Below are 41,371 nucleotides of genomic sequence, written 5' to 3'. Positions count from 1 at the left end.
CCTGCGCCTGCTCGGCACGGTCGGCGAGCCGATCAACCCGGAAGCGTGGATGTGGTACTACGAAGTGGTTGGCGGCGGTCGTTGCCCGATCGTCGACACCTGGTGGCAGACCGAAACCGGCAGCGCGATGATCGCGCCGATGCCGGGCGCGGTGGCGACCAAGCCGGGCAGTTGCACCCTGCCGCTGCCGGGCATCATGGCCGATATCGTCGACGAATCCGGCGCGCCGGTCGAACTTGGCAATGGCGGCTTCCTGGTCATCAAGCGTCCGTTCCCGAGCCTGGTCCGCACCATCTGGAACGATGCCGACCGCTTCCGCAAGACCTACTTCCCGGACGAGTTCAACGGCCAGTACTACCTGGCCGGCGACTCGGCGCACCGCGACGAGGACGGCTACTTCTGGATCATGGGCCGTATCGACGACGTGCTGAACGTATCCGGTCACCGTCTGGGCACGATGGAAATCGAGTCGGCGCTGGTGGCCAACCCGCTGGTGGCCGAAGCCGCCGTGGTCGGCAAGCCGCACGAGGTCAAGGGTGAGGCCGTGGTGGCGTTCGTGGTGCTGAAGGGCCCGCGTCCGACCGGCGACGCCGCACGCCTGCTTGCCGTGGAACTGAAGAACTGGGTGTCGCACGAAATCGGCAAGATCGCCCGACCGGACGAGATCCGCTTTGGCGACGACCTGCCGAAGACCCGTTCCAGCAAGATCATGCGCCGCCTGCTGCGCTCGATCGCCAGGGGGGAGGAAATCACCCAGGACACGTCGACGCTGGTGAACGGCGAGGTGATCGCGCAGTTGCGCGAGGCGATGTAGTTCCGGTCGCCGAGATAAAAAAACACGACGACCAGTCCCTGGCGTCGTGTTTTTTCTGGCCCGTCAGATTCAACCCGGCTTGCGGCAGGCCATCAGGTAGTTGACCGAGGTCTCGTTATCGAGATGGTAGGTGCGGGTCAGCGGGTTGTAGCGCATGCCGCTGATATCGGCCAGTTCCAGTCCCGCGTTGCGTGCCATGCGCGTCAGTTCGGACGGCTTGATGAAACGCGCATAGTCGTGGGTGCCGCGCGGCAGCCAGTTCAGCACGTATTCGGCACCGACCACCGCCATCAGGTAGCTTTTCAGATTGCGGTTCAGGGTGGAGAAGAACACCCAGCCACCCGGTCGGGCCAGCGCGGCGCAGCTGCTGACCACGCTTTGCGGGTCAGGCACGTGTTCAAGCATTTCCATGCATACCACACGATCGAAGCTGGCCGGCTGTTCTGCCGCCAGCGCTTCGACCGCCACGCAGCGGTAGTCGATGGTCAGCCCCTGGTCGAGCGCGTGCAACTGCGCCACTTTCAGCGATTTCTTCGCCAGATCGACGCCGGTCACGGTCGCGCCGCGACGCGCCAGCGCTTCGGTCAGGATGCCGCCGCCGCAGCCGACGTCGACCACGCGCGCCGCATCCAGCGGCGCGTGGCGGTCGATATAGTCGGTCCGCAGCGGGTTGATCTGGTGCAGCGGCTTGAATTCACCGTCCAGATCCCACCATTTGTGGGCCATCTGGCTGAATTTGTCGATTTCGGTCTGGTCGACGTTCTGGCTCATGATTCCTGTCCTGTCAGTCTCCGCCGCCTCAGCGGGCGGCAATCTTGTTGCGCCAGGACTCGGCCACTGCCAGCAGGGCAGTATGGTCGAGCGTGGTCAGCGTGCGTGCGGCGAGCAGGTGGCGTCCGTCGACCCAGACGTCGCAGACCTGTTCGCGGCCGGCGGCGTACACTACATGCGAGATCGGATCGAAGGTCGGGGCGGTTTCCACCTGGGCCAGGTCGAGGGCGATGGCGTCGAAACGCTTGCCGACTTCGATCGAGCCGGTCTTTGCGCCCAGTCCCAGCGCCCGGGCGCCATTCAGTGTCGCCATGCGCAGTGCGGTGGCAGCCGGCACGGCGGTCGGGTCGAGGCTGCCGACCTTGGCCAGCAGCGCGGCCTGGCGGGTGTCGGACAGCATGTCGAGCTTGTTGTTCGACGCGGCGCCGTCAGTGCCGATGCCGACATTGACGCCGGCATCCAGCAGGCGCTGCACCGGGGCGATGCCGCTGGCGAGCTTCATGTTCGACGTCGGGTTGTGGGCGATATGGACGCCGCGGCGGGCAACCAGTTCGATCTCGTCGTCGCTCATGTGCACCATGTGTGCGGCGATCAGGCGCGGGCTGAGCAGCCCCAGCCGGTCGAGGCGCGCCAGAGGGCGCAACTGGTGCGCCTTCAGGCTGTCGTCGATCTCGCCGCGGGTTTCGTGGATGTGGCAGTGGATCAGCATGTCTTCCTGCTCCGCCAGCGTGACTACCTTGCGGAAGGTGTCGTCGCTGACGGTATACGGGGCATGCGGTGCCAGGGTAAACGTCACCAGTTCCTCGCCGATGAATTCGCGCCGCTCGGCCAGCGCCTTCTGCAGGTATTCGTCGGCGCTGCCTGCATACGGGGTCGGGAATTCGAGGATCGAGCAGCCGACAAAGGTGCGCAGGCCGGCGGCGAGGCCGGCGCGGGCGACCGCACCATGGAAGAAATACATGTCATTGATGGTGGTGGTGCCGGAGCGGATCATTTCCGCCATGGCCAGCAGCGTGCCGTCGTAGACGAAGTCGTCCTTGACGTGCTTGCCTTCTGCCGGCCAGATATGGTTTTGCAGCCAGTCCATCAGTGCCAGGTCGTCGGCATAACCGCGCAACAGCGTCATCGCCGAGTGGCCGTGCAGGTTCACCAGACCGGGCATCAGCACATGATTCGGCAGCGACACGGTATCGTCGGCGGTCCAGGCGGCGCGTTCGGCCGGCGGAACGATGGCGACGATGGTGCCGTCGCGGACGGCGATGCTGTGGCGTTCGAGTACGGTGGCGTGCGGCTCGACCGGAATGATCCAGCGGGCATCGATGAGCGTATCAGCGTGGGACATGGACTGGCCTTGGATGAAAGTTGCGGCGAGTGTAGGCGGGGTCGGCGGGGCAGGCAACCCGTGCCGGACCGCGAGCCGGGAAACGGGAGAGTGACAATGAGTGACTGTCATATCGTCAGTGCGCGGGTCTACGCGCCGGCGGACTGGCCGGCTGGCCATCGGGTGCTGGTCGACCGGCTGTGGCCGCGCGGTGTCCGCAAGGCGGCGCTGGAAGGTGTGGAGTGGAACAGGGCGGTGGCACCGTCGACCGGGCTGCGTCAGGCATGGCATGCCGGCGAGCTTGATCCGCGCGGCTTTGCGCTGGCCTACTGCAATGAGCTGGCTGCGGCGCCGGACGGCTGGCGGCCGCTGCTGGCCGGACTGGCGCGTGGCGAGACGCTGGTGTTGCTGACGGCCGTGCGCGATGTCGCGCACAGCCATGTTCCGGTGCTGGAGCAGTTTCTGCGCGCGCGCCTGGCAATGCCCGGTGATGCGCTGGCGTCGCCGGTCTGTTATGCGCCCGAACTGGACGGCAAGCGCCGCGACTGACCGCGCTCAGTCCGTGCCGGTTGCTGTCCGCCCCGCGCGCCAGGCGAAACGCGCCGGATCGCAGGCATCGACCAGGTCTTTTTCCACCGGCAGCGGTTCTCCGCAGATCTGGCTGGCGAGCAGTTCGCCGGCCAGTGCGCTCCAGGCCAGTCCGCGTGCGCCATAACCGAGCGCGCAGTACAGCCCGGGCTGGCGGGCGATGCGGTCCAGCCGGACGCTGGTGCGGGTGCCGGCAATGTCGACGGCGCCGACCAGCGGCAGGCGGTCGGGCGAGGTCGGGCGGTCACAGCCGCGGCCGTCCAGTTGCGCCGGATCGATGCCGGCCGAGGCGCCGGGCAGCATCGCCTCCAGCTTGGCCAGGTTCAGTGCATGCCATTGCGGCGCGGCCTCGCTGTCGGGCGGGGCCGCGGTCGCACCCAGCGCGCGCAGGCCGCGAAAGGCCGGGGTCAGGTAGGCATTGCGGCACAGGACGGTATCGGCCAGCGCCACGGCTGCGGCCGGCAGCAGGGTGACCACGCGCCGGCCGCGGGTCAGCGGCAGGTGGGCGGTCTGGGCCAGGGTCGAGGTCGCGGTGGCGATCACGACCACCGGTGCACGGGCCAGTTCGCTGCCCTGACTGTCACGGGCGATCCACTGGCCCTCGTCGTCCCGCGCCAGTGCGGCGACGTCGACGCCGGTGTGCACCCGGATCAGCTCCGGATGGCGGGCCAGGGCGGCAGCGCACCAGGCCGGCGGGTGGATCCAGGCGGCGGCCGGAAACCACCAGCCGCTGCTGGCGACGGGGGCTCCGGCGCGTGCGCTGGCGGCGTCGCGGTCCAGCCACTGCACGTAGTCGTCCGGGTAGCCGCTGTCGACGATGCGCCGCTGCAGCGTGGCCTGGGCTTCGTCGCGTGCCAGTTGCAGCACGCCGTCCTGATGCCAGTCGCGCAGTCCGGGCAGCGCTGCCAGATGGCGCAGGGTATACAGATAGCCGGCGCGGGCCAGTCTCGACTGCAGATTGTCATCGGCGCTGAGGACCGGCAGCAGCACGCCGGCGTGGTTGCCGGATGAGCGGGTGGCAATGGCGGCTTCCCGTTCCAGCACGGTGACCTGCCAGCCGCGCGATGCCAGTCGCTCGGCCGCCGCGGCCCCGGCCATGCCGGCGCCGATGACCAGCGCCTGCCGGGCAGGCCAGACCGGTGCACGCAGTGGCTCACGATGCAGGTAGGGGCCGGCGAGCATGTGCAGCTTGCCGCCATAGCCATCGTGGCGCACCACGGCAAAGCCGCAGGCGTTCAGCCCGCGGCGCACAAAGCCCGCTGCGGCATAGGTTGCCAGCGTTGCGTCCGGCCGTGCCAGCCGCGACAGGCTGCGGAACAGTTCCGGGGTCCACATGTCCGGATTCTTGGCCGGGGCGAACCCATCCAGATAGAAGGCGTTGAAACGCCCGGACAGGCGCGGCAGTTGCTCGGCGGCATCGCCGAATACCAGGGTCAGGGTGACGGCGCCGTCGTCGAAGTGCAGCCGGTGCATGCCGGCCGTCAGCGGTGGCCACTGGGCAAGCAGCCCGGCCGACAGGCCGGCGAAGTCCGGCCAGCGCGCATGCAGTCGCTGCAGGTCTTCGCGGCGGAACGGGAATTTCTCCACCGAGACAAAATGCAGGCGCGGGCAGCGCTGTGGATCGGCGCGCCAGGCGGCCCAGGTCACCAGGAAATTGAGGCCCAGCCCGAAGCCGGTCTCGAGGATGGAATAGGTATCGTGCCCGCGCCAGGCGGCGGGGAGGCCATTGCCGGTCAGATAGACATGACGCGCCTGCTCGGGGCCGCCATCTGCGGTGTGATAGACATCGTCGAACCGGGGCGAACACGGGGTGCCATCGGCGGCAAGGGACAGGGTGGCGGGCAGAATCGGCATGGCCGACATGATAACGGATGGGGTGCGGAGGTCGCAGGGAATGGCAGGGGTGGGCGGGGCTTGCCGCCGCTGCCCATTTGTGCTGCGGGCCGCCTGCCGGTCAGACCGGCATCATAGTCCCGGCAAGGGAAGGGAAATTGATCTGGGTCAAGTTATCCGGCTAATGCATGGCGCATTGTAATCAAGAGACAAGAAGACAATTGCCTGAGAGAGAGGAATGCTACAGATGACCGACAACACGAAACCGACCCCGGGCGCCGAGCCGGCAGCCGCGACCGACGACAGCAAGGCACCCGCGGCAGAAAAGAGCAGCAAGACCTCCTCGCGCAGCAGCGCTGCCAGCCGTGCCCATGAGCAGGCCGTGGCCGAGATTCAGGCCATCAGCGAGGGGGCGACGGCGATGCAGGTCGCCCTGGCGCCGCACGGCACCAGCGAAGACAGCACCTATGCACCGCTGCCGGCCGGTTACCCGTACCGTACCCGCCTGCGTCGTCCGGAGTACGAGCAGCGCAAGATCGAACTGCAGATCGAGCTGCTGAAAGTGCAGAGCTGGGTCAAGTCGACCGGCCAGCGCATCGTGATCCTGTTCGAAGGGCGTGACGCGGCCGGCAAGGGCGGCACCATCAAGCGTTACATGGAACATCTGAACCCGCGCGGCGCCCGCGTGGTGGCACTGGAAAAACCGACCGAGGTCGAACGCGGCCAGTGGTATTTCCAGCGTTATATCCAGAATCTGCCGACCTCGGGCGAAATCGTGTTCTTCGACCGCTCGTGGTACAACCGCGCCGGCGTCGAACGGGTGATGGGCTTCTGCTCGCCGACCGAATATCTCGAATTCCTGCGCCAGACGCCGGAACTGGAACGCATGCTGGTCAACAGTGGCCTGCACCTGTTCAAGTACTGGTTCTCGGTCAGCCGCGAAGAGCAGCTGCGCCGCTTCATTTCGCGCCGTGACGACCCGCTCAAGCACTGGAAGCTGTCGCCGATCGACATCCAGTCGCTCGACAAGTGGGATGAGTACACCATGGCGAAGAAGGCGATGTTCTTCCATACCGACACCGCCGCCGCCCCGTGGACCGTGATCAAGTCGGATGACAAGAAGCGTGCACGCCTCAACTGCATCCGCCATTTCCTGTCGGTGCTCGACTATCCGGACAAGGACCACAGCGTGGTCGGCCATGGCGCCGATCCGTTGCTGGTCGGCAATGCCACCTCGATGCTGGAAGCCGAAGAAACGCGCATCGACGCCTTCTGACGACTCCCCGCATGACCGCATGGGCCGGGCCGGGAAAGCCCGGCCCATGTTTTTTCCGACCCGCGGCGCGGTCAGAGAATGCGGCATGCCACCCGGTTTCGCCCCTGCCGCTTGGCGTCGTACAGGGCATGGTCGGCCTCGTCGATCAGTGTCGTCTCCCCTGCCGCCTGGGGATCACTCCGCCGGCAACCCAGCCCGATGCTGACGGTGACGACCAGCCTTTCCCGTTCCGCCGGGGACGCGGCCGGAATGCCCCGGGCCATGATGGCGTTTCGCAGCCGCTCGGCTGCCTGGCGCGCCTCGTTCGCGTCGGTGTCCGGCAGGATGACGGCGAACTCCTCGCCGCCATAGCGTGCGACGATATCACTGCTGCGGGCACTGTCCTGCAGACAGGCTGCGACCTGACGAAGACAGTCGTCTCCGGCCGGGTGCCCATAGGTATCGTTGTACCGTTTGAAGAAATCGATATCGATCATCAGCAGCGACAGGGGCCGGCGCGTGTGTGCCATCAGCTGCTGTTCGTGGGCCAGCGCCGTGTCGAAATAGCGCCGTGAGTACAGGCCGGTCAGCCCGTCACGGATCGAGATCTGATAGGCGCTCTGGTACAGCGTCTTCAGTTGCCTCTGCATGCGCAGCACTTCAAACAGCAGCGCACCGAGCAGGGTGGCGGAAGCGGTCAGTTCAAACAGGCGCGACAGATACCAGCCGGCCGTGAAGCGCAATGCACTGGAGAAATTGACCGTCAGGTACAGCAGGTAGGCCAGGCAGCTGAAAGCCAGCCAGCAATCGAAGCTGCGTCGCAGCCGGGTGACCAGCAGCACGCTGAGCAGGGCGCATGCCCAGCAGGCCAGAATGAACTGGCCGGGCCAGCCCCGGGCCAGCGATGCATAGCTGCCCTGCCCGTCCTGCAGCAGGGGCAGATTTGACGCCAGGCCGTTGACGAGCGCACAGGCACAACCGACAAGCAGGACCGGCACGAAGGCGACAAGGGCGACCCGGCAGTGGATCTCGCCCCTGGCTGCCGTCCGCGCCGGCCATTTCCGCCACAGCAGCATGGCCAGCAGGATCAGCAGAGCGTGGCCGGCGAGCTTGGCCACCCACAGCCAGCCCAGTGCCGGGGCCAGCCGGGCGAAGTGGTCATCGCTGGTGAGTACGCCGGGCAGACTGACCAGCAGAACCAGCGTCAGCAGGGACGAGTAGGCGAAGGCAATGGATATCAGGGCATCCGGGTCATTGCGTTCCATATGAAACTGCAGCAGCACCAGATAGGCAATGATGGCGTTCAGCGTGGCCTGCGCGCTGGAAAAAACCGGCACCAGCAGCGGGACGCGCGGCGCCGGCTGGCTGGCGTGGGGCAGAACCAGAACGGCCGCCAGGATCAGCATTGCCGCGCAGAGTGAGGCAAAGAGCCGGTGAGGTCGGATATTTCCAACGGAATGAAGTTCAATCATCTGGGGCCGCGGCGTCTTGATGCAATAGCGAATGACGCCATTGTCCTGCCTCCCATGCCGGCAGCCGGGGGGAGACATCAGATGTCTCCGGCGCGTACCGCTACCCGTCAGTCCTTTCTGCCGCGCAGACGACCCGGTTGCGCCCCTGCCGCTTGGCTTCGTACAGCGCGTCGTCCGCCTCGCCGATCAGGGTTTGCATGGTCTTTCTGGGTTCTGCCCCGGGCGGCTGGTGGCTCAGGCCGATGCTGACGGTGACGACCGGCTCGTTCGCGTCGGCCGGCCGGACTGACGGAATGCCCAGCGCCATGATCTGGCTGCGCAGTCGCTCGGCGGTCTGGCATGCAAGCTCCCTGCCGGTGTCCGGCAGGATGACGACGAACTCTTCGCCGCCATAGCGCGCGACGATGTCACTGCCCCGGAAACCGTCGAGCAGGCTGGCGGCAACCCGACGGATGCAGTCGTCGCCGGCCAGATGACCGTGGGTGTCATTGTACTGCTTGAAATAATCGATATCGACCATCAGCAGTGACAGCGGGCGGCGGGAGCGTTCGGCGGCGGCCAGCTCGCGTGCCAGCGCGGTGTCGAAGTAACGGCGCGAGTACAAGCCGGTCAGCCCGTCGCGAATCGATGCCTGATAGGCATTGCTGTACAGTTTTTTCAGCCGTTGCTGCATGCGCAGCACTTCGAACAGCAGGGCGCCGAGCAGCGTGGCGGCAGCGGCCAGTTCAAAGAAGCGCGAGGTGTACCAGCCAATGGTAAAGCGGGAGGCACTAGTGAAATTGACTATCAGGTAAAGGATGTAGGAATAGGCGCTGAATGCCAGCCAGCAGTCGAAACCGCGCTGCAGGCGGGTGACCAGCAGGATGCCCAGCAGTGCCAGGGTCCAGCAGGCGAGCATGAAATAGCCGGCCCTGCCGTGTGCCAGGCCGGAATAGCTGCCGCTGGCGTCCATCAGGCCGGGCAGCAGATCCCGGTTGTAGCCGAGGAAGGCATAGACCATGACGGCCAGCACCACCGGCATGATGGCGAAAACGGCGGTCTGATAGCCGACGCTGCGTTCACTGGCCAGCAGAGCCGGCCGGCCTTTCAGCACCAGCATCGCCAGCAGGATCAGCAATGCGTGACCGCTGAGTCTGGCCACCCACAGCCAGATTGCGATCGGCGCGAAGCGCTCGAAATTGCCGCCTTCGGTGAATACGCCGGGCAGGCTGACGATCTGTATCGCCGACAGCAGGGCCGAAAATGCGAACCCGATCGAGATCAGGGCGGTCGGATACTTGCGATCTGCATAGAACTGCAGCACTACCAGGTAGGCAATGACGGCATTCAGCGTGGCCTGCACACTGGAAAAGACCGGCACCAGCAGGGCCACCCGCTCGGCGGGCAGGTCGGCATAGGGCAGGAGGGCGAGGGCGACAACGGTCATGACAGCGGCGGTCAGACCGGCGAGGAAACGACTGAGGCGGGTGTATCTGGCAGAGAAGGTGGTGGTCATCAATGAGCTGCAAGAGGTCTTTGCTGCGGACATATTGTCTTGTTGTCCGACGGGTTTGCCGGGACAGGCGAAGGCCTCTTCCGGCGGGATGCCGGGGAGTGGAGGGCCTGCTGCGTTTCTGCGAGTTTCCTCTGTATTCGTCTTGCGCTGCCAATACTGTAGCAGCTTGCCGGCAGCCCGTTCCGGACCCTGTCAAAAACAAAGGTAAGGTGTAATGACCTATTTTTATGGGCTTATTCCCATGGAATGCGTTATAACCCTGTGATTTGGGCGCTGGGGAAATACGATGCAAGTGAACCGGGGGCTGACGCTGAAAAAGCGCCTGTATGCGATGCTCGTCTGCATGTTGCTGGGTCTGGCCGCCTATGGCGCCTATTCGGTTTATCAGCTGCGACAACACATTCTGGAAGAGAAAAAACGCACATTGCATGCCCTGGTCGACTCGTCGTTCGGTGTGATCCAGCAGCAATACGACCTGTTCAAGGCCGGCAAACTGACCGAAGCGCAGGCACAGCAGCTGGCCAAGGATAATCTGCGCAAGAGCCGTTACAACGGCGGCAGTGATTATTTCTTCATCTACGATTTCAACGGCGTCAACGTGATGCACGCGTCCAAGCCCGAACGCGAGGGCAAGAATTTCATGGACTCGGCCGACCCGACCGGCAAGCAGTACATCAAGGAATGGATCCGGCTGCTGCAGCGCGACAAGGAAGCCTATATCGGCTACCTGTTCCCGAAGAAGGGCTCGCAGACCCCGGTCGAGAAAGTCTCCTACGCCAGGGCCTTTGAACCGTGGGGCTGGTGGCTGGGAACCGGCGTGTATATCGAGGACGTGGACAGCAGCTTCCGCCAGGCCGCACTGGAGTCGCTGGGCTTCCTGCTGGTGATCGGCCTGCTGCTGGGCATTATCGGCTGGAGCGTGAACCGCAGTGTCCAGCGGCAGATTGGCGGCGAGCCGGCGGCGGCGGCCGACCTGGTGGAAGACTTCGCCAGTGGCAACCTGACCCGCAGCATCGTGTCCAGCAGCGATCTGCCCGGCAACCTGCTGAAGACCCTCGGCAGCATGCAGACCAAGCTTGGCGAGATCGTGCGCAATATCCGCAGCTGCACCGAGCAGCTTGCCCAGCAGTCGGGCGAGCTGTCGGCATCATCCAGCGGCATCAGCCAGGCCGCACGCAGTCAGGCAGAGTCCAGTGCGGCGACCGCGGCGTCGATCGAGGAACTGACGGTCAGCATCAACGAGGTGACCGCCATCGCCCACGCCACCGAGGACAATTCGCGCAAGACCGTCGAGCTGGCCGGGAAGGGCGACAGCGTGGTGCGCCAGGTGACCCAGCAGATCGAGAACATCGCGGCATCGGTGACCGACTCCACCGAGCGCATCAACTCGCTGGTGGGACGCTCGCAGGAAGTCGGCCAGATCACGCTGGTGATCAAGGAGATCGCCGACCAGACCAACCTGCTGGCACTGAACGCGGCGATCGAAGCTGCCCGGGCCGGCGAGCAGGGCCGCGGCTTTGCCGTGGTCGCCGACGAAGTGCGGCGGCTGGCCGAACGCACCACGACTGCAACGGCGGAGATCTCCGCCATGATCGACGCGATCCAGGCCGATACGCTGTCGGCGGTACAGTCGATGGAAAGCACCATGCCGCGCGTGCGGCAGGGGCAGGAACTGGTACGCCAGGCCACCGACGTGCTGGAGGACATCCAGGTCCAGGCCGAGGATTCGCTGGTCAAGGCGCGCGACGTGGCCAGCGCCAACCAGGCACAGGCGACCACTGCCAGCGGCATTGCCGAACGCATGGCCGGCATGGCGTCGCTGACCGAGCAGACCAATGCGGCCGCACGCGGCAATGCCGAAGCCGCCGAGCAGCTGCAGGCGCTGTCCGGCACCCTGCGTGAAGCGGTGAATTACTTCAAGGTGTGAGCCGGGGGGGCGCTTGCCGGTGTTTCTCCGGCCCCGCCCGCCTGCCCCGCTCAATCGCGGTAACGCAGGGCATCGACCAGCACCGAGAACGCCGGTGAGGGCTGGCGGCGGCTCGGGTAATACAGATGGTAGCCCGGAAAGGTGGGGCACCAGTCATCGAGCACGCGCTGCAGCCGGCCAGCGGCGCAGTGCCCGAGCACCATGTCCTCCGGCAGATAGGCGAGGCCGAAACCGGCCAGCGCCGCGTTGAGAATGGGCGGGCTGCTGTTGAAAACCAGCTGGCCGTCGACCCGGACTTTCAGTTCGCGCCCGTCCTTTTCGAACTCCCAGGCATAGAGACCGCCATAGGTCGGCAGCCGCAGGCCGATGCAGGCATGCGTCGCCAGCGCCTGCGGGCTGACCGGCTGCGGATGGGTCGAGAAGTAGGCCGGGGTGCCGACCACGGTCATGCGCACATCCGGGCTGATGCGTACCGCAATCATGTCCCTGGCCACCTGTTCGCCGAGGCGGATGCCGGCGTCGAAGCGTTCGGCCGCGATATCGGTCAGGCCGTAGTCGATGTTCACCTCCACCCTGATGTCCGGGTAGTCCGGCAGAAACGCGGCCAGCCTCGGCCAGAGCACGGTGCTGGCCGCATGTTCGGCCGCGGTGATGCGCAGGGTGCCGGCCGGCTTCTCGCGCAACTCGCTCAGTGCCGCCAGTTCGGCCCCGATTTCGTCGAAATGCGGCCCGACGGTGGACAGCAGCCGCTGACCGGCTTCGGTCGGGGATACGCTGCGCGTGGTGCGGGTCAGCAGGCGCAGGCCGAGGCTTTCTTCCAGCCCGCGCACGGTATGGCTCAGAGCTGATTGCGATACGCCGAGCTTCGCCGCCGCCCGGGTAAAGCTGCGCTCGCGCGCCACCGCCAGGAAGGCCTGGAGGTCGTTGATGTCGTTGCGCACTATTGATGATTCCTTTTCATGGGCGCTTGCAGATTATGCCGTCTAATCAGGTAATGCCAGGGCTGATACATTCCCGGCATCGACCGTCGCGATGGGTGACGGCCATCCCGGCAGAGGAGTCATGGCAAATGGACATTCAACGAAACGGATCGCAGGCTGCGAGCAGGGGGCCGGCAGGCTGTTTCACCGGCAGTGTGCGCATTGATTTGCTGTTCGAGCCGACCGGTCCGGCGCGGACGGTAAGTGCCAGCGTGAGCTTCGGGCCCGGCGCCCGCACTGCATGGCATACCCACCCGCTGGGCCAGACGCTGATCGTGACCGCCGGCTGTGGCCGGGCACAGCGCGACGGCGGTCCGGTCGAAGAGATCCGGTCGGGAGATGTGGTCTGGATTCCGGCCGGTGAAAAGCACTGGCATGGCGCGGCGCCGACCACGGCCATGACCCATATCGCAATTCAGGAGCAGCTCGACGGCAAGACCGCCGACTGGCTGGAACCGGTCAGCGAGGCGCAGTACCCGGCCTGACCGCTTCCGGCTGCTTCTCGTCAGCAGGACGCAAGACAATAAAAAGCCCCGCCGGGTTCAGGAACCTGGCGGGGCTTCCGTGACCAGCCCTTACTCCGGCCGCATGTGCGGGAACAGGATCACGTCGCGGATCGACGGGGCGTCGGTCAGCAGCATGACCAGGCGGTCGATGCCGATGCCGCAGCCACCGGTCGGCGGCAGGCCGTATTCCATGGCGCGGATGTAGTCGGCGTCGTAGTGCATGGCTTCGTCGTCGCCGGCGTCCTTCTGTGCAACCTGCGACATGAAGCGGGCGGCCTGATCTTCCGGATCGTTCAGCTCCGAGTAGCCGTTCGCGTGTTCGCGGCCGACGATAAACAGCTCGAAGCGTTCGGTGATGGCCGGATCGGCATCGGAGCCGCGTGCCAGCGGCGACACTTCAACCGGGTAGTCGATGATGAAGGTCGGGTTCCACAGCTTGCCTTCAGCGCATTCCTCGAACAGCGCCAGTTGCAGGCTGCCGAGCCCCGGTGCCGGCGGCAGCTTGCCGCCGAGGCGCTTGATCTCGCCGGCGACCCAGGTCGCGTCGCCAAGCTGGGCATCGGTGTATTCCGGGTTGTAGTGCTTGATCGCGCCGACGATGGTGAAGCGGTCGAACGGCTTGCCGAGGTCGACTTCCTTGCCATTGTAGGTGACCAGCGTGCTGCCGCAGGCGACTTCGGCGCAGGCACGGATGATCTTCTCGGTCATCTCCATCATGCGTTCGTAGCCGCAGTAGGCTTCGTAAAACTCGATCATGGTGAACTCGGGGTTGTGGCGCGTGCTCATCCCCTCGTTGCGGAAGTTGCGGTTGATCTCGAACACGCGTTCCAGCCCGCCGACCACCAGCCGCTTCAGATACAGCTCCGGCGCGATGCGCAGGTACAGCGGCATGTCGAGTGCATTGTGGTGGGTGACGAACGGCTTGGCGGCAGCGCCACCCGGAATCGGGTGCATCATCGGCGTTTCGACTTCGAGATAGCCTTCGGCCACCATGGTGTCGCGCACGCTCTGCACGATCTTCGAGCGCTTGATGAAGGTGTCGCGCGAAGCATCGCTCATGATCAGGTCGGCGTAGCGCTGACGGTACTTCTGTTCCTGGTCGGCCAGGCCGTGGAACTTGTCCGGCAGCGGGCGGATCGACTTCGACAGCAGGCGCAGCTCGGTCACTTCGATCGACAGCTCGCCGGTGCGGGTCTTCATCAGGATGCCGCGTGCGCCGAGGATATCGCCAAGGTCCCAGGTCTTGAATGCGGCGTACACCTCATCGCCGATATTGTCGCGGCTGATGTAGAACTGGATGCGGGCCGAACCGTCGCGGACGGTGGCGAAGCTGGCCTTGCCCATCACGCGCTTCAGCATCATCCGGCCGGCGACGACGACTTCGACCTTCTCGGCTTCGAGCGCTTCCTTGTCGGTCTCGCCGTAGCGGGCGTGCAGGTCGGCGGCCATGTGGCTGCGACGGAAGTCGTTCGGGAAGGCGATGCCGTGCTTGCGGATTTCCGCCAGCTTCTGGCGTCGTTCGGCCATGATCTGGTTTTCGTCCTGGGCGACTTGCCCGCTGCTGATGTCTTGTTCGGACATGATGGGTGTGACTCCTGTAGGAAAGCGGTGAATGTCTGACTTGTCTGGAAAAAAACAGGGCCGCAGTGACATTCAGTCAGCGCGGCCCGGTGTTGGCTATGTGGTTCGGGCGCGCTTACACGCCCTGTTTAAGACTGGCTTCGATAAAGCCGTCGAGGTCGCCATCCATGACGCCCTTGACGTTGCCGACTTCCACCAGCGTGCGCAGGTCCTTGACCCGTGACTGGTCGAACACGTACGAGCGGATCTGGTGGCCCCAGCCCACGTCGGTCTTCGAATCTTCAAGCGCCTGCTTTTCCTCGTTGCGCTTGCGCAGCTCGAATTCGTACAGGCGCGCCTTCAGCATCGACATCGCCTCGGCACGGTTCTTGTGCTGCGAGCGGTCGTTCTGGCACTGGACGACGATATTGGTCGGCAAGTGGGTGATGCGGACGGCGGAGTCGGTCTTGTTGATGTGCTGGCCGCCGGCGCCGGATGCGCGATAGGTATCGATGCGCAGGTCGGCCGGGTTGATGTCGACTTCGATCGAGTCATCGACTTCCGGGTAGACGAACACGCTGGCAAACGAGGTCTGGCGGCGGTTGTTCGAGTCGAACGGGCTGTTGCGGACCAGGCGGTGGACGCCGCTTTCGGTACGCAGGAAGCCATATGCGTATTCGCCCTCGACCTTCAGCGTGGCGCTCTTCAGGCCGGCGACTTCGCCTTCGGACTCTTCGATCACCTCGACCTTGAAGTCCTTGCGTTCGCAGTAGCGCAGGTACATGCGCTCCAGCATCGATGCCCAGTCCTGTGCCTCGGTGCCGCCGGCGCCCGACTGGATGTCGATAAAGCAGTTGTTCGGGTCCATCTGGTTCGAGAACATGCGGCGGAATTCCAGCAGCTCGATCTTCTTCTCGGCGTCGTCCAGGTCATCGCGGACGGCGAGGATGGTGTTGTCGTCGCCTTCGGCGCGGCCCATCTCGAACAGCTCGCGGCTGTCGGACAGTGTCGACAGGATGCCGTCGACCACCAGCACCACGTCTTCGAGTGCCTTTTTCTCGCGGCCGAGATCCTGCGCGCGCTTGGGATCGTCCCAGATGGTCGGATCCTCCACCAGCCGGCTGACTTCTTCCAGGCGATCCTTCTTGCCGTCGTAGTCGAGGTACTGGCGGATATCGGCGGTGCGGCTCGCGAGGTCGGCGAGCTGGTTGTCGATCAGGTTGAGAACTTCGGCTTCGATCATGGTGCAGTCAGTAGTGGACAGGGTACGACAGGGAATAACTTACCAGTATATCGGAGTCGCGGCTGCGAATGAACAGCGCGCTTGTCGGCAAGCGTCGGAGAAAAACAAAAAAGCGCATCTTTACGATGCGCTTTTCGGGGCTTGCGGTGGAATTACAGCAGGTGGGCGATGCCCGCGCGCTCTTCTTCCAGCTCGGCCAGGGTGAAGTTCAGGCGTTCGCGGCTGAACTCGTCGATTTCCAGACCTTGCACGCGGGTGTATTCACCGTTGGCGCAGGTGACCGGGACGCCGTAGATCACGCCTTCCGGAATGCCGTAGCTGCCGTCCGACGGGATACCCATGGTGACCCACTTGCCGTTGGTGCCCAGCACCCAGTCGCGGATGTGGTCGATGGCGGCGTTGGCGGCCGATGCGGCCGACGACAGACCACGTGCTTCGATGATGGCACCGCCGCGCTTGCCGACGGTCGGCAGGAACACGTCGCGGTTCCAGGCTTCATCGTTGATCAGCGCCTTGACCGACTGGCCGTCGATGGTGGCGAAGCGGTAGTCGGCGTACATCGTCGGGCTGTGGTTGCCCCAGACGGTCAGCTTCTCGATCGAGGCGACGTCCTTGCCGGTCTTGGCAGCGATCTGCGACAGCGCGCGGTTGTGGTCCAGACGCAGCATGGCGGTGAAGTTCCTGGCCGGCAGGTCCGGGGCCGACTTCATGGCAATGTAGGCGTTGGTGTTGGCCGGGTTGCCGACCACCAGCACGCGCACGTCGCGCGCGGCGACTTCATTCAGCGCCTTGCCCTGCACGGTGAAGATTTCGGCGTTGGCGGTCAGCAGGTCCTTGCGTTCCATGCCCTTGCTGCGCGGACGGGCGCCAACCAGCAGGGCGACCTGTGCGTCCTTGAACGCCACTTTCGGGTCGTCGGTGGCAACCATGCCGGCGAGCAGCGGGAATGCGCAGTCTTCCAGTTCCATCATCACGCCCTTGACGGCGTTCTGGGCTTGCGGGAGGTCGAGCAGTTGCAGGATGACCGGCTGGTCCTTGCCGAGCATTTCGCCCGAGGCGATGCGGAACAACAGGCTGTAACCAATCTGGCCGGCAGCGCCGGTAACGGCGACACGAACGGGGGCTTTCATCTGGGCATTCTCCTTTGCGTTGGATGGTTGCGGTCGTGGCCCGTCGCGACCCGGTGCGGCCTCATGGTCGGGCCGGGCATGCAATACAGCGAATGTTGTACCGGGCGAGGTTCGACGCGCTCTGATGCGCCGCGGAGTTTAGCACGCGACTCGGGCGCTTTAGAACCGCCAATCCCGTGTATAAGCAATCGGTTATCATGTGGTTTTGTGTCTTATATAAGACTTGGGTAGACGGTGGACTGACCCCAAGGTATAACGTCTCCAATGCCTGCCGACCAGCCCAGATTCCAGCCGCTCTACGAGCAGATCCGCCAGCGGATCGTCGAGCGGATCGCGTCCGGCGAATGGCAGGCCGATGCGATGCTGCCGTCCGAGTGGGAACTGGCCGCCGAGTTCGCCGTCAGCCAGGGCACCGCCCGCAAGGCGCTGAACGATCTGACCCGCGACGGCTGGCTGTACCGCCGCCAGGGCCGCGGCACCTTCGTTGCACCCGGCGAGTCCGAGTGGGGTGAGGGCAAGCTGGTCAGTCCCGGGCATTTTGCCGAGCTGGCCGATCCGATGCAGCCGGAACTGCTGTCGGTCGCGCGCGTCCCCTCCGGGGAAGACGTCGCGCGGGCGCTGCAGCTGCGGCGCGGCGCGATGCTGCATCATGTACGCCAGGTGTGGCGCCAGCGTGGTGTCACGCTGGCGGTAGACGAGATTCTGTTGCCGGTCGAGCGTTTTGCCGACCTGGATTCCAGGCGCTTGCGCCTGGCCGGTGGTGGCCTGTATGCGTTACTGGAACGCCAGTACGCCGTCAGGATCCGCCCGCTGCATGTGCAGTACCGCGGCGTGCTGGCCGACCGGGAAGTCCGGACGCTGCTGGCCGCCGAACCCGACGAACCGCTGCTGTCGATGGTGCGGCTCGGCGGGACGGTGGAAGGCGAGCCGGTCGAGTGGCGACAGCGTCTGTTGCGCTCTGCCCGGTGGTCGTGGCAGACGCGTATATGATAGTTTTTGCGCTGCGGCATTCGGGCGTCGTATGACGTTGTCGCTTTTGATAAACTTGTCGATTGCCGAACTGGTGGCACGTCCGCCAGCCTGGCATCAGTCGCCCGCGCCGACGTCCTCACGAGGGGCGGGCAACGGTGCAGCCTGTCGGCGGACGGCCGTCCGTCAAATATGTAAGTGTTAGGTGTCTTGTTTCACAAGGAAGCTTTCATGCAGAAGAAACGACCCAAGCACCTTGACCTGTCGAAGATCACACTGCCCATCGGGGCGAAAGTGTCGATCCTGCACCGGGTCAGTGGTGTTGCCCTGTTCCTCGCCCTCCCGCTTCTGGTGTTCCTCCTTCAGGGTTCCCTGAGTGCCGAAGCATCCTTCGATACGTATCGCGCGATCATTGCCTTTCCGCTGATGAAGCTGATCCTGATCGGCCTGCTGTGGGCATTCCTGCACCACTTCTGTGCCGGCATCCGCTTCCTCCTGTATGACATCCACAAAGGCCAGCAGCTTGCGACCGCGCGTGCGTCCGCCAAGGCCGTGTTCGTCGTCAGCATTGCGCTGACCATCATCCTCGGGGGGATTCTGTGGTGAGCAACACTCGTCTGGTAGTAGGCGCCGGTTACGGCGTGAAGGATTGGCTGGTCCAGCGTCTGACCGCTGCGGTCATGCTGGTCTATGTGGTGCTGTTCGTGCTGGTGCTGCTGGCCGCGCCGTCGTCATATGACGGCTGGAAGGCGCTGTTCTCGCACACCTGGGTGCGCATTCCGACCCAGATCACGTTCATCGCGCTGTTCTGGCACGCCTGGGTCGGCGTCCGTGACCTGTGGATGGACTATGTGAAGCCGGCCGGCACCCGTCTGGCATTGCACGTGCTGACTGCCGTCTGGCTGATCGGCTGTCTGGTGTATTCGTTCGTTGTCGTGTGGGGAATCCAATAATGTCCGTACCTGTCCGTCGTTTTGATGCCGTTATCGTCGGCGCCGGTGGTGCGGGTCTGCGGGCCGCACTGCAACTGTCCGAGGCCGGGCTGAAGACTGCCGTGCTGTCCAAGGTGTTCCCGACCCGTTCCCATACCGTTGCCGCACAGGGTGGCATCTCCGCCTCGCTGGGCAATGTGCAGGAAGACCGCTGGGACTGGCACATGTACGACACCGTCAAGGGGTCTGACTGGCTGGGCGACCAGGACGCGATCGAATTCATGTGCCGCAAGGCGCCGGAAGCCGTGATCGAGCTCGAACACTTCGGCATGCCGTTCGACCGCCTCGAAGACGGCAAGATCTACCAGCGTCCGTTCGGCGGCCACATGGCCGATTTCGGCAAGACGCCGGTGCAGCGTGCCTGTGCCGTCGCCGACCGTACCGGCCACGCCATGCTGCACACGCTGTACCAGCGCAATGTGCGCGCCAACACCCAGTTCTTCGTCGAGTGGATGGCCCTTGACCTGATCCGCGACGCCGATGGCGACGTGGTCGGCGTCACCGCGCTGGAACTGGAAACCGGCGACATCTTCATCATTCACGCCAAGGCCGTGCTGTTCGCCACCGGCGGTGGCGGTCGCATCTACGCCGCGTCGACCAATGCGTTCATCAATACCGGTGACGGGCTGGGCATGACGGCACGTGCCGGCATCCCGCTGGAAGACATGGAATTCTGGCAGTTCCACCCGACCGGCGTGGCCGGCGCGGGCGTGCTGATCACCGAAGGCGTGCGCGGCGAAGGCGGCATCCTGCTGAACAGCAATGGCGAGCGTTTCATGGAACGTTACGCACCGAACGCCAAGGATCTGGCGAGCCGCGACGTGGTGTCGCGCGCGATGGCCGTGGAAATCTTCGAAGGCCGCGGCTGCGGCAAGAACAAGGACCACGTGCTGCTGAAGCTCGATCACCTCGGCCCCGAGATCATCAATCACCGCCTGCCGGGCATTCGCGAAATCGCGATCAAGTTCGCCGGCGTCGACCCGATCAAGGAACCGATTCCGGTCGTGCCGACCACCCACTACATGATGGGCGGCATTCCGACCAACTATAAGGGCGAAGTCATTTCGCCGCGTGAAGGCGACGACGAGGCCCGCGTCCACGGTTTCTACGCCGCTGGCGAATGCGCCTGCGCGTCGGTCCACGGGGCGAACCGCCTTGGCACCAACTCGCTGCTCGACCTGGTCGTGTTCGGCAAGTCGGCTGGCGAAAGCATGATCGAGTTCATCAAGAACGAACGTCCGGCGCACAAGCCGCTGCCGGAAAACGCGGCCGACTTCTCGCTGGCCCGCGTCAACCGTCTGGAAACGCAGACCGATGGCGAAGACGTCGATGCCGTGCGCCGCGCACTGCAGCAGACCGTCCAGCGTCACGCCGGGGTGTTCCGCACCCAGGACGTGCTGGCAGAGGGCGTGGCCCAGGTTCGCGAAGTCGCCGAACGCGTGAAGCGGATCAAGATCAAGGACACGTCCAAGACCTGGAACACCGCGCGCATGGAAGCGCTGGAGCTGGAAAACCTGATCGAAGTGGCGATGGCCACCATGATCTCGGCCGAAGCCCGCAAGGAATCGCGCGGCGCCCATGCCCGCGACGATTATCCGGAACGCGACGACGCCGAGTGGATGAAGCACACGCTCTACCACCGCGAAGGCCAGAAGCTGACCTACAAGGCCGTGCACACCAAGCCGCTGACGGTCGACTACATCCAGCCGCAAAAGCGCGTCTACTAAGGGAACCGATCAAATGGAAACGATGCGTTTTTCGCTCTATCGCTACAACCCGGAGAAGGACGACAAGCCGTACATGCAGGATTACGTGCTTGAAGTCGATTCCCACGACGTGAAGCTGCTGGATGCGCTGGTCAAGCTGAAGGCCCAGGATGACTCGCTGTCGTTCCGCCGTTCGTGCCGCGAAGGCATCTGCGGCTCGGACGCGATGAACATCAACGGCCGCAACGGTCTGGCCTGCATCACCGACCTGCGCAGCCTGAAGCAGCCGATCACGCTGCGTCCGCTGCCGGGTCTGCCGGTCATTCGCGACCTGATCGTCGACATGACCCAGTTCTTCAAGCAGTACCACTCGATCAAGCCTTACCTGGTCAACGACACGCCGGCGCCGGAACGCGAACGCCTGCAGTCGCCGGAAGACCGCGAGAAGCTCGATGGCCTGTACGAGTGCATCCTGTGCGCCTGTTGCTCGACCTCGTGCCCGTCGTTCTGGTGGAACCCGGACAAGTACGTCGGCCCGGCCGGCCTGCTGGCTGCCTACCGCTTCATCATCGACAGCCGCGATGAAGCCACCAACGCGCGTCTGGACAACCTGAACGACCCGTACCGGCTGTTCCGTTGCCACACCATCATGAACTGCACCGAGGTGTGCCCGAAGGGTCTGAACCCCGCCAAGGCCATTGACAGCATCAAGGGCATGATGGCGATCCGGGCGATCTGACCGATGTCACGCTATGACCGCGAAGCGCGTTCGAAGATCCGCTGGCATTCCCGCCGCGGGCTCCTCGAGCTGGACCTGATTCTCACCCGGTTTCTCGAGCGGGAATTCGACCAGCTCAGCGACGAGCAGATCGACGCCTACGTGCGCGTGCTGGAGCATGGCGAGAACGATTTCCTCGATCTCGTCAACGGCAAGTTCGATCTTGAAGATCCTGACTGCCAGGCCATCGTCGAGCGCTTGCGCCACGGGTGACCGGCCTTGCCGGCCGTCGCAAAGGGATGGCCGGCAAGCGCACAACAAAATACTGAGAGGGAGTAAAGCTGTGGAAACTAATCGCAAAGTCACGCTGAACTACAACGACGGTCAGAGCATCGACCTGCCGGTTCTGGAAGGCAGCCTGGGCCCGGACGTCGTCGACATCCGCACCTTCGGCAAGACCGGCATGTTCACCTTCGACCCGGGCTTCCTGGCCACCGCCAGCTGCGAGTCCAAGATCACCTTCATCGATGGTGACGAAGGCAAGCTCTACTATCGCGGCTACCCGATCGAACAACTGGCGGAAAACTCCGACTACCTCGAAGTCTGCTACCTGCTGATGAACGGCGAGCTGCCGACCGCGGAACAGAAGAAGACCTTCGACGGCCTGATCCTGCGCCACGACATGCTGCACGACCAGATCTTCTCGATCTTCAAGGGTTTCCGCCGCGACGCGCACCCGATGGCAGTCATGGTTGGCGTGGTCGGCGCCCTGTCGGCCTTCTATCACGACTCGCTGGACATCAATAACCCGCGTCACCGCGAGATCGCGTCGCACCGCCTGATCGCCAAGATCCCGACCATCGCCGCCCAGGCCTACCGCTACAACAAGGGTCTGCCGTTCTCGTACCCGAAGGCCGGCCTGTCGTATGCGGAAAACTTCCTGCACATGATGTTCTCGACCCCGGTCGAGGAATACAAGGTCAACCCGGTGCTGGCCCGCGCGATGGACCGCATCTTCACGCTGCATGCCGACCACGAGCAGAACGCCTCGACCTCGACCGTCCGCCTGGCCGGTTCGTCGGGCGCCAATCCGTTCGCCTGCATCGCCGCCGGCATCGCCTGCCTGTGGGGCCCGTCGCACGGTGGCGCCAATGAAGCCGTGCTGAAGATGCTGGACGAAATCGGCGATGTCGAAAACGTCCCGGCGTTCATGGAAGGCGTGAAGAACAAGACCCACAAGCTGATGGGCTTCGGTCACCGCGTGTACAAGAACATGGACCCGCGCGCCGACATCATGCGCAGCACCTGCTACGAAGTGCTGAACGAACTCGGCCTGCACAACGACCCGCAGTTCAAGCTGGCCATGGCGCTGGAAAAGATCGCCCTGGAAGACCCGTACTTCGTCGAACGCAAGCTGTACCCGAACGTCGACTTCTACTCGGGCATCGTGCTGTCGGCCATCGGCATCCCGGTGTCGATGTTCACCCCGATCTTCGCCCTGGCCCGCACCGTCGGCTGGATCAGCCACTGGGCGGAAATGATTTCCGATCCGGGCATGAAGATCGGTCGTCCGCGTCAGCTGTACACCGGCGCGCCGCGTCGCGACTACGTGCCTGTCACCGAACGCAAGTAACGTTCCGTCAACCCTGACGTCAGGCGGCGGAGGCCCGTCCTCCGCCGCCCTGCCCGAAGCGCCGCCAGACAAGAGCGCTGTGACGTTGACGGGGCCCCATGCGTCAAGCTCACATTGCTTTTTTTGCTGCAAGCAGAACATTCATAAGGTCGCTACATCATGATGCAAGCTGCCATCGGTCAGTCCTACCTGTTCGGCGGTAACGCGCCGTTCGTCGAGGAACTGTACGAACAGTATCTGAACGATCCGTCCTCGGTCACCGCCGAGTGGCGCGATTATTTCGACAAGCTCCAGGCCGCGGACAGCGGTGCGCGCGACGTGCCGCACCTGCCGATCCAGGAGTCGTTCATCCAGCTCGCCCGCTCGCCGCGCGTCTTCGCCAGCAAGCCGGCCGAAGCCACCTGGGAAGCGATGCAGAAGCAGGTGTCGGTGCTGAAGCTGATCACCGCCTACCGCGTGCTTGGCGCGCGCTGGGCGACGCTGGATCCGCTCAAGCGCATGGACACCTCGCCGGTGCCCGAACTCGACCCGGCCTATCACGGCCTGACCGATGCCGACATGGCCGCCGTGTTCAACACAGGTTCCTTTGTCGGTCTGTCGCAGGGCTCGCTGTCCGAGATCCTCGGCACGCTGAAACAGACTTACTGCGGCAATATCGGCCTCGAGTACATGCACATCATGGACAGCGAGCAGAAGCGCTGGGTGCAGAACTACTTCGAGGGCAGCCGCTCGACGCCGCGCTATGACGCCGACGCCCGCCGCCGCATCCTCAAGCAGGTTACCGCAGCCGAAACGCTGGAACGCTACCTGCATACCAAGTACGTCGGCCAGAAGCGCTTCTCGCTCGAAGGCGGCGAAAGCATGATCGCCGCACTGGATCACCTGATCCAGAACGCGACCCGCTTCGGCGTCAAGGAACTGATCGTCGGCATGGCCCACCGCGGCCGTCTGAACGTGCTGGTCAATACCCTGGGCAAGCTGCCGCGCGACCTGTTCGCCGAATTCGAAGGCAAGCCGTCGGTCGAACTGCCGTCCGGCGACGTCAAGTACCACATGGGCTTCTCGGCCGACATCCCGACCCAGACCGGTCCGATGCACGTGTCGCTGGCGTTCAACCCGTCGCACCTGGAAATCGTCAACCCGGTGGTCGAAGGCTCGGTGCGCGCGCGCCAGCAACGCCGCAAGGACAACGACCGCAAGGAAGTCGTGCCGGTGCTGATCCACGGCGATGCCGCCTTCGGCGGTCTCGGCGTGAACCAGGGCACGTTCAACCTGTCCGGCACCCGTGGCTATGGCACGGGCGGTACCGTCCACCTGGTGGTCAACAACCAGGTCGGCTTCACCACGTCGGACACCCGCGACATGCGCTCGACGCTGTACGCGACCGACATCGCCAAGATGGTCGATGCGCCGATCCTGCACGTGAACGGCGACGATCCGGAAGCCGTCTGCTTCGTGATGCAGGCCGCGCTCGAATTCCGCATGACGTTCAAGCGCGATGTCGTCATCGACATGGTCTGCTTCCGCAAGCTGGGTCACAACGAAGGTGACGACCCGATGCTGACGCAGCCGATGATGTACAAGAAGATCGCCAAGCACCCGGGCGTGCGAGCACGCTACGTTGAGCGGCTGATTGCCGACGGCGTGGTCACCGCCGCCGATGCGGACCAACTGATCGCCAACTACCGCGCCGCGCTGGACAAGGGCGAGCACGTCGAACAGACCGTGCTGTCGAACTACACCCGCGACCACAAGCTCGACTGGACGCCGTTCATGGGCACCCACTGGGCGCATCCGACCGAAACGGCACTGCCGCTGTCGGACCTGCAGCGCCTCAGCGAGAAGCTGACCACGCTGCCGGAAGGCTTCAAGCCGCACCCGACCGTGGCCAAGCTGCTGACCGCCCGCAAGGCGATGGCGGCCGGCGAACAGCCGTTCGACTGGGGCATGGCCGAGACGCTGGCCTATGCCGGTCTGGTCGAACTCGGCTACGGCGTGCGCCTGTCGGGCGAAGACTCGGGCCGCGGCACGTTCAGCCACCGCCATGCAGTGCTGCACGACCAGAACCGCGAACGCTGGGATGCCGGCGCCTATGTGCCGCTGCGCAACCTGTCGGATAACCAGGCCGACTTCCTGGTCATCGACTCGATCCTGAACGAAGAAGCCGTGCTGGCCTACGAGTATGGCTATGCCTGCTCGTCGCCGAACGAGCTGATTATCTGGGAAGCCCAGTTCGGCGACTTCGCCAACGGCGCCCAGGTGGCCATCGACCAGTTCATCGTGTCGGGCGAAACCAAGTGGGGCCGTCTGTGCGGCCTGACCATGATCCTGCCGCACGGCTATGACGGCCAGGGCCCGGAACACAGCTCGGCCCGCGTCGAGCGCTACCTGCAGCTGTGCGCCGAGCACAACATCCAGGTGGTGATGCCGTCGACCGCCGCGCAGATGTTCCACCTGCTGCGTCGCCAGATGCTGCGTCCGTACCGCAAGCCGCTGGTGATCTGCCTGTCCAAGCGCCTGCTGCGCTACAAGGAATCGATGAGCCCGCTCACCGACTTCACCGACGGCGCATTCAAGCCGGTGATCGGCGAAGCCGAGCTGCAGGAGCCGAAGAAGGTCAAGCGCGTGCTGCTGTGCGCCGGCCAGGTGTACTACGACCTGCTGAACGCCCGCCGCGAGCGCGACATCAAGGACATCGCCATCGTCCGCGTCGAACAGCTGTATCCGTTCCCGACCGAGCAACTGGCGGCCGAACTGGCCCGTTTCCCGTCCGCCCGCGAAGTGATGTGGGTGCAGGAAGAGCCGAAGAACCAGGGTGCGTGGTACCAGATCCGCCACCGCCTGGAAGCGCAGATCGGTCCGAAACAGACGCTGTCGTTCGCCGGCCGTCCGTCGTCGGCCTCGCCGGCCGTCGGCTACATGAGCAAGCACATTGCCCAGCTCAAGGCCTTCATCGACGAAGCCATGACGCTCGGCAAGTAACAAGCCGTTCAACGAGGAGACGCCCATGCTGTGCGCGCAGCATGGGCAAACATGCAGGAACACGAGGTGGCGCGAGCCGCCGCGCACTGGAGCCCAAAACATGCTGATCGAAGTCAAAGTCCCGCAACTGCCGGAATCGGTGTCGGAAGCGACCCTGGTAACCTGGCACAAAAAGCCCGGCGAATACGTCAACCGTGACGAAAACCTGATCGACCTGGAAACCGACAAGGTCGTACTGGAACTGCCGGCGCCGCAAGCCGGGGTGATTGTCGAGATCGTCGAGCAGGATGGCGCGACCGTGACCAGCGGGCAACTGATCGCCCGGATCGACCCGACCGCCCAGGCCGGCGCAGCCGCGCCTGCCGCCTCGGCCGTGGCGGCTGCCGTGTCGCCGGTTGCTACCGCCGCGACGCCGGAAGCCGCCGCCGTGATCGCGTCGGCGCAAGCCGGCCACAACCAGGTCATGGCCATGCCGGCCGCCAGGAAACTGGCCGCCGAAACCGGCGTCGACCTGACCGCCGTCAAGGGCTCGGGCCGTGATGGCCGCGTGCTGAAGGAAGACGTGCAGAACGCGAAGGCCGCGCCGGCCGCCGCTGCCGCCCGCCCGGCTGCTCCGAGCCCGGTCAATGTCGCCGCCCTGCTTGGCGAGCGTCCGGAACAGCGCGTGGCGATGAGCCGCCTGCGCCAGCGCGTCGCCGAACGCCTGCTGGAATCGCAACAGACCAACGCCATCCTCACCACCTTCAACGAAGTGAACATGAAGCCGGTGATGGATCTGCGCGCGCAGTACAAGGACCGCTTCGAGAAGGCGCACGGCGTCAAGCTCGGCTTCATGGGCTTCTTCGTCAAGGCCGTGGTGCATGCGCTGAAGAAGTACCCGATCGTGAACGCATCGGTGGACGGTACCGACATCGTCTATCACGGCTACTTCGACATCGGCGTTGCTGTCGGCAGCCCGCGCGGTCTGGTCGTGCCGATCATCCGCAATGCCGACCAGCTGAGCCTGGCCGATATCGAACGCCAGATCGCCGACTTCGGCAAGCGTGCCCAGGAAGGCAAGCTGACGATGGAAGAACTGACCGGCGGCACCTACACCATCTCGAACGGCGGCACCTTCGGTTCGATGATGTCGACCCCGATCATCAACCCGCCGCAAGCCGCCATCCTCGGCATGCACGCGACGCGTGAACGCGCGATGGTCGAGAACGGCCAGGTCGTGGTCCGCCCGATGATGTATCTGGCCCAGTCCTATGACCACCGCATCATCGACGGCCGCGAAGCCGTCCTGAGTCTGGTTGCGGTCAAGGATGCGATCGAGGATCCGGCACGCCTGCTGCTGGATCTGTAAACTTCGGTGCTTTCGCGGGGCTTCGGCCCCGCTGTCACGGAAGGGCATTGCAATGAACAACCAGTTTTACGGTATCGCTTTCATCGCCGGCGGCATCGGCATCCTCGCACTGCGCTACGCGGCGTGGAAACGCGGCCGCAAGGAACGCGACCTGTTCACCTCGCTCGGCGCCATTGTCGTCGGGCTGATGGTGATCGGGTTCGGCGTGCTGATGCTGATGGTTCCTGCGCATGCCTGACCGCAGCTCATAACGGAGATTCCATGAGCCAACAATTCGACGTCGTCGTCATCGGTGGCGGCCCCGGCGGGTATGTCGCCGCCATCCGTGCCGCGCAGCTCGGCTTCAACACCGCCTGCGTTGATGCTTTCAAGAACCCGGAAGGCAAGCCGAGTCTCGGCGGCACCTGCCTGAACGTCGGCTGCATCCCGTCCAAGGCGCTGCTGCAGTCGTCGGAAAACTACCACGCGGTCCAGCATGACTTTGCCGCCCACGGCATCAGCGTCTCCGGCGCGAAGATGGACGTCGGCACCATGCTGAAGCGCAAGGAAGGCATCATCGGCAAGAACGCCGGCGGCATCGCCTTCCTGTTCAAGAAGAACAAGGTCGCCAACGTGCACGGCCTGGGCGCGCTGAAGGGCCGCACGGGCGAGCGCTGGGTGATCGAGGTGACCGACAACGGCGTCGTGGTCGACACGCTGGAAGCCACCCACGTGATCCTGGCGACCGGTTCCACCCCGCGTCCGCTGCCGGGCGTCGCCATCGACAACAACCTGGTGCTCGACAATGCCGGCGCGCTGGCACTGACCGCGACGCCGAAGCGTCTGGGCGTGATCGGCTCCGGCGTGATCGGTCTGGAAATGGGCAGTGTGTGGAAGCGCCTTGGCGCCGAGGTGACCATCCTCGAAGCCATGCCGACCTTCCTCGCCGCCGCCGACCAGCAGATCGCCAAGGAAGCGTTCAAGACGCTGACCCGCGACACCGGCCTCGACATCCAGCTCGGCGTGAAGATCGGCGAGATCAAGACCGGCAAGAAGTCGGTCACGGTCGCCTACGAGATCAACGGCGAGAAGAAGAGTGCCGAGTTCGACAAGCTGATCGTGTCGATCGGCCGCCTGCCGAACACCGCCGGCCTCGGTGCCGAAGCGGTCGGCCTGCAGATCGACGAGCGCGGCTTTGTCGTGGTCGACGACAACTGCCACACCAACCTGCCGAACATGTGGGCGGTCGGTGACGTGGTGCGCGGTCCGATGCTGGCGCACAAGGCCAGCGAAGAAGGTGTGGCGGTCGCCGAGCGCATCGCCGGCCAGAAACCGCATATTGATTTCAACGCGATTCCGTGGGTGATCTACACTTCGCCGGAAATCGCCTGGGTCGGCAAGACCGAAGAGCAGTTGAAAAAAGACGGTATCGAATACAAGAAGGGCACGTCCGGCTTCGCCGCCAATGGTCGTGCGCTGGGTCTGGGCATGGCTGCCGGCACCGTCAAGGTGCTGGCCGATGCGAAGACCGACCGTATTCTCGGCGTGCACATCATCGGCCCGTTCGCCAGCGAGCTGATTGCCGAAGCCGTCGTGGCCATGGAGTTCGCGGCGTCGAGCGAGGATATCGCCCGCATCGTCCACGCGCATCCGAGCCTGAGTGAAGTGCTGCACGAGGCATGCCTCGCCGCCGACAAGCGCGCGCTGCATGGCTGATTGACACGGTCGCCCGGATGCCCGGGCGACCGATAGACGAATTTCCTACCTGCAAGGGAAACACGAATGAACCTGCACGAATACCAAGCAAAAGCGCTGCTGGCCAAGTACGGCCTGCCGGTGCAACAGGGCGTGCTCGCCGCAACGCCGGAAGAAGCCGCTGTCGCCTTTGATCAGCTCGGAGGCAAATTCGCCGTCATCAAGGCGCAAGTGCATGCCGGCGGTCGCGGCAAGGCCGGTGGCGTCAAGGTGGTGAAGAGCCGCGAGGAAGCGGCCGATATCGCCCGCGGCCTGATCGGCACCAACCTGGTCACCTACCAGACCGACGCCAATGGCCAGCCGGTCAACTCGGTGCTGGTGTGCGAAGACATGTACCCGGTCCAGCGCGAGCTGTACTTGGGCGCCGTGGTCGACCGTTCGAGCCGTCGCGTGACCTTCATGGCCTCGACCGAAGGTGGCGTCGAAATCGAAGAAGTCGCCCACAACACCCCGGAAAAAATCCTCAAGGTCACGGTCGACCCGCTGGTTGGCCTGCTGCCGTTCCAGGCACGTGAAGTGGCGTTCGCCCTTGGCCTCGAAGGCAAGCAGATCAACGAATTCGCCAGACTGATGACCGGCGCGTACAACGCCTTCGTCGAAAACGACTTCGCGCTGTTCGAGATCAACCCGCTGGCGATCCGCGGCGACGGCAGCCTGTGCTGCGTCGACGCCAAGGTCGGCATCGACTCCAACGCGCTGTACCGCCTGCCGGAAGTCGCCGCACTGCGCGACAAGTCGCAGGAAAACGAGCGTGAACTGAAGGCGTCCGAGTTCGACCTGAACTACGTCGCGCTGGAAGGCAACATCGGCTGCATGGTGAACGGCGCCGGCCTGGCGATGGCCACCATGGACATCATCAAGCTGTACGGCGGCCAGCCGGCCAACTTCCTCGACGTCGGCGGCGGCGCCACCAAGGACCGCGTGATCGAAGCGTTCAAGCTGATCCTGGCCGACCCGTCGGTGCAGGGCGTGCTGATCAACATCTTCGGCGGCATCGTGCGTTGCGACATGATCGCCGAAGCCATCATCGCCGCGGTCAAGGAAGTCAACGTGACGGTGCCGGTCGTGGTTCGCCTCGAAGGCAACAACGCCGAACTGGGTGCCAGGCTGCTGAACGAGTCCGGCCTGAAGCTGACCTCGGCCCAGGGCCTCGCCGACGCCGCGCAGAAGATCGTCGCCGCCGTCCAGGCCGCGTAACCCAGCACAGAAAATCAGGAGTCAACCATGAGTGTATTGGTCAACAAAGACACCAAAGTGCTGGTGCAGGGCTTTACCGGCAAGAACGGCACTTTCCACTCCGAGCAGGCGCTGGCCTACGGCACCAAGGTCGTCGGCGGCGTGACCCCGGGCAAGGGCGGCAGCCAGCACCTCGGCCTGCCGGTGTTCAATACCATGAAGGACGCCGTGCGCGAGACCCAGGCTGACGCCTCGGTCATCTACGTGCCGGCGCCGTTCGTGCTGGATTCGATCATCGAAGCCGTCGATGCCGGCGTGAAGCTGATCGTCACCATCACCGAAGGCGTGCCGACACTGGACATGCTGAAGGTCAAGCGCTACGTCGAAGCCAGCGGCGCACGACTGATCGGCCCGAACTGCCCCGGCATCATCACCCCGGGCGAATGCAAGATCGGCATCATGCCGGGACACATTCACCTGCCGGGCAAGATCGGCATCGTGTCGCGTTCGGGCACGCTGACCTATGAAGCCGTGGCGCAGACCACCGTCACCGGCCTCGGCCAGTCGACCTGCATCGGCATCGGTGGCGACCCGATCCCGGGTACCAGCCACATCGACGCGCTGGAACTGTTCCAGAACGACCCGCAGACCGAAGCGATCATCATGATCGGCGAAATCGGCGGCACCGCCGAAGAAGAAGCTGCCGAATACGCGAAGTCCAACGTGACCAAGCCGATCGTCGGTTACATCGCCGGCGTGACGGCGCCGAAGGGCAAGCGCATGGGCCACGCCGGTGCGATCATCTCCGGTGGCAAGGGCACGGCGGAAGAAAAGTTCGCCGCGTTCGAGAAGGCCGGCATCCGCTACACCCGCAGCCCGGCAGAACTTGGCTCGACCATGGTCGCGCTGCTGAAGGAAAAGGGCATGCTGTAAGCAGCTCCTGATTCCCGTTGGTAAAAACGCCACGCTTCCGCGTGGCGTTTTTTGTTTTCGTCCCGTTGGCGTGTAGCGTGACCCGGTGGTCAATGGGAGGGAGAACGGCGATGAAGCAGCAGGGGTTCACCCTGATCGAACTGGCCATTGCGCTGGCCGTGGTCGGGCTGATTATCGGCATGGGCTTCAAGGGCCGCGACCTGATCGACAGCACCCGCGTGCGCAGCATGCAGGCGCAGGTGCTGCGCATCGGCACGGCGCTGCAGGTCTATCGGGAGAAGTACGACCGCCTGCCCGGCGATGGCTGCGATGAGAGCATGAAGTGCCAGGGCGGCAACGGGCTGCTCGATGCGGATGAGGCCAGACGGGCGTGGACTGCCCTGGCCAGCAGCGGCATCCTCAACCTGTCCGAGCGCAATGCGGCACCGGGCGGGCAGTGGGTGCTGCGCCCGGCCGATGGCGAGCTGTGGCTGGATCTGGCGGTCGACCGGCGCTTCGCCTGCCAGCTGGACCGGCTGATGGATGATGGCGGGTCGACGACCGGGCTGGTGCAGCATCGGGGTGACGGCGCCACCGGCTGGAGGGTGGCAGATGACTGCTGGGCACTGGCCAGACAGGGCACGGTGACCGCCCGCGTCATGCCGTGATCGTGCCGGCGACAGCAAAGGGCTTTGACATCCGCGCGCCGGACCGTTAAAACACCGGCCTTCTTTCCGAGGTCGCCGTCATGTCCGCACCCGCAGTCCGTTATCTGTTGCAAACCCGCGCCGGCTTCGAGCGCGACGCCTGGCAGGAAGTCGAGCCGTGGCTGCTCGAGCGCGGCGTCGAGACCCGGCTGGCCGAACTGGTCGAACAGGGCGGTTTCCTGCTGGTCGACGCGGCCGACAGCCAGCCGGCGCTGAACTGGAGCACGCTGGCCTTTACCCGTCAGCTGTGCCGGGTGGTGGCCGATGTCGAACTGGGCGAGCGTGACCGGCTGACGCCGCTGCTGGCTGCGCTGCGCAGCCGCGGCACGCCGTTCGGCTCGGTATGGCTCGAGGTACCGGATACCAATGACGGCAAGTCGCTGTCCGGCTTTACCCGCAAATTCCAGCCGCTGCTGGAAGAAGGCCTGACCGCCGCCGGCCTGCTCGATACCGGTTCGCGCCGGCGCCTGCATGTGTACTTCCCGCACAAGGGGCGGGCGATTCTCGGCGTCAGCCAGGGGGACGAGGCGGCGCCGTGGCCGATGGGCATCCTGCGGCTGCGGATGCCGGCCGAGGCGCCGAGCCGCTCGACACTGAAGCTGGCGGAAGCGTTCGAGGTATTCCTTGGCCGCGACGGCCAGCGCGACCGGCTGAAGGAGGGCATGACCGCCGTCGATCTCGGCGCGGCGCCCGGCGGCTGGACCTGGCAATTGATCCGGCGCGGGATCAAGACCTATGCGATCGACAATGGGCCGATGAAGGGCGCCTGCGATGGACACCCGCTGGTCAAGCACCTGCGTGCGGACGGCTTCCGCTACCGGCCGCAGCATCCGGTCGACTGGCTGGTCTGCGACATGGTCGAACAGCCGGCCCGGGTGTCGGACCTGATTGCTGCCTGGTTCGTCGGCGGCCTGACCCGGCAGGCAATCTTCAACCTGAAGCTGCCGATGAAGAAGCGGGCACTGGCGCTGCGCGACGCGCTCGACCGGATTGGCGACGCGCTCGACGCGGCGGAAATCCGCCATACCGTCGCGGTCAAGCAGCTGTACCACGATCGCGAGGAAGTCACGGTCTACCTGGCGCGGGTCGGCGGGAAAACGCGCGGCAAGCGCGGCTGACCGACGGCAGGGGCGGCCGGTGGTGGATGCACGGGCGCCGGGGATAACTTGCGATATACTCACGCCTTTTTCCGCCCTTGCAATCCGCCATGCCGGCCATCGAAATCCAGTCCGTCAGCAAGACCTACGGCAAATTCACCGCACTCGACGACGTCAGCCTGACGATCGGCGAAGGGGAATTCTTCGCCCTGCTCGGTCCCAACGGGGCCGGCAAGACCACGCTGATCTCCTGTCTGTCGGGCATTGCCCGCCCGACGCGCGGCACGATCAGCGTCATGGGCCACGATGTGGTCCGCGACTACCGCAAGGCGCGGCGCGCGCTGGGCGTGGTGCCGCAGGAACTGGTGTTCGACCCGTTCTTCAACGTGCGTGAAACCCTGGTGTTCCAGTCCGGTTATTTCGGTCTGAAGCACAACGACGCATGGATCGACGAAATTCTCGACAAGCTTGGCCTGACCGACAAGGCCGACGCCAACATGCGCGCACTGTCCGGCGGGATGAAGCGGCGGGTCATGGTCGCGCAGGCGCTGGTGCACCGGCCGCCGGTCATCGTGCTGGACGAGCCGACTGCAGGTGTCGACGTTGAATTGCGCCAGAGCCTGTGGGCCTTCGTCCAGTCGCTGAACAGTGCCGGCCACACCATCGTGCTGACCACCCATTACCTGGAAGAAGCCCAGGAGCTGTGCGGTCGCATCGCCATGCTGAAAGCCGGCCGGATCATCGCACTTGAGGACAAGGACCGGCTGCTGGCGCGCGAGGACGAACGGCGGGTCACACTGCGGCTGCTGCCGGCGCCGGAACGCCTGCCCGACATGCTGCGCCCGCTGGTGGTGACGCGCGAAAACGACGACGTCACGCTGCGGCTGCCCGACTACGCGTCGCTGGAGCAGGTGCTGGCCGCGCTGCGCATCGAAGGCATAAAGGTACAGGGGCTGTTCTCGCGGGAAACCGATCTCGAGGATATTTTCGTCAAGATGATGCACGCTCAGGGGGTGTGACACATGTACGGCTTCGTCACCCTGTTCAAGAAGGAAATCCTTCGTTTCTGGAAGGTGGCCTTCCAGACCGTCGCCGCGCCGGTACTGACCGCGCTGCTGTATCTGCTGGTGTTCTCGCACGCGCTGTCCGGGCGGGTCGACGTCTATCCGGGCGTCAGCTACGTGATGTTCCTTATTCCCGGGCTGATGATGATGTCGATGCTGCAAAACGCTTTTTCCAATAGCTCGTCCAGCCTGATCCAGAGCAAAATCACCGGCAATCTGGTCTTCATCCTGCTGCCGCCGCTGTCGCATATGGAAATCTTCTCCGCCTACCTGCTGGCCTCGGTCGTGCGCGGCCTGCTGGTCGGCGCCGGCGTGTGGCTGGTGACACTGTGGGCCGGCTTCCCGCCGATTGCGCATCCGCTGTGGCTGCTGGCCTTTGCCGTGCTCGGCTGCGGCATCCTCGGTGCACTGGGCATCATCGCCGGGGTCTGGGCCGACAAATTCGACCAGCTGGCCTCGTTCCAGAACTTCATCATCATGCCGCTGACCTTCCTGTCCGGCGTGTTCTACTCCGTGCACAGCCTGCCGCCGTTCTGGTACGCGGTGTCGCACCTGAATCCGGTTTTTTACATGATCGACGGCTTCCGCTTCGGCTTCTTCGGCCATGGCGACGTCGATCCGTCGTTGAGTTTCGCCGTGGTGGCGACCGCCTTCGTGCTGGTGTCGGCCATTACGCTCAGACTATTGCAATCCGGTTACAAATTGAGGCGCTAACAACCATGGTGACACCTGATCAGATCAAGCAATACATTGAGGCCGGCCTCGACTGTACCGTGCTGGAAGTGCAGGGCGATGGCCACCACTTCGACGCCGTGATCGTCAGCCCGGGTTTCTCCGGCAAATCCCGCGTGGCCCAGCACCAGCTGGTCTACAAGGTGCTTGGCGACCGCATGCGCGAAGAAATCCACGCCCTGTCGATGAAAACCTTTTCCCCTGAAGAGTGGGCCGCCCGCTGATGGACAAACTGAAACTGACCGGCAACGGTCCGCTGAACGGCGAAATCACTGTTTCCGGCGCCAAGAATGCGGCGCTGCCGATCCTGTGCGCATCGCTGCTGACCGCTGACACCCTGTACCTGAGCAACGTGCCGCAACTGCGCGACGTGCTGACCACGCAGAAACTGCTGCAGGGCATGGGCGCGCGGGTCATGACCGACAACGTCTGCGAGCTCGAGATCACGGCCAGCCACATCGACAACCTGGTCGCGCCGTACGAACTGGTCAAGACCATGCGCGCCTCGATCCTGGTGCTCGGCCCGACCCTGGCCCGCTTTGGCGAAGCCAGCGTCAGCCTGCCCGGCGGCTGCGCGATCGGCTCGCGCCCGGTCGACCAGCACATCAAGGGCCTGGAGGCGATGGGCGCCGAGATCGTGATCGAGCACGGCTACGTGAAGGCACGCGGCCGGCTCAAGGGGGCCCGCATCACCATGGACATGGTCACCGTGACCGGCACCGAGAACCTGCTGATGGCGGCGACGCTGGCCGAAGGCACCACCATCCTCGAAAACGCCGCCCGCGAACCGGAAATCACCGACCTCGCGGTCTGCCTGAACAAGATGGGCGCGCGCATCCGCGGTCTCGGCACCGACACCCTGACCATCGACGGCGTCGAACGCCTGCACGGTGCGCATCACGCCGTGATGCCGGACCGGATCGAAGCCGGCACCTTCCTCGTCGCCGGCGCCATGACCCGGGGCAAGATCCTGCTGCGCAACGCCCGCGCCGTGGATCTGGAAGCCGTACTGGACAAGCTGGTCGAGTGCGGCGCCGTGATCGAGGCCGGCGACGACTGGATCTCGCTGGACATGAAGCAGCGGCCGAAGGCAGTCAGCCTGTGCACATTGCCGCATCCGGCCTTCCCGACCGACATGCAGGCGCAGTTCATGGCGCTGAACAGCATCGCCGACGGCGTGTCGACCATTACCGAGACCATCTTCGAGAACCGTTTCATGCACGTGTCCGAACTGGCGCGCATGGGCGCACGCATCGAAGTGGACGGCAATACCGCCACCGTGACCGGCGTCGAACGGCTGTCCGGCACCACGGTGATGGCGACCGACCTGCGTGCTTCGGCCAGCCTGGTGATCGCCGGCCTGGTAGCCGATGGTGAAACCCTGGTCGACCGCATCTACCACCTCGACCGCGGCTACGAGAATATCGAAAAGAAGCTGGGTGCCGTTGGCGCGAAGATCGAGCGCATCAGCTGATCGTGCTGCACGAAAGCAGGAAACCCCGGACCGGCATCGCCGCTCCGGGGTTTTTCATGTCGGCCCCATCCGGTCCGGCGATTCCCGGGCCCGGCAACAAGTCGGCACAGCCTGTCCCGCACACGGCTATTTCTGGTGTAAGTAATTTCTTATTGTTGTTTAAGTTTTTTCTTGGTTATTTGCAGTAATTTCAATGGGTTGAGTGCGTAAAGTTTGCGGGGGGAGGGCCGATCCAGTTGAGAGGTTCTTCATTCTGGAAACGACACGATGCGTCCTGTGTACTATCGCCTGCAAGCTCTCGGGCGGCAGCAATCTTTCATGCGCATGCGCGCTTGCCGGCTGAGTCTGAGCCGCTGGCTGCGGCAACTGCTGACGACTTTTTACCGCGCGAGCGGACTGGTGGTCGTGGCAGCCTTCTCCTTCGGCCCTTCGATGGTGGAAGCCAGGGAGAACGCCGAGGAAGTCTCCTCTTCCGGCCGGCGCGGCCGCAGCCATCAGAGCGAAGGGCTGCTGGATGAAGTCTGGACCTTGCCGGAAGACCCGTGTCCGGACGAGGATGATCTGTCGGGCCGCTGTGGCCGCGGACCGGAAACCGTGGATGAGACCGGGGCCGGACCGTTGCCGCTGACGGACCTGGCGCCGCCTGCCATTGCCGGCGTGGCGGCACTGTCCGCGCTGGTGATGACGCGAAACGGTGAGGGCGGCAGCTCTCCGGCGGCGCCTGCCGCGACTGCCGTGCCCCCATCCATGCCCGCATCTGCCACGCCGCCGCCGGCCTCGCCATCGCCAGTGTCATCCCCGTCTCCGGCTGGAGGGGCAAACGTGTCCCTTCCTGCGTCGTCACAGCCGACCGTGGATTCGCCACGGCCGCTGGTTGCATCATCACTGCGCGCGGTGCCGCAGTCCGATGCATCGTCCCCGCCGTCCCGTGACTTGCTGCCGCAGCCGGTCGCGTCGCCGCTTCGGTCTTCCATTCCACCGGCAGACGTCGCTGCGCGCACCGGCCCCCAGTCCGGACTGGACCTGCACGGCCAGCGGCTTCTGCTCGGCAGTGGCATTCAGAACAACACCTCCGTCTTGAGAGCGGGGGCGCTGTCGCTGGCGGAGAACACCGTTTTCACCAACACCGGCATCATCGACGATGTGGTGCTGGCGGTCGATGGCGGCAAGCTGTACAACGCCGCCGGAGCGGACATGACACTGGCGTCGTCGGGCAGCAGCCAGTTTCGTGGCGGCTCCCGCATTGTCAACGAAGGCACGCTGACCCTGTCCCGTGCGCTTTCCGGCAGTGGCGTGCTGCTGAACCGGCCAGACGCCCTCATGCGTCTGAGCGGCGCCGGCGAAGTGCATTCCAGCCGCGCCGGTTCGTTCATCAACCAGGGCGACATTCAGGCGAGCGGGGCGACCGCGGATGGCCGGAGCCGGGCGATTTTCGTTGACGGCTGGTCCCACGGCGCCGGATTGACGCTCAACACCGGATCGATGCGGGCGAGTGGCGGGTATGGCGTGATGGCGACCGGCAGCCGCATGCAGCAGGAAGGGCGCAATGTGTTCGTCAATCGCGGCGACATCGATTTCAGCGCAGAAGCAGGCGCGACCCGGGCCCTGCACGTGAAAGCGCATCATCGCGGTCACGACCTGCTTAACGATACGGGAGGCGTCATCACCGTACGGGGTGATAATGCCGTTGCCATGCAGAGCGACAGTGATTCGCAGATAGTGAATCGCGGCACCATCAATCTGGGCGACAAGGGCGACAGCGGACGCGGCATGGTGGCCATGGTGCTGGGCAATGCCGCCAGCGGTGCCATTGTCAACGATACGGGCGGGGTGATCTCGATCCGGGCGAAGGCATCGTACGCATTCCGGGTCGATGGCAGTGCCGGCATGCTGATCAACCGGGGCGAGGTCAGGCTGGACTGTGGCGACGGCAGTTGTGGCATTTTTGCTGACAATTACAGCCGTGCGCGTGACGCCAGCGGTAGCGCCGCCGATGCCGGTTTCGCGTTCCAGCACCGGATCGGCGAAGCGATGTCGGCGACGCTGGCTGCCCTGACGTCGCCGCCCGGCGATGCGCAATGGCGTGAGCAGATCGCGGCAGAGGCCGCCGGTCGACAGCCCGCAGGCGGCCGGATGCCGCTGTCCTCTCCCCCGTGCGACCTGCGCGGCCAGCAACTGCTGGTCGATTACCAGCGCCAGCTCACTCATGCCGATACCCTGCAGAACGGTAGCTTGCTGGTCGCCAGCAAGGCGACATTCAGCAACCGCGGTGCGCTTGAGCGCGTTGCACTGGATGTGACCGGCACGGCGGACAACCAGTCCGGCGGTCACATCGTGCTTGACGCCCCCGCCCGGATCCGCGGCCAGTTCAGCAACCAGAGCGGTGGCGACGTGCGACTGCACAGGGAGGGTACATTCCACTACCGGCAGGGCGGCTCGTTTGCCAATCACGGCACGATCGTGGCGACGCAGGCCGCGCCGGACCCGTCCGGGCGGGCAATCCTCGACGAGGGCGGCACGCCTGACGGACTGCGGATCAATACCGGCACCCTGAGTGCGGATGGTGGGTATGGCGTGATGAAGACCCGGTCGGCCATGGCGGCCGGGCGCAATGTATTCGTCAACCGCGGCGGCATCGGTTTCGCGGCCGGGAACGGGGCGGCCCGGGCGCTGCAGGTCGGCACGTCGCATACCGGTCACGATCTGCTCAACGACCGTGATGGCGTGATTGCCGTGAGCGGCGACAATGCCGTGGCAATGTACAGCGACAGCGACTCGTTCATGGTGAACCGCGGCACATTGCGCCTCGGGGAGCGGGGGACGCGCGATACCGGCATGGTGGCCATGGCACTGGGCCGGAATGCGACCGGCACGATCGTCAACGATGTCGGTGGCGTGATCGACATCCGGGCCAGGGAATCGTATGCCTTCCGTATCGAAGGGGATGACGGTCACCTGATCAATCGCGGTACCGTGCGCCTGGACTGTGGCGATGGCAGTTGCGGCGTGTTTCGCGACGCCGGCACCGCCGCCCGGGATGCCGGCGGCACGGCGGTCGATCGTGAGCGGGTCAATCCGGCCCGCCTCCAGCAGGCGCTGGACGAGGACCGGCCGCGTCGCGCGGCGGCCCCGCTGAACGGCTATGTGGTCGGCACCTTGCCGGACGGCAGCGCCGGTACCCTGTCCGGCTCACACCTCGATGCGCGGGGCGTGATGATCGATACCGGCTTCACCGCCGGCACGGCGGCGCGCGAAGCCACGTTCGACAAGGTGCTGCGGGGGGAGCGGATCGACGGCATTGACGGCATTGCTTCGCGGACTGCCGTATGGCAGGCACAGGCGCATCGCGATGGCGACGGTGATGTCGGCGTCACCCTGAGCAAGAACGACTACCGCGAGCTGGTCAGCGACAGCGCATTGCGGCCGGTGGCCGCCGCGCTGGAACGCGGCTACGACGGACGCGCCCTGTATCGCAGCCTGGAACTGGGCAGCGCGGCGGAAATCACGGATGCCGTGCGCCAGCTGTCCGGCGCCGGTCTCGACCGGGCGCTGCGTCCGCTGCAGAGGCTGGAACCGCGCTTCGACCGGATGGCCGATGCCGCCCGGCCGGATGCCGCCGGCTTCAGCTTCTCCCTGCTCGGGCGCGGCGAGCCCGGCTCGCGCCTGGGAGAGGTATCACATGACATGGCCGTGGTCGGCCAGCGCATCGGGCTGGGACCGGATGACCGGATCGATGTGCGCTATGGCATCGCCAGTCTCAAACCGCAGGCGGGAGCCGGCCGCAACGGCCCCGACGGCATCAGCCAGGTATTTGAGCTGGACCATGCCCGCGTGCTGGGACGCGGAGTCAGAATGGAAAGCCGTGTCCGCTACCTTCAGCACCAACTGAATACCCAGCGAACGCTGCGCTACGGCAGCGTCGACGAGCAGGCCAGTGCCAGCCATCGGCGCGACCAGTTCAGCGGGCAGACGCTTCTGGTGCAGTCGCTGCCGGTGGCGGACGGGCTGACGCTGGAGCCCTCGTTCGGCATGCGCTGGCGTCACCAGCGCGACGCGGCACTGGAAGAACGCGGTGCGGGCGACTACGGCTTGAGCCTGTCGTCGCAACGCCAGACGGCGCTGGATGGCGTACTGGGATTGCGGATTGGCTACGACGGCGTTCATCCCGGCACCGGCCGCGGGTGGCGCGTCGATGCCGCCCTGAATGTCCGCCCGCTCCTGTATCGGCAGCGCGGGGAGCGGATGGCACGGCTGAACGGCGCCCCCGATGCCCGCTTTGCCTTGCCGTCCACGAACGATGACGGCAGCGCAGCCCATGACGGGCAGCTGGGCCTTCGTTACCAGGGGCAGGCGGGGCGCTTCAGCCTCAATGCCTACATCGGCCGTGAGGGGGCCGCTCGCGACAGGGGGGTGAGTATCGATTACCAGTATGCGTTCTGACCGGCGAGGCAGATTCGGAAAAGGGAGAAACAGCCGGCCATTTCCATGGCGCCCAATGGATTATTCCTGCTTTTGGCGGGGATATTTATAGGGTCATTCATGGAATAACTGCCTGTTAGTTTCGGCGCTTTCTTATGGAACCGGCTGGGGGACTGGATTGAAATGGGGGCTTGTGTTTATTCCGGACTGATGGGGCTCCCGCATGAATTCAACCTATGCTTATCCGAACGATACCGGCCTTCTCTCCCGCTGGCAGGGGGCCACCAGACCGCTCTCGTTTCTGCGAGGACTGAACACTTTCCTGGGAGCCGGTAGCGTGATGGCTGCCGTGATGATGGCCGGTGTGGTTCCGGCGGCCGAAGGGCGGGAACCGGCCACTACCTCCACGACCTGGAGGGGGATGGCACGGTCGGAGGACGTCGATGAGGAGGCGCGATGCCTTGCGGCAAGCCCGGCCGCTATCCCGTGCCGGTACATGTCGCTGGCCGCGTGGCCGGCGCACAGCGCATGGGGACAGGAAGGGGGCGTGGCCGGGGAGAAGTCGGGCTGGTTCGCCGGGAAGGGGCTGGTGCTGGCCGGAGTGGGCGGCTCCATTGCCCTGACCGCGCTGGCGCTGGCCAGCAGTGGCGCATCGGGTTCTCCCGACCGGGGGCGGGCAGCCACCACCGGCCCCGCTGCAGGCAAGCCTCCCGAGCCGGTTGCCCGGGTGGTTCCTTCGTCCCCATCTCCGGATATATCGTCTCCCCCCAACGACGTGCAGCCGCCCCCCAACGACGTGCAGCCGCCCCCCAA

At 64.9% G+C, this 41,371-nt stretch carries 35 protein-coding genes; 26 read left to right on the top strand and 9 right to left on the bottom strand.

All coding sequences use genetic code 11. The features are described from left to right. The coding region (locus Q352_RS0119120; protein WP_028500695.1) for an AMP-binding enzyme at positions 1-814 on the top strand (814 nt) is incomplete at its 5' end. A gap of 69 nt (positions 815-883) precedes the next feature. Here the strand turns inward: Q352_RS0119120 and ubiG are convergent. After that, entirely contained in the window at positions 884-1,585 is a 702-nt protein-coding gene (ubiG, locus tag Q352_RS0119115) for a bifunctional 2-polyprenyl-6-hydroxyphenol methylase/3-demethylubiquinol 3-O-methyltransferase UbiG (RefSeq protein WP_028500694.1), read from the bottom strand. A gap of 28 nt (positions 1,586-1,613) precedes the next feature. Beyond that, positions 1,614-2,927, bottom strand: a complete 1,314-nt coding sequence (locus tag Q352_RS0119110) for a TRZ/ATZ family hydrolase (RefSeq protein ID WP_028500693.1) — start codon at positions 2,925-2,927, stop codon at positions 1,614-1,616. 96 nt (positions 2,928-3,023) lie between these two features. Between Q352_RS0119110 and Q352_RS0119105 the strand changes: the two genes are divergently transcribed. Continuing rightward, positions 3,024-3,455, top strand: a complete 432-nt coding sequence (locus Q352_RS0119105; protein ID WP_028500692.1) for a DUF488 domain-containing protein — start codon at positions 3,024-3,026, stop codon at positions 3,453-3,455. Between the two features lie 6 nt (positions 3,456-3,461). Here Q352_RS0119105 and mnmC read toward each other — a convergent pair whose 3' ends face one another. Beyond that, entirely contained in the window at positions 3,462-5,348 is a 1,887-nt protein-coding gene (gene mnmC, locus Q352_RS0119100; protein WP_028500691.1) for a bifunctional tRNA (5-methylaminomethyl-2-thiouridine)(34)-methyltransferase MnmC2/FAD-dependent 5-carboxymethylaminomethyl-2-thiouridine(34) oxidoreductase MnmC1, read from the bottom strand. Between the two features lie 400 nt (positions 5,349-5,748). Between mnmC and ppk2 the strand changes: the two genes are divergently transcribed. Continuing rightward, the gene (ppk2, locus tag Q352_RS0119095; RefSeq protein ID WP_199489879.1) at positions 5,749-6,603 is read left to right on the top strand and encodes a polyphosphate kinase 2; all 855 of its coding nucleotides are present in this window, start codon (positions 5,749-5,751) and stop codon (positions 6,601-6,603) included. Positions 6,604-6,674: 71 nt separating this feature from the next. Here ppk2 and Q352_RS0119090 read toward each other — a convergent pair whose 3' ends face one another. Both Q352_RS0119090 and Q352_RS0119085 read right to left on the bottom strand, forming a co-directional pair. Beyond that, the gene (locus tag Q352_RS0119090) at positions 6,675-7,988 is read right to left on the bottom strand and encodes a sensor domain-containing diguanylate cyclase (RefSeq protein WP_051529104.1); all 1,314 of its coding nucleotides are present in this window, start codon (positions 7,986-7,988) and stop codon (positions 6,675-6,677) included. A 166-nt stretch (positions 7,989-8,154) separates the two neighbouring features. Further along, positions 8,155-9,549 carry a sensor domain-containing diguanylate cyclase gene (locus Q352_RS0119085; protein WP_028500688.1) on the bottom strand — a complete coding sequence of 465 codons (1,395 nt, stop codon included), beginning with the start codon at positions 9,547-9,549 and terminating at the stop codon, positions 8,155-8,157. A 286-nt stretch (positions 9,550-9,835) separates the two neighbouring features. Here Q352_RS0119085 and Q352_RS0119080 point away from each other — a divergent pair, with 286 nt between their 5' ends. Beyond that, on the top strand, positions 9,836-11,476 hold the full coding sequence (locus Q352_RS0119080) for a methyl-accepting chemotaxis protein (RefSeq protein ID WP_028500687.1): 1,641 nt from the start codon (positions 9,836-9,838) through the stop codon (positions 11,474-11,476). A 50-nt stretch (positions 11,477-11,526) separates the two neighbouring features. Here Q352_RS0119080 and Q352_RS0119075 read toward each other — a convergent pair whose 3' ends face one another. Beyond that, positions 11,527-12,417, bottom strand: a complete 891-nt coding sequence (locus Q352_RS0119075; RefSeq protein ID WP_244879606.1) for a LysR family transcriptional regulator — start codon at positions 12,415-12,417, stop codon at positions 11,527-11,529. A gap of 128 nt (positions 12,418-12,545) precedes the next feature. Here Q352_RS0119075 and Q352_RS0119070 point away from each other — a divergent pair, with 128 nt between their 5' ends. Then, the gene (locus Q352_RS0119070; RefSeq protein ID WP_028500685.1) at positions 12,546-12,941 is read left to right on the top strand and encodes a (R)-mandelonitrile lyase; all 396 of its coding nucleotides are present in this window, start codon (positions 12,546-12,548) and stop codon (positions 12,939-12,941) included. A gap of 90 nt (positions 12,942-13,031) precedes the next feature. On the opposite strand, the gene lysS is transcribed toward Q352_RS0119070, so the two are convergent. From lysS to Q352_RS0119055, 3 genes are all read right to left on the bottom strand, one after another. Continuing rightward, positions 13,032-14,543 carry a lysine--tRNA ligase gene (gene lysS, locus Q352_RS0119065; RefSeq protein WP_028500684.1) on the bottom strand — a complete coding sequence of 504 codons (1,512 nt, stop codon included), beginning with the start codon at positions 14,541-14,543 and terminating at the stop codon, positions 13,032-13,034. A 115-nt stretch (positions 14,544-14,658) separates the two neighbouring features. Beyond that, the gene (prfB, locus tag Q352_RS0119060) at positions 14,659-15,762 is read right to left on the bottom strand and encodes a peptide chain release factor 2 (protein WP_028500683.1); all 1,104 of its coding nucleotides are present in this window, start codon (positions 15,760-15,762) and stop codon (positions 14,659-14,661) included. A gap of 155 nt (positions 15,763-15,917) precedes the next feature. Continuing rightward, positions 15,918-16,895, bottom strand: coding sequence for a malate dehydrogenase (locus Q352_RS0119055; protein WP_028500682.1), 978 nt, complete (start codon positions 16,893-16,895; stop codon positions 15,918-15,920). 264 nt (positions 16,896-17,159) lie between these two features. On the opposite strand from Q352_RS0119055, the gene Q352_RS0119050 reads away from it, so the two are divergent. The 21 genes from Q352_RS0119050 to Q352_RS23985 all read left to right on the top strand — a co-directional run. After that, positions 17,160-17,885 (top strand): GntR family transcriptional regulator, encoded by a 726-nt coding sequence (locus tag Q352_RS0119050; RefSeq protein ID WP_028500681.1) that lies wholly within the window; start codon positions 17,160-17,162, stop codon positions 17,883-17,885. Between the two features lie 210 nt (positions 17,886-18,095). Beyond that, positions 18,096-18,470 (top strand): succinate dehydrogenase, cytochrome b556 subunit, encoded by a 375-nt coding sequence (gene sdhC, locus Q352_RS0119045; protein ID WP_028500680.1) that lies wholly within the window; start codon positions 18,096-18,098, stop codon positions 18,468-18,470. Further along, entirely contained in the window at positions 18,467-18,817 is a 351-nt protein-coding gene (gene sdhD, locus Q352_RS0119040) for a succinate dehydrogenase, hydrophobic membrane anchor protein (protein WP_028500679.1), read from the top strand. Before sdhC ends, sdhD begins: the two co-directional genes overlap by 4 nt. Next, a complete protein-coding gene (gene sdhA / locus Q352_RS0119035) occupies positions 18,817-20,583 on the top strand; it encodes a succinate dehydrogenase flavoprotein subunit (protein ID WP_028500678.1) in 1,767 nt (588 codons plus the stop codon). Before sdhD ends, sdhA begins: the two co-directional genes overlap by 1 nt. Positions 20,584-20,596: 13 nt before the next feature. After that, entirely contained in the window at positions 20,597-21,301 is a 705-nt protein-coding gene (locus Q352_RS0119030; RefSeq protein ID WP_028500677.1) for a succinate dehydrogenase iron-sulfur subunit, read from the top strand. Between the two features lie 3 nt (positions 21,302-21,304). Continuing rightward, positions 21,305-21,553, top strand: a complete 249-nt coding sequence (locus tag Q352_RS0119025; RefSeq protein WP_028500676.1) for an FAD assembly factor SdhE — start codon at positions 21,305-21,307, stop codon at positions 21,551-21,553. 70 nt (positions 21,554-21,623) lie between these two features. Next, positions 21,624-22,913, top strand: coding sequence for a citrate synthase (gltA, locus tag Q352_RS0119020; RefSeq protein WP_028500675.1), 1,290 nt, complete (start codon positions 21,624-21,626; stop codon positions 22,911-22,913). A 159-nt stretch (positions 22,914-23,072) separates the two neighbouring features. Further along, on the top strand, positions 23,073-25,895 hold the full coding sequence (locus tag Q352_RS0119015) for a 2-oxoglutarate dehydrogenase E1 component (RefSeq protein WP_028500674.1): 2,823 nt from the start codon (positions 23,073-23,075) through the stop codon (positions 25,893-25,895). A gap of 100 nt (positions 25,896-25,995) precedes the next feature. Then, the gene (odhB, locus tag Q352_RS0119010; protein WP_028500673.1) at positions 25,996-27,243 is read left to right on the top strand and encodes a 2-oxoglutarate dehydrogenase complex dihydrolipoyllysine-residue succinyltransferase; all 1,248 of its coding nucleotides are present in this window, start codon (positions 25,996-25,998) and stop codon (positions 27,241-27,243) included. A 52-nt stretch (positions 27,244-27,295) separates the two neighbouring features. Further along, a complete protein-coding gene (locus tag Q352_RS0119005) occupies positions 27,296-27,481 on the top strand; it encodes a hypothetical protein (protein ID WP_028500672.1) in 186 nt (61 codons plus the stop codon). A 23-nt stretch (positions 27,482-27,504) separates the two neighbouring features. Then, a complete protein-coding gene (lpdA, locus tag Q352_RS0119000; RefSeq protein WP_028500671.1) occupies positions 27,505-28,938 on the top strand; it encodes a dihydrolipoyl dehydrogenase in 1,434 nt (477 codons plus the stop codon). A 66-nt stretch (positions 28,939-29,004) separates the two neighbouring features. Next, the gene (gene sucC, locus Q352_RS0118995; RefSeq protein WP_028500670.1) at positions 29,005-30,174 is read left to right on the top strand and encodes an ADP-forming succinate--CoA ligase subunit beta; all 1,170 of its coding nucleotides are present in this window, start codon (positions 29,005-29,007) and stop codon (positions 30,172-30,174) included. A 27-nt stretch (positions 30,175-30,201) separates the two neighbouring features. Further along, positions 30,202-31,086, top strand: coding sequence for a succinate--CoA ligase subunit alpha (gene sucD, locus Q352_RS0118990; RefSeq protein WP_028500669.1), 885 nt, complete (start codon positions 30,202-30,204; stop codon positions 31,084-31,086). Between the two features lie 110 nt (positions 31,087-31,196). Continuing rightward, the gene (locus Q352_RS0118985) at positions 31,197-31,733 is read left to right on the top strand and encodes a type II secretion system protein (RefSeq protein WP_028500668.1); all 537 of its coding nucleotides are present in this window, start codon (positions 31,197-31,199) and stop codon (positions 31,731-31,733) included. Positions 31,734-31,813: 80 nt separating this feature from the next. Then, positions 31,814-32,890, top strand: a complete 1,077-nt coding sequence (gene rlmM / locus Q352_RS0118980; protein ID WP_028500667.1) for a 23S rRNA (cytidine(2498)-2'-O)-methyltransferase RlmM — start codon at positions 31,814-31,816, stop codon at positions 32,888-32,890. Positions 32,891-32,979: 89 nt separating this feature from the next. Next, entirely contained in the window at positions 32,980-33,888 is a 909-nt protein-coding gene (locus Q352_RS0118975; RefSeq protein WP_028500666.1) for an ABC transporter ATP-binding protein, read from the top strand. Positions 33,889-33,891: 3 nt separating this feature from the next. Next, positions 33,892-34,647: an ABC transporter permease gene (locus tag Q352_RS0118970; RefSeq protein ID WP_028500665.1), complete on the top strand. Its 756-nt coding sequence runs from the start codon at positions 33,892-33,894 to the stop codon at positions 34,645-34,647. A gap of 5 nt (positions 34,648-34,652) precedes the next feature. Further along, a complete protein-coding gene (locus tag Q352_RS0118965) occupies positions 34,653-34,889 on the top strand; it encodes a BolA family protein (protein ID WP_028500664.1) in 237 nt (78 codons plus the stop codon). After that, positions 34,889-36,139, top strand: a complete 1,251-nt coding sequence (gene murA, locus Q352_RS0118960) for a UDP-N-acetylglucosamine 1-carboxyvinyltransferase (RefSeq protein WP_028500663.1) — start codon at positions 34,889-34,891, stop codon at positions 36,137-36,139. The genes Q352_RS0118965 and murA overlap by 1 nt, the downstream gene beginning before the upstream one ends. Positions 36,140-36,820: 681 nt before the next feature. After that, positions 36,821-40,579, top strand: a complete 3,759-nt coding sequence (locus Q352_RS0118955; protein WP_373280129.1) for a pectate lyase-fold domain-containing protein — start codon at positions 36,821-36,823, stop codon at positions 40,577-40,579. 202 nt (positions 40,580-40,781) lie between these two features. Beyond that, on the top strand, positions 40,782-41,371 hold a 590-nt coding region (locus Q352_RS23985; protein ID WP_211249661.1), incomplete at its 3' end, for a hypothetical protein.

The sequence above is a fragment of the Microvirgula aerodenitrificans DSM 15089 genome (assembly GCF_000620105.1).
Lineage (GTDB): Bacteria > Pseudomonadota > Gammaproteobacteria > Burkholderiales > Aquaspirillaceae > Microvirgula > Microvirgula aerodenitrificans.
The sequence above is the reverse complement of the archived record's forward strand: the minus strand, read 5'-3'. Positions and strand labels throughout refer to the sequence as shown.

Bases quoted from the DNA above. Each gene is read 5' to 3' on its own strand.
- ubiG (WP_028500694.1), bottom strand. From the start codon at position 1,585: ATGAGCCAGAACGTCGACCAGACCGAAATCGACAAATTCAGCCAGATG.
- Q352_RS0119110 (WP_028500693.1), bottom strand. From the start codon at position 2,927: ATGTCCCACGCTGATACGCTCATCGATGCCCGCTGGATCATTCCGGTC.
- Q352_RS0119105 (WP_028500692.1), top strand. From the start codon at position 3,024: ATGAGTGACTGTCATATCGTCAGTGCGCGGGTCTACGCGCCGGCGGAC.
- mnmC (WP_028500691.1), bottom strand. From the start codon at position 5,348: ATGCCGATTCTGCCCGCCACCCTGTCCCTTGCCGCCGATGGCACCCCG.
- ppk2 (WP_199489879.1), top strand. From the start codon at position 5,749: ATGCAGGTCGCCCTGGCGCCGCACGGCACCAGCGAAGACAGCACCTAT.
- Q352_RS0119090 (WP_051529104.1), bottom strand. From the start codon at position 7,988: ATGCTGATCCTGGCGGCCGTTCTGGTTCTGCCCCACGCCAGCCAGCCG.
- Q352_RS0119085 (WP_028500688.1), bottom strand. From the start codon at position 9,549: ATGACCACCACCTTCTCTGCCAGATACACCCGCCTCAGTCGTTTCCTC.
- Q352_RS0119080 (WP_028500687.1), top strand. From the start codon at position 9,836: ATGCAAGTGAACCGGGGGCTGACGCTGAAAAAGCGCCTGTATGCGATG.
- Q352_RS0119070 (WP_028500685.1), top strand. From the start codon at position 12,546: ATGGACATTCAACGAAACGGATCGCAGGCTGCGAGCAGGGGGCCGGCA.
- lysS (WP_028500684.1), bottom strand. From the start codon at position 14,543: ATGTCCGAACAAGACATCAGCAGCGGGCAAGTCGCCCAGGACGAAAAC.
- Q352_RS0119055 (WP_028500682.1), bottom strand. From the start codon at position 16,895: ATGAAAGCCCCCGTTCGTGTCGCCGTTACCGGCGCTGCCGGCCAGATT.
- Q352_RS0119050 (WP_028500681.1), top strand. From the start codon at position 17,160: ATGCCTGCCGACCAGCCCAGATTCCAGCCGCTCTACGAGCAGATCCGC.
- sdhC (WP_028500680.1), top strand. From the start codon at position 18,096: ATGCAGAAGAAACGACCCAAGCACCTTGACCTGTCGAAGATCACACTG.
- sdhA (WP_028500678.1), top strand. From the start codon at position 18,817: ATGTCCGTACCTGTCCGTCGTTTTGATGCCGTTATCGTCGGCGCCGGT.
- Q352_RS0119030 (WP_028500677.1), top strand. From the start codon at position 20,597: ATGGAAACGATGCGTTTTTCGCTCTATCGCTACAACCCGGAGAAGGAC.
- Q352_RS0119025 (WP_028500676.1), top strand. From the start codon at position 21,305: ATGTCACGCTATGACCGCGAAGCGCGTTCGAAGATCCGCTGGCATTCC.
- Q352_RS0119015 (WP_028500674.1), top strand. From the start codon at position 23,073: ATGATGCAAGCTGCCATCGGTCAGTCCTACCTGTTCGGCGGTAACGCG.
- odhB (WP_028500673.1), top strand. From the start codon at position 25,996: ATGCTGATCGAAGTCAAAGTCCCGCAACTGCCGGAATCGGTGTCGGAA.
- Q352_RS0119005 (WP_028500672.1), top strand. From the start codon at position 27,296: ATGAACAACCAGTTTTACGGTATCGCTTTCATCGCCGGCGGCATCGGC.
- lpdA (WP_028500671.1), top strand. From the start codon at position 27,505: ATGAGCCAACAATTCGACGTCGTCGTCATCGGTGGCGGCCCCGGCGGG.
- sucC (WP_028500670.1), top strand. From the start codon at position 29,005: ATGAACCTGCACGAATACCAAGCAAAAGCGCTGCTGGCCAAGTACGGC.
- sucD (WP_028500669.1), top strand. From the start codon at position 30,202: ATGAGTGTATTGGTCAACAAAGACACCAAAGTGCTGGTGCAGGGCTTT.
- Q352_RS0118985 (WP_028500668.1), top strand. From the start codon at position 31,197: ATGAAGCAGCAGGGGTTCACCCTGATCGAACTGGCCATTGCGCTGGCC.
- rlmM (WP_028500667.1), top strand. From the start codon at position 31,814: ATGTCCGCACCCGCAGTCCGTTATCTGTTGCAAACCCGCGCCGGCTTC.
- Q352_RS0118975 (WP_028500666.1), top strand. From the start codon at position 32,980: ATGCCGGCCATCGAAATCCAGTCCGTCAGCAAGACCTACGGCAAATTC.
- Q352_RS0118970 (WP_028500665.1), top strand. From the start codon at position 33,892: ATGTACGGCTTCGTCACCCTGTTCAAGAAGGAAATCCTTCGTTTCTGG.
- Q352_RS0118965 (WP_028500664.1), top strand. From the start codon at position 34,653: ATGGTGACACCTGATCAGATCAAGCAATACATTGAGGCCGGCCTCGAC.
- murA (WP_028500663.1), top strand. From the start codon at position 34,889: ATGGACAAACTGAAACTGACCGGCAACGGTCCGCTGAACGGCGAAATC.
- Q352_RS0118955 (WP_373280129.1), top strand. From the start codon at position 36,821: ATGACGCGAAACGGTGAGGGCGGCAGCTCTCCGGCGGCGCCTGCCGCG.